This is a genomic window from Arthrobacter sp. BG3, from assembly GCF_056680185.1.
In genome coordinates, this window is the sequence record NZ_CM155270.1 from 2,056,403 (window position 1) to 2,114,073 (window position 57,671).

Annotated in this window: 40 protein-coding genes and 1 pseudogene (1 of these 41 cut by a window edge); 29 read left to right on the plus strand and 12 right to left on the minus strand. The window is 65.7% G+C overall.

What is annotated here, in order from left to right:
• The 6 genes from gyrB to dnaA form a co-directional block, all read right to left on the minus strand.
• A protein-coding gene (gene gyrB / locus AC1MFL_RS09160; protein ID WP_479814986.1) for a DNA topoisomerase (ATP-hydrolyzing) subunit B crosses the window boundary here: on the minus strand, positions 1-411 show its beginning. Its footprint begins 1,674 nt before the window's first position; only the first 411 of its 2,085 coding nucleotides appear in the window; it begins with the start codon at positions 409-411; its stop codon lies off the left edge, out of view.
• A 413-nt stretch (positions 412-824) separates the two neighbouring features.
• Positions 825-1,388 (minus strand): DciA family protein, encoded by a 564-nt coding sequence (locus AC1MFL_RS09165; protein WP_479814988.1) that lies wholly within the window; start codon positions 1,386-1,388, stop codon positions 825-827.
• Positions 1,385-2,602 (minus strand): DNA replication/repair protein RecF, encoded by a 1,218-nt coding sequence (recF, locus tag AC1MFL_RS09170; protein ID WP_479814990.1) that lies wholly within the window; start codon positions 2,600-2,602, stop codon positions 1,385-1,387. Before recF ends, AC1MFL_RS09165 begins: the two co-directional genes overlap by 4 nt.
• A 26-nt stretch (positions 2,603-2,628) precedes the next feature.
• On the minus strand, positions 2,629-3,513 hold the full coding sequence (gene gnd / locus AC1MFL_RS09175; protein ID WP_479814992.1) for a phosphogluconate dehydrogenase (NAD(+)-dependent, decarboxylating): 885 nt from the start codon (positions 3,511-3,513) through the stop codon (positions 2,629-2,631).
• A 102-nt stretch (positions 3,514-3,615) separates the two neighbouring features.
• Positions 3,616-4,740, minus strand: a complete 1,125-nt coding sequence (gene dnaN / locus AC1MFL_RS09180) for a DNA polymerase III subunit beta (protein WP_479814994.1) — start codon at positions 4,738-4,740, stop codon at positions 3,616-3,618.
• A gap of 518 nt (positions 4,741-5,258) precedes the next feature.
• Positions 5,259-6,680 (minus strand): chromosomal replication initiator protein DnaA, encoded by a 1,422-nt coding sequence (dnaA, locus tag AC1MFL_RS09185; RefSeq protein ID WP_479814996.1) that lies wholly within the window; start codon positions 6,678-6,680, stop codon positions 5,259-5,261.
• Positions 6,681-7,143: 463 nt separating this feature from the next.
• Between dnaA and rpmH the strand changes: the two genes are divergently transcribed.
• From rpmH to AC1MFL_RS09225, 8 genes are all read left to right on the plus strand, one after another.
• Positions 7,144-7,281: a 50S ribosomal protein L34 gene (gene rpmH / locus AC1MFL_RS09190; RefSeq protein WP_003800212.1), complete on the plus strand. Its 138-nt coding sequence runs from the start codon at positions 7,144-7,146 to the stop codon at positions 7,279-7,281.
• 41 nt (positions 7,282-7,322) lie between these two features.
• Complete coding sequence (rnpA, locus tag AC1MFL_RS09195) at positions 7,323-7,733, plus strand: ribonuclease P protein component (RefSeq protein WP_479814998.1); 411 nt, start codon at positions 7,323-7,325, stop codon at positions 7,731-7,733.
• Positions 7,726-8,121: a membrane protein insertion efficiency factor YidD gene (gene yidD / locus AC1MFL_RS09200; RefSeq protein ID WP_479815000.1), complete on the plus strand. Its 396-nt coding sequence runs from the start codon at positions 7,726-7,728 to the stop codon at positions 8,119-8,121. Before rnpA ends, yidD begins: the two co-directional genes overlap by 8 nt.
• 16 nt (positions 8,122-8,137) lie before the next feature.
• Complete coding sequence (gene yidC, locus AC1MFL_RS09205; RefSeq protein WP_479815002.1) at positions 8,138-9,118, plus strand: membrane protein insertase YidC; 981 nt, start codon at positions 8,138-8,140, stop codon at positions 9,116-9,118.
• On the plus strand, positions 9,118-9,720 hold the full coding sequence (locus tag AC1MFL_RS09210; RefSeq protein WP_479815004.1) for a Jag family protein: 603 nt from the start codon (positions 9,118-9,120) through the stop codon (positions 9,718-9,720). Before yidC ends, AC1MFL_RS09210 begins: the two co-directional genes overlap by 1 nt.
• A 17-nt stretch (positions 9,721-9,737) precedes the next feature.
• Positions 9,738-10,421, plus strand: a complete 684-nt coding sequence (rsmG, locus tag AC1MFL_RS09215; RefSeq protein WP_226758738.1) for a 16S rRNA (guanine(527)-N(7))-methyltransferase RsmG — start codon at positions 9,738-9,740, stop codon at positions 10,419-10,421.
• Between the two features lie 53 nt (positions 10,422-10,474).
• The gene (locus AC1MFL_RS09220; RefSeq protein WP_479815006.1) at positions 10,475-11,539 is read left to right on the plus strand and encodes a ParA family protein; all 1,065 of its coding nucleotides are present in this window, start codon (positions 10,475-10,477) and stop codon (positions 11,537-11,539) included.
• Between the two features lie 68 nt (positions 11,540-11,607).
• Positions 11,608-12,828 (plus strand): ParB/RepB/Spo0J family partition protein, encoded by a 1,221-nt coding sequence (locus AC1MFL_RS09225; RefSeq protein ID WP_479815008.1) that lies wholly within the window; start codon positions 11,608-11,610, stop codon positions 12,826-12,828.
• Positions 12,829-18,160: 5,332 nt separating this feature from the next.
• Here the strand turns inward: AC1MFL_RS09225 and trxA are convergent.
• The 5 genes from trxA to AC1MFL_RS09250 form a co-directional block, all read right to left on the minus strand.
• Positions 18,161-18,487, minus strand: coding sequence for a thioredoxin (gene trxA / locus AC1MFL_RS09230; RefSeq protein WP_226761643.1), 327 nt, complete (start codon positions 18,485-18,487; stop codon positions 18,161-18,163).
• 38 nt (positions 18,488-18,525) lie between these two features.
• Positions 18,526-19,482: a thioredoxin-disulfide reductase gene (trxB, locus tag AC1MFL_RS09235; protein WP_479815010.1), complete on the minus strand. Its 957-nt coding sequence runs from the start codon at positions 19,480-19,482 to the stop codon at positions 18,526-18,528.
• A gap of 176 nt (positions 19,483-19,658) precedes the next feature.
• Positions 19,659-21,245 (minus strand): ABC transporter substrate-binding protein, encoded by a 1,587-nt coding sequence (locus AC1MFL_RS09240; protein WP_479815012.1) that lies wholly within the window; start codon positions 21,243-21,245, stop codon positions 19,659-19,661.
• Positions 21,246-21,416: 171 nt separating this feature from the next.
• Positions 21,417-23,462, minus strand: coding sequence for a murein biosynthesis integral membrane protein MurJ (gene murJ / locus AC1MFL_RS09245; RefSeq protein WP_479815014.1), 2,046 nt, complete (start codon positions 23,460-23,462; stop codon positions 21,417-21,419).
• Positions 23,463-23,542: 80 nt separating this feature from the next.
• Complete coding sequence (locus tag AC1MFL_RS09250; RefSeq protein WP_479815016.1) at positions 23,543-24,043, minus strand: NUDIX hydrolase; 501 nt, start codon at positions 24,041-24,043, stop codon at positions 23,543-23,545.
• Positions 24,044-24,262: 219 nt separating this feature from the next.
• Here AC1MFL_RS09250 and AC1MFL_RS09255 point away from each other — a divergent pair, with 219 nt between their 5' ends.
• The 8 genes from AC1MFL_RS09255 to AC1MFL_RS09290 all read left to right on the plus strand — a co-directional run bounded on the left by AC1MFL_RS09255 (position 24,263) and on the right by AC1MFL_RS09290 (position 35,580).
• The gene (locus tag AC1MFL_RS09255) at positions 24,263-25,729 is read left to right on the plus strand and encodes a CCA tRNA nucleotidyltransferase (protein WP_479815018.1); all 1,467 of its coding nucleotides are present in this window, start codon (positions 24,263-24,265) and stop codon (positions 25,727-25,729) included.
• Positions 25,730-26,314 carry a histidine phosphatase family protein gene (locus AC1MFL_RS09260; RefSeq protein ID WP_301226190.1) on the plus strand — a complete coding sequence of 195 codons (585 nt, stop codon included), beginning with the start codon at positions 25,730-25,732 and terminating at the stop codon, positions 26,312-26,314.
• Positions 26,315-26,902: 588 nt separating this feature from the next.
• Positions 26,903-27,106, plus strand: coding sequence for a hypothetical protein (locus AC1MFL_RS09265; RefSeq protein WP_479815020.1), 204 nt, complete (start codon positions 26,903-26,905; stop codon positions 27,104-27,106).
• A 172-nt stretch (positions 27,107-27,278) separates the two neighbouring features.
• Positions 27,279-28,748 carry a glycosyltransferase family 87 protein gene (locus AC1MFL_RS09270; RefSeq protein WP_479815022.1) on the plus strand — a complete coding sequence of 490 codons (1,470 nt, stop codon included), beginning with the start codon at positions 27,279-27,281 and terminating at the stop codon, positions 28,746-28,748.
• Entirely contained in the window at positions 28,741-30,180 is a 1,440-nt protein-coding gene (locus AC1MFL_RS09275; protein ID WP_479815024.1) for a phytoene desaturase family protein, read from the plus strand. Before AC1MFL_RS09270 ends, AC1MFL_RS09275 begins: the two co-directional genes overlap by 8 nt.
• Positions 30,181-30,248: 68 nt before the next feature.
• Positions 30,249-31,643, plus strand: a complete 1,395-nt coding sequence (locus AC1MFL_RS09280) for a sensor histidine kinase (protein ID WP_479815026.1) — start codon at positions 30,249-30,251, stop codon at positions 31,641-31,643.
• 194 nt (positions 31,644-31,837) lie between these two features.
• Entirely contained in the window at positions 31,838-33,853 is a 2,016-nt protein-coding gene (locus AC1MFL_RS09285) for a penicillin-binding transpeptidase domain-containing protein (protein ID WP_479815406.1), read from the plus strand.
• 44 nt (positions 33,854-33,897) lie between these two features.
• Entirely contained in the window at positions 33,898-35,580 is a 1,683-nt protein-coding gene (locus tag AC1MFL_RS09290) for an ABC-F family ATP-binding cassette domain-containing protein (RefSeq protein WP_479815028.1), read from the plus strand.
• A 116-nt stretch (positions 35,581-35,696) separates the two neighbouring features.
• Here the strand turns inward: AC1MFL_RS09290 and AC1MFL_RS09295 are convergent, their stop codons facing one another.
• A complete protein-coding gene (locus tag AC1MFL_RS09295) occupies positions 35,697-36,389 on the minus strand; it encodes a GntR family transcriptional regulator (RefSeq protein WP_479815030.1) in 693 nt (230 codons plus the stop codon).
• 144 nt (positions 36,390-36,533) lie between these two features.
• On the opposite strand from AC1MFL_RS09295, the gene AC1MFL_RS09300 reads away from it, so the two are divergent.
• The 13 genes and pseudogenes from AC1MFL_RS09300 (at position 36,534) to AC1MFL_RS09360 (ending at position 57,621) form a co-directional block, all read left to right on the plus strand.
• Entirely contained in the window at positions 36,534-38,270 is a 1,737-nt protein-coding gene (locus AC1MFL_RS09300; protein ID WP_479815032.1) for an L-lactate permease, read from the plus strand.
• Positions 38,270-41,095, plus strand: coding sequence for an FAD-binding and (Fe-S)-binding domain-containing protein (locus tag AC1MFL_RS09305; RefSeq protein ID WP_479815034.1), 2,826 nt, complete (start codon positions 38,270-38,272; stop codon positions 41,093-41,095). The genes AC1MFL_RS09300 and AC1MFL_RS09305 overlap by 1 nt, the downstream gene beginning before the upstream one ends.
• Positions 41,096-41,249: 154 nt before the next feature.
• Positions 41,250-42,023 carry a DeoR/GlpR family DNA-binding transcription regulator gene (locus tag AC1MFL_RS09310; protein ID WP_479815036.1) on the plus strand — a complete coding sequence of 258 codons (774 nt, stop codon included), beginning with the start codon at positions 41,250-41,252 and terminating at the stop codon, positions 42,021-42,023.
• Positions 42,020-43,207, plus strand: coding sequence for an MFS transporter (locus tag AC1MFL_RS09315; protein WP_479815038.1), 1,188 nt, complete (start codon positions 42,020-42,022; stop codon positions 43,205-43,207). Before AC1MFL_RS09310 ends, AC1MFL_RS09315 begins: the two co-directional genes overlap by 4 nt.
• Positions 43,208-43,253: 46 nt before the next feature.
• Positions 43,254-44,750, plus strand: a complete 1,497-nt coding sequence (locus AC1MFL_RS09320; RefSeq protein WP_479815040.1) for a phosphatase PAP2 family protein — start codon at positions 43,254-43,256, stop codon at positions 44,748-44,750.
• A 132-nt stretch (positions 44,751-44,882) separates the two neighbouring features.
• The gene (locus AC1MFL_RS09325; protein WP_479815042.1) at positions 44,883-45,827 is read left to right on the plus strand and encodes an ABC transporter ATP-binding protein; all 945 of its coding nucleotides are present in this window, start codon (positions 44,883-44,885) and stop codon (positions 45,825-45,827) included.
• 3 nt (positions 45,828-45,830) lie between these two features.
• On the plus strand, positions 45,831-46,721 hold the full coding sequence (locus AC1MFL_RS09330; protein WP_479815044.1) for an ABC transporter permease: 891 nt from the start codon (positions 45,831-45,833) through the stop codon (positions 46,719-46,721).
• 30 nt (positions 46,722-46,751) lie between these two features.
• Positions 46,752-48,068, plus strand: coding sequence for a sensor histidine kinase (locus AC1MFL_RS09335; protein WP_479815046.1), 1,317 nt, complete (start codon positions 46,752-46,754; stop codon positions 48,066-48,068).
• Positions 48,069-48,092: 24 nt separating this feature from the next.
• The gene (locus tag AC1MFL_RS09340) at positions 48,093-48,845 is read left to right on the plus strand and encodes a response regulator (RefSeq protein ID WP_479815408.1); all 753 of its coding nucleotides are present in this window, start codon (positions 48,093-48,095) and stop codon (positions 48,843-48,845) included.
• Positions 48,846-49,100: 255 nt separating this feature from the next.
• Positions 49,101-50,540: an amino acid permease gene (locus AC1MFL_RS09345; protein WP_479815048.1), complete on the plus strand. Its 1,440-nt coding sequence runs from the start codon at positions 49,101-49,103 to the stop codon at positions 50,538-50,540.
• Between the two features lie 425 nt (positions 50,541-50,965).
• Positions 50,966-51,280 (plus strand): annotated as a pseudogene (locus tag AC1MFL_RS09350) (peptidase associated/transthyretin-like domain-containing protein); the annotation flags it as partial.
• A 39-nt stretch (positions 51,281-51,319) separates the two neighbouring features.
• Positions 51,320-52,630 carry a M18 family aminopeptidase gene (locus AC1MFL_RS09355; RefSeq protein WP_479815049.1) on the plus strand — a complete coding sequence of 437 codons (1,311 nt, stop codon included), beginning with the start codon at positions 51,320-51,322 and terminating at the stop codon, positions 52,628-52,630.
• Positions 52,631-52,935: 305 nt separating this feature from the next.
• Entirely contained in the window at positions 52,936-57,621 is a 4,686-nt protein-coding gene (locus AC1MFL_RS09360) for a DUF4082 domain-containing protein (protein WP_479815050.1), read from the plus strand.
• Positions 57,622-57,671: the final 50 nt, after the last annotated feature.

The window sequence follows — 57,671 nt, forward strand, 5'->3', positions numbered from 1 at the left end:
GGACACGGCGTAGCCGCCGCCGCCGAACTTGCCGCCGGCGTGCAGGATGGTCATCACGACCTCCACGGTCGGCTTGTGCTCCGTCGGGTGCATGTCGACCGGGATGCCGCGGCCGTTGTCGACCACTTTGACCCCGCCATCGGCCTGCAGCACAATTTCAATGTGGGTGCAGTACCCGGCCAGGGCCTCGTCGACCGAGTTGTCCACGACTTCATAGACCAGGTGGTGCAAACCACGGGGTCCCGTGGAACCGATGTACATGCCGGGACGTTTCCGGACAGCTTCCAGGCCCTCCAGCACCGTGATGTCGCTGGCGCCGTAGCCGTGGGCAGTTGCCGTTCCCGACGGGGTGTCCGCCGCCACAGCCACTACTGGTTCCACTGCCGGGATATCTGCATTGTCGTTAGCCACAGGCGCTTTCGACTCCTCTTTTTTCGCTAAAGGCCGGCCGTTGCCCTTTCCCGGAGGAAACAGCTACTGCCGACGGGCACGTCACTGATGACACCGGATGTGCTGCTGGCTTGAGGATCCGTCTACCGCACGCGGATATTGCGTCGGAAACGGACTCAGTCAACGTTTCACCGGCGCCCAGTTATCTACCACAATTCTAGCGTGTTATAGGGGCTAAACCCGCATTCCGGGGCCCTAAACGGGGAGCAAAGTGCCGCTGGGAGGCCACAGACTCCACCTGCAAGGCTCCAGGAGTACCGGGTTGGGGTGCCTATACGACTCCCGGGCGTCTGAGCGCCCTACACGCCGTTTGCGGATTTTTCAAGAGTTTTGCAAGGAGTGCTTCAGATCTGCTGTTCCGGCAGGTGCGGGAACTACCCGTAGGTGTCCCGCGGGCCGCGGCCGTTGACGGTCCGGCCACCCTTCCGCCAGCTCGGGGCCGCCGGTCCCAGAACCTGGATTTTGGTCACGACGCCATCCCCGAGTTCGGTGCGGAATTTCTCCAGCAGGCTGAGGCTGAGCAGCCGCAGTTGCGTGGCCCAGGCAGTGGAATCACAGCGGACGTGCAGAGTGGTGTCGGTGAAACTCTCCGGGGTGCAGTGGGCGGAAATTTCCGGCCCCACGAGCGTCGCCCACTCGGCCATCACCGAGCCGACGGCCACGGGGGAGCTCCAGCCTCGCTCCGCCACGAGGCGGCCCACCACCTTGCCGAGGCCCATCGGATCCCGGCCGGTGCCGTGGAATTGTCCGAAACCGCGGGTGGCGCCGGAACTGCGGCCTGTTTTTTGCGGGGTGCTGCCGGGCCGCGGCGGGGCCTTGCGCCGGATTTCGCCGCGGGATGCGGCAGCCTCGCGCATCCTGTTCAGTGCCGACTGGGCAGCGTCGATGTCGTCCGGATCGCGGCCCGGTTGCAGACCGCCGTCGGTATCCTTATTCATCGATTTTCCTGCTCATCGATTCCTCCCGGGATTACCTTCACCCGCCGCCCGGACAGTTCGGCCGGGATATCTTCCTCGACGGCGGCGGTCACAAGCACCTGCTCGGCGCCGGATACTATTGCGGCCAGTTTACGCCGCCGCTGGACGTCAAGTTCGGCAAAGACGTCATCCAGGATCAGGATGGGTGCGGACCCGCCGGTCCGGGCATCATCGAGCATGACATAGTACGAGGCCAGCCGCAGGGACAGGCACAGGGACCAGGTTTCGCCGTGCGAGGCGTAGCCTTTCGCCGGGGCCGTGCCCAGGACGAGTTCGAGTTCGTCGCGATGCGGACCGACGAGGGAGATTCCGCGGTCCAGTTCCTTGCGCCGTGACGCTGCAAAAGCCTGGACGTAGCGTTCGGTGAGTTCGTCGACGGATAGAAGGCGCAGGTCCTCGGCCGGCCCGGTGCTTTCCGTGCCGCGGGCGGAGACGGGGCCTGCAGCCGGGCCGGCGCCGTCGTCCTCCAAGGCACCCTGCAGTGTGGAGCGGTAGATGGCGCCCGCATCTTTGGACCCGTCGGTGAGTTGCGCGTAAGCATTCCTGAGGTGGGGCCGGAGCCGTTCCACCAGTTCAAGCCGCGCATGCAGGAGCTCGGCTCCGGCCCGGGCCATGTGCTGGTCCCAGACATCCAGCGTGGCCTCGTGGCCGCTGGAGAATTTGCCGGCGCGGGCGGATTTCAGCAGGGCGTTGCGTTGCTTGAGCACCCGGTCGTAGTCGCTGCGGGTAGCTGCGTGCCGGGGGATGAGGCTGACCAGAAGCTCGTCCAGGAAGCGGCGCCGGCTGGACGGGTCGCCCTTGACCAGGGCCAGGTCCTCCGGGGCAAACAGAACGGTCTGGCAGATGCCAAGGATGTCCCGGGCCCGGACCGGATTGCTGCGGTTGATCCGCGCGCGGTTGGCGCGGGAGCTGTTGATCTCAAGTTCGAGCACGGTGGATTGCTCGCCGCGGACCAGTCTGGCGCGGATCATCGCCCGTTCGGTCCCGAAACGCAGCAGCGGTGCGTCCGAACTGACCCGGTGCGAGCTGAGCGTGGCCAGGTAGCCGATAGCTTCCATCAGGTTGGTTTTGCCGATGCCGTTCGAGCCGACCAGCACGGTGACGCCAGGCTCAAGGCTCAGTTCCACCTGGGCGTAGCTGCGGAAATCTGTAAGTGAGAGGTGTTCTAGGTACACGCCGGGATCAGGATTTCAGGGCAGGACTATTTGGCCGGGCGGGTCGCATGTCCGCCGAACTGGTTACGCAGCGCGGAAACCATCTTCATCGCCGGCGAGTTGTCCTCGCGGGAGGAGAAGCGGGCAAACAGGGCGGCCGTGATGGCCGGGGCGGGTACGGCGTTGGCGATTGCCTCTTCCACGGTCCAGCGGCCTTCACCGGAATCCTCGACGTAGTCGTCGATCGATGCCAGTCCGGGGTCCTCGTCCAGGGCCTTGACCATGAGGTCCAGCAGCCAGGACCGCACAACGGTTCCCTTCTGCCAGGCGCGGAATGTGCCGGGAAGGTCGGTGATGATGTCTTTGGCGGCAAGGAGCTCGTAGCCCTCGGCATAGGCCTGCATCAGGCCGTATTCGATGCCGTTGTGGACCATCTTGGCGTAGTGGCCCGCGCCGATCCCGCCCACGTGGACGAAGCTGTCGGCGCGGTCGCCCTCCGGCCGGAGCACATCGAAGACAGGCATCGCGTGTTCAATATCCGCGGCGTCCCCGCCTGCCATCAGGCCGTAGCCGTTTTGAAGGCCCCAGACCCCGCCGGAAACACCGCAGTCGGCGAAACGGATGCCTTTTTCAGCCAGCGCCGCACCGTGTTTCTGGTCCTCGGTGTACCGGGAATTTCCGCCGTCGATCACGAGGTCCCCGGCGTCAAGCTTGTTGCCAAGTTCGGTGATCACGGAATCGGTGATCTGGCCGGACGGGACCATCACCCAAAGCAGGCGCGGTGTGGGCAGGGCGGCAATCAGGGCGTCCACACTGGTGACGTCGGTGACATCCGGGTTGTGATCAAAACCGGTGACTTCGATTCCGCCCTTGCGCAGCCGTTCGCGCATGTTGAAACCCATTTTCCCAAGGCCGATCAGTCCGATGTGCACGGTATGAACTCTCTTCTGCGATGGGGTGTTTCGGGGGTGGCAGCAGCCAGATGGCTGGCGGCTGGTGCCGTCCGGAGGGCTCCGGACGGCACCTGCTGTCAGCTAGTTGGGCAGCCGGACGGGCATGACCAGGTAGCGGTAATCGCCCTGGTCCTCGCCATCGGCGTCGTTCTGTGCCGTGATCATGGCCGGTTTGGGCGCACTGGTGAAGGAGAAGCGCACAAACTTGGTTTCGATGACGGTCAGACCCTCGATCAGGTAGTGCGGGTTGAACGCGACGGTGATGTCCTCGCCGGTGAGGTTGGCTTCCAGCTCTTCGGATGCCTGGGCATCCTCGCCGGTTCCGGCGTCGAGGTGCAGCTGGCCCTGGGTGAAGGCGAGCCGGACCGGGGTGTTGCGTTCCGCCACGAGTGAGACGCGCCGTACAGCTTCGACAAGTTCCGAGGTCTGGACGGTCGCGTGGATCGGGGTGGATTCAGGGAAGAGTGAGCGGATTTTGGGGTAATCGCCATCCACCAGCAGCGAGGTGGTGGTGCGGCCCCCGCTTTCGAATCCAATGAGCCGGCTGTCGTCGTCGGCGAGGGCCAGGTGGATGTCGCCGCTTCCGCCGAGGGTCTTGGCTACTTCGTTGAGCGTTTTTGCCTTCACCAGTGCGCTGGTGGAGATGCCGGGAGTGACTGGCTTCCATGGCACTTCGCGCATGGCCAGGCGGTAGCGGTCGGTGGCCAGCAGGGTGATGAGGTCGTCCTCGATCTCCATCCGCACGCCGGTCAGGATCGGCAGGGTGTCGTCCTTGCTGGCCGCGATGATCACCTGGGAAACAGCCTGGGCGAACGCGTCGCCCGGGACCGTACCGCTGATCGGAGGCAGAGCCGGCAGTGGCGGGTATTCGGCTTCAGGCATGGTGGCCAGGTGGAAGCTGCTCCGACGGCAGCTGAGGGTGACTTTGTTGCCGTCGGTTTCGATCTCGACCGGTGCCGACGGCAGGCTGCGACAGATGTCAGCAAGCAGGCGTCCCGACACCAGAATCGTGCCTTCGGTGGTGATGTCAGCGGGGATTTCGAGCCTGGCGGAGGTCTCGTAGTCAAAGCTCGAGAGGCTGACGGTACCGGCTTCAGCCTTGAGGAGCAGGCCGGAAAGTACGGGTACTGGCGGCCGCGGAGACAACGACCGGGCGGTCCAGGTCACGGCTTCTGCCAGGACGTCCCGTTCGACTCTGAACTTCACGGAAGGGTGCCGCCTTTCATTGCTGCTGTCATCGCTGGTGGCCGGGCCACCAGCCCGGCAGGGAATCACAAAAGATGTCCAGGACGGACACACTGCAGACAGCTTAGCCGCAAGAAGTGTGATTCTCCCATCCCCGGGTTACATCCATGTGGTTCGGCCGGGCCGGCCAGGTGCCGCTTTCCGGCCGGGGTCCGGGACGGTCCTGGCGGCGTGTGGGGTCCGGAACGAAGTTGTTATTTGAGGGAATTTCATTTTCTAGGGATTAGTAGTGTTAATAACTGCTGTGGATACTGTGGATAACCCTGTTTGGCGGTGCGATCCCGGGGTTAAGGCCTGTTCATGGACTGTGGGTGGAGCAGGTTTTAAACAGGGTGTGGATGGGGATAACATTTTTGGCCGCAGCGCTGATCCACAGGCGCCTTAAGGGTTTTAAGCCCATTAACCGCGGTTGTCCCCTTAACTATCCACAGGCTTGTCCACAGGTGCCTGTTAATAAGGTATGAGTGCCGAACGGCAGCTCAGGAATTACGCTGCTGCTGCTTGATCCGGTTGGTCAGTTCGGTCACCTGGTTGTAGATCACTCGGCGCTCGGCCATCAGCTCGCGGATCTTGCGGTCCGCGTGGATGACAGTGGTGTGGTCGCGGCCGCCGAGCTCCTGCCCGATCTTGGGAAGGGACATGTCCGTGAGCTCGCGGCACAGGTACATGGCGATCTGCCGGGCGGTCACCAGCGTCCTGGTCCGTGACTTGCTGCAGAGCTCTTCCATGCTGAGCTTGAAGTAGTCGGCAGTCTGCGTGAGGATCTGCGCGGAGGTGATCTCCTGGGCTCCGTCATCGGTGATGAGGTCCTTGAGCACCATCTCGGCCAGGGCAACGTCGACCGGCTGGCGGTTGAGGCTGGCGAAGGCCGTGACGCGGATCAGGGCGCCCTCGAGCTCGCGGATGTTGCTCGAGATCTTCGAAGCGATGTACTCCAGGGCATCGTCCGGGGCGGAGAGGCCCTCACTGAGGGCCTTCTTCCGGAGGATCGCGATCCGGGTTTCGAGTTCCGGCGGCTGGATGTCCGTCAGCAGGCCCCACTCGAACCGCGACTTCATCCGGTCCTCAAAACCGGCAAGCAGCTTGGGCGGCTGATCGGAGGTGATGACCACCTGCTTGTTGTTGTTGTGCAGGGCGTTGAAGGTGTGGAAGAACTCCTCCAGCGTCCGGTCCTTGCCGGCCAGGAACTGGATGTCATCGATCAGCAGCACGTCCACGTTGCGGTAGGTCGTCTTGAAGCTGGTGCCTTCATCGTCACGAATGGAGTTGATGAAGTCGTTGGTGAATTCCTCGGAGTTCACGTAACGGACCCGGATCCCGCTGTAGAGCCGGCGGGCGTAGTGGCCGATCGCATGGAGCAGGTGGGTCTTCCCCAGTCCCGAGTCTCCGTAGATGAAAAGCGGGTTGTAGGCCTTCGCCGGCGCTTCAGCCACCGCGACGGCGGCGGCGTGGGCAAAGCGGTTGGAGGACCCGATCACGAAGGTGTCGAAGACGTACTTCGGATTCAGGCGGCCAAATTCGTGGGAGGTGCTCGGCAGCATGGGCTGCGGCTTCAGTTCCACCGAGGGATCGGACACAAGGGACAGCTCGACGGCGGGTTCCGGCTCGGTGTGGAGCGGCACCAGATCGGTGTCGACGTCGATCGCGCAACGGATTTCGTCGGAGAAGACGTTCCGGAGTGCGTCGTCGAGCGCCTCTTTCACCTGCGTTTGCAGAACTTCGCGGGTGAGTTCATTGGGAACGGCCACCAGCAGGGTGGACCCGATGAGGCCCTGCGCCTGGGCGAGGATGACAAAGCCGCGCTGCCGGGGAGTTACACGGTGGTCGTTCTCCAGGAGGCTCACGACCCGCCGCCAGGAACTTCCGACAGTGTTGGCTTGGTTGGCTTCGTCTACTGTCATCAATCAGTTCCTCAAACTTGCGTGCCTTCATTACCTGCAGCCGCACGGGTCAATCCAGCGTGCTGGACCCCGGATAATCCACAGGGTTATGCACAGTCCGTGGATAATGGGCTACTGAGCCACTGTAGGGGATCAAAAGGCTAGAAGATAGCTGGGTTCTCTCCTGTGGATAATTACACCGTTGTGGTTCTCAAACAGGGCCTGTGACCCGCTTCATCCACAGGCTGCGAGGGCAGTTAGCCACAGCTGGGGAAACCTTGTGAAGCAACCCCCGGTTTGACTCGGGAGGGCGGCAAGCCCTAACGTTGTGAAGTCCCATGTGTACGCTTTTCCCCTCATTTGAATCTCTCCCGACGTTCCGCGTCTTGCGAGTCGAGGGAAGCGGCACATACAAAACTTAGCGTCGACCAGTTCTTCCCCTTGATCGGGTGGGCGCACCTTTGATCCCACTGGAGTAACTAACGTGAGCAAGCGGACTTTTCAGCCGAATAACCGCCGTCGAGCCAAGAAGCACGGCTTCCGCCTTCGTATGCGTACCCGTGCCGGCCGTGCCATCCTGGCAGCCCGTCGTGGCAAGGGTCGCACCGAGCTGTCGGCCTAAATAACTGACTCGTCGGTCCACATCCCTGTGCGAGTGTAAAGGTGCTAGCCACCCGCAACCGTCTGAGGACTGCAGCCGATTTTTCAACAACTGTACGTTCCGGTGTCCGCAATGGACGCCGGAACGTAGTGTTATATACGGCTGCCCTCGCTGCCGATGAACCAAGCCGGATCGGATTCATCGTTTCCAAGAGTGTCGGGAACGCTGTTGTCAGGAACCTCGTTAAGAGGAGACTGAGAGAAGTCGGCGCCATGTCGTTGCAGAAGTACGGCAGCGGGTTCGCCATCGTGGTTCGGGCCCTGCCTGCCGCGGCGGGTGCCAGCTGGCATCAGCTGCGCTCGGACTATGACGCCGCCTTGGAACACAATATGAAACGGCTGGGCAGCCGCCTTCCGAAGGCTGCTTCTTCAGTTTCTTACGAGACAACACAGGAAGGGACCCCGCGTGCGTAACTCAACTGCCGCCGTCGTCCCTCCTGCAAGAACCGCAGCCGGATGGCTGGGTCGGGCAATCTGGAATTTGCCCCGCAATATCCTCATCCTGTTGCTCCTGGCGTACCGCAAGGTGATCTCACCGCTGTACGGCCAGGTTTGCCGCTTCTTCCCGAGCTGCTCGGCCTATGCCCTTGAGGCGATCACGGTCCACGGCGCGGTGAAAGGGAGCTGGCTGGCGCTCAAGCGCCTGTTGCGCTGCCATCCCTGGAATGCCGGCGGTGTGGACCACGTCCCCGCCGGTAAATGCGAGTGGCCCGCAAACCGCACCCCCACAATTGTTGTGCTGAACAATCCGGACAAGTACCTGGCTGCTCAGACTGATGGAGAAGGCCGTTCCGCGGCCTGACGAATAGGGATATCGTATGGACTTCTTTGAAACAATCATGTTTCCGTTCAAGTGGCTTGTGTCCGCCATCATGGTGGTCTTCCACGATGGCCTGAGCGCCATCGGCATGCCCGCCGCCAGTGGCTGGACGTGGACCCTGTCCATCATCGGGCTGGTGCTGGTGATCCGTGCCGCCCTGATTCCCGTCTTCGTCAAGCAGATCAAGGCACAGCGCGGCATGCAGCTGCTGCAGCCGGACCTGAAGAAGCTTCAGGACAAGTACAAGGGCAAGACTGACCAGCTCTCCCGCCAGGCCATGGCCCAGGAACAGATGGCCATGTACAAGAAACACGGCACCAATCCGTTCTCGGCCTGCCTTCCCATGCTGATCCAGATGCCGTTCTTCTTTGCCCTCTTCCAGGTCCTCTCGGGGATTACCAACGCGGCCACCACCGGCAAGAGCATCGGGGCGATGAGCCACGAACAGGTTGTGCAGTTCGACCAGTCGAGCATCTTCGGAGCCCCGCTTTCCGCCACCCTGCTGCACGGCACGCCCGAGGGCGGCAACGTGATTGCAGTGTGGATCCTCTCGATTGTGATGATCCTGGCCATGACGGCCTCACAGTTCATCACGCAGAAGCAGATCATGGCCAAGAACATGTCCGAAGAGGCCATGGCCAGCCCGTTCATGAAGCAGCAGAAGATGATGCTTTACGTCCTGCCGGTCGTCTTCGGCGTGGGCGGAATCAACTTCCCCATTGGCGTCCTGATCTACTGGACCACTACCAACCTCTGGACGATGGGACAGCAGTTCTTCGTCATCCGCCGCATGCCGACGCCGGGTTCGCCCGCTGCCAAGGCCCTGGCCGAGCGCCGGGCCGCCAAAGGCTTGCCCGCCCTGCCCCTCTCGGGTGCCAAGAAGGCCGAAGCCGAGGCAGCCGAAACGGCTGCAGCAGCGGCCCTGGCGGCCAAGAACCAGCGCGTCCAGCCACAACGTAAGAACAGGAAGAGGAAGTAATGTCCGCCGAGAGCACCGAACACGCTATTTCCACTGAAGCCGTCGAAGACCAGGACGACGCCTTGAGTGAAGTCCAGGATGCCGGGCAGGACGCTGACGAAGGCGCAGAAGGCTCTGAGGACAGGGGCAGCTCGGCCAGCCGCCTGGAAGAAGAGGGCGACGTCGCCGCGGACTATCTCGAAGAACTGCTGGACATCGCCGACATTGACGGCGACATCGACATTGAAGTCCGAAACGGCCGCACCTACATCTCGATCGTTGCTGAGGAAGAAGCAACCGGTCTGGAGAACCTGGTGGGGAAGGACGGCGAGGTCCTCGAAGCTCTCCAGGAGCTGACCCGGCTCGCTGTGCTGTCCGCAACGGAGAGCCGGTCCCGTCTGGTCCTGGATATCAATGGCTACCGCTCAGAGCGCGCCGGCGAGCTGCAGAAGCTCGCCGAGGACGCCGTCGAGTCCGTGAAAACGTCCGGCGAGGCCGTGGCGCTGGCGGCCATGAGCGCCTATGAGCGAAAGATTGTGCACGACGCCGTCGCTGAACTGGGACTGGTCAGCGAGTCCGAAGGCGAAGGCGCCGACCGCCACATCGTCGTTTCGGCAGACTGAAGCCTGCGGATAGCTTGATGGTTGAAATTACCGCTGCCGAACTGAAGGCTGCTCAGACGATCTTTGGAGACCGCCTGGAGCTGGCCAAACGCTACGTGGAGCATCTGGCCACGTCCGGGACGGAGCGGGGACTGATTGGTCCCCGTGAAATCCCGCGGCTCTGGAGCCGGCATGTGCTCAATTGTGCTGTGATCGAGAGCCAGATTGCCAAGGGAAGCCACGTCGCCGATGTCGGAAGCGGGGCCGGACTCCCGGGCCTTTGCCTGGCAATTGCCCGTCCCGACCTCGAGTTGACCCTGATCGAACCACTCGAACGCCGCGTCATCTGGCTGCAGGAAGTCGTTGATGACCTCGGTCTCGACAACGTCACGATTATGCGGACTCGGGCGGAACTCGCCGTTGGTATGGTGAACGCCGACGTGGTCACAGCCCGGGCCGTGTCAGCGCTGTCGAATCTCGCCGGACTTACCATTCCGCTATTGGCGGGAAAGGGTGAGGTTGTCGCGATTAAGGGACGCAGCGCCGGCGAGGAAATTGAAAAAGCCGCGAAGGTGATCCGCAAGCTAGGCGGCACCCAGACATCCGTTGTGCTGGTAGGCGAGGACCTGCTCGAAGAACCCACAACCGTTGTCCGAATCGTTGTGAATAAGCCTCAAAAGATTGCCAAGCGTCAGCCCGGTGCCCTCGGTGTCCAAGGGTAAGAGGTTAGGCTAGTAACCGGCATCAAGAGCCGAACGAGAGTGAGTGTGTCACAGTGACCAGTAGCGAAGCCTCCACACGACGGATTCCCCCGTTTGTGTCTCTGGGGTCCGCACGGGCCTTTGTTGCGCCCACCGCCGCTCACGATTACTCCGCGAAGAAACCGGCTTCGGTTGTAAAGAGCGCCGGCATGGCCGGTGTTTCACGTGAAACATCCGCCACCAGCGCGACTGTCCTGGACTCCATCGATGACTCCAGCCCCATTGCCCGCGAGCTGGCCCATGAGAACAAACGCCGGGAACGTCTCCTCGGTCGGGAACTTCCTAAGCCGGAGAAGACGCGGATCTTCACCGTGTCGAACCAGAAGGGCGGGGTCGGTAAGACGACCACTACCGTCAACATCGCTGCAGCCCTGGCCGCGGCAGGGCTGAACGTGCTGGTCATCGACATCGATCCGCAAGGGAATGCCTCGACGGCGCTCGGAATCGACCACCACGCCGACGTTGACAGCATTTACGACGTACTTATCAACGACATTCCGTTGCGGGACGTCGTGGCTCCGTGCCCCGATATTGCCAAGCTGATCTGTGCGCCCGCCACCATCCACCTCGCCGGTGCCGAGATTGAACTCGTCAGCCTTGTTGCCCGCGAGCAGCGCCTGCGCCGTGCGATCGACGTCTACTGCAAGGAGCGGGCGAAAAACGGCGAGGAGCGGCTGGACTACATCTTCATCGATTGCCCTCCCAGCCTGGGCCTGCTGACCGTTAACGCGTTCTGCGCAGCCAACGAGGTACTCATTCCGATCCAGTGCGAGTACTACGCGCTCGAGGGGCTGAGTCAGCTTCTGAAGAACATCGAAATGATCCAGAAGCACTTGAACGCAGATCTCGTCGTGTCGACCATCCTTTTGACCATGTACGACGGGCGCACTAACCTCGCCGCCCAGGTGGCGGCCGAGGTGCGTGAACACTTCCCGGAGCAGGTCCTCGGCGCCGTAGTCCCCCGGTCGGTGCGTATTTCCGAGGCGCCCAGCTACCAGCAAACCGTGATGACCTACGATCCCTCATCCAGCGGGGCCCTGTCCTACCTTGAAGCCGCGGCCGAAATCGCGGAACGTTAGAATCTTTTCAAGAATTGCACTAGCTAGAGCCCGGTGATGCGCGGCTCTTCCAATGGAGGGATTTATCCATGAGCGATAAGCGACGCGGCCTCGGCCGTGGACTTGGGGCACTCATTCCAAGTTCCGCCGCGGCTTCCGGCAGCGGGTCAGCTCCGTCGCGCCCTGTGGATCTTTTCTTCCCTGAAGCCCGAAAGCGGACACCTGCCGCCGAGGCAGCGTCTGTGGAAGAGTCCATGTCGGCCACCGCTGAGGAAACGGCTGCAGCGTCGCAGCTGACGGCAACGGCTGGCAGATCCGATGCGGCGGACACGAAGTCGGCTGCCGGGGCCAAGAAAGCACCGGCACAAAAGACCACCGCCTCCCAGGAAGCTGAACAGGAGCCGGCACCGAAGCCAGCCACGCGGAACCCCGCTGCGGATGGGACCCCGGCCGTTCCCGCAGAGGAAGATCGGGGAGTTGAACTCGTGGAGGTACCGGGCGTCCGTTTCGCGGAAATCCTGGTCACCGACATCCACCCCAACCGCAAACAGCCGCGTTCGGTCTTCGATGAGGACGACATGGCGGAGCTGGTTCATTCAGTTCGGGAAATCGGCGTCCTCCAGCCAATTGTGGTCCGTACTTCAACTGAAGAGGGTGGAGAACCCTACGAGCTCGTCATGGGCGAGCGTCGCTGGCGGGCAGTACAGGCCGCAGGCCTGCAAACCATCCCCGCCATTGTCCGTGACACCACCGACGACGACCTCCTCCGCGATGCCCTGCTCGAGAACCTGCACCGGAGCCAGCTCAACCCGCTCGAAGAGGCAGCCGCGTACCAGCAGCTGCTGGAGGACTTCGGCACCACCCACGAACAGCTTGCCGACCGCATCGGACGGTCGCGCCCCCAGGTGTCCAACACCCTGCGGCTGCTCAAGCTTCCGCCGCTGGTCCAGCGCCGCGTTGCCGCCAGTGTTATCTCGGCCGGGCACGCCCGCGCTCTGCTGGGGCTTCCCGACGCCGCCGCCATGGAGCGCCTGGCCCAGAAGATCGTCGCGGAGGGCATGTCAGTCCGCGCCACCGAAGAAGCGGTGACGCTGTATCAGAATCCTGCTGCTACGCAAAAGAACAATATTCCGCGGCCCGGAGCCCGACACGAACGCCTGGACTATCTGGCGTCCTCGCTCTCCGATCGGCTCGATACCAACGTGAAGATTTCTCTCGGTGCACGCAAGGGGCGGGTGAGCATCGAATTCGCGAGCGTGGAGGACCTTAACCGCATCATGGATGTGCTGTCGCCGGGGGCCTCCAGCTAATCCAGACACGGCATTCTCGAAGGGGTTCGTTTCACGTGAAACGGGCCCCTTTTCTGCAGATGGGGCCGTTTTGGTTCGCGGGGCTGAAAGCGGGCAAATTGATATGGTCGGGCGAGCGGTTCTGCTGTGTGCGGTCTTTGCTTGGAACCTGTCGAGTAAGTCCGCAGCCCGGAGTTCTCTGCGCACCCGGCTTCAGATCCGCGGTCTTCGTAACCGCGTTGAGCTTCTGCAGCGGCACCCCGTTGCGGCCCCCTCATTGCCAGAGCATGCCCCGCCGGCTTCCCCGGCCCGGTCGCTGGGAGACTACCGGCTGGGGGTCATTATCCCTGCCTCCTGATCATCCCGGGCTGCCTGTGCTTGGAATCGACGGATTGGCTGTGGTGAATTGACGGGATTCCGGGCGCTGGTGCTCATCTATCCACCGGATTGAAGGCGGCTGGAGGGGAACAAACCAGTCCCATGGATGGCGGCGGTGGTCCCCACTCCGGTTTTGACCGATGTGGACATGTGTAGCGGTCTGTCGTTGGGGTATTACCGGGCGTGATCAGGCCGTCTACCTGGTTCGTGCGTGGAGCGAATCTACTGTCTAGTGGCCGGAATAAGGGGCGCGTCCACGGCCGGGGTGTTGGAGCTTCCCTGGCATGCATAAGCAAGGACGGTGTTTCACGTGAAACAACTGCCGCTAGTGCGAATCCTTCGGCCGGCGCCTGGCACTGTTCGAGCGGGGGCGTGAATGCAGGGTCGTCACCGTAGAACAGAGCACCACGGCACGTATCAAGCGGCGGCTTGAATTTCATTGGTCAATTGACGCCCGATGCTCAGCTGTGGACAAGCCGGATCCTTTCCCTGACGCGGAGCCGTTACGTTCGTTCTACCTCCCGTAGGGCATCGATGCTTCCGGAGTCGACCTGATTCATGTCGGGAGGGGGATGATGGACCCTTCTGAGTCTTTGATGGCCGCCTCTTTTGGCCGGCTTGCGGGACATGCTCAATGGTTCAACGGATGTTCAGGTTTCACGTGAAACATGTGGCCGGCAGGGCAGTGCAGGGATCTTGCGAACCTTGTCGGCACGATCGCCGCTGCCTTTAGCTGGAGAACTATGGAGCGCCGGCTGTGGCACGTGCTACGGCCAGTTGAGATCCGCAGGCGCCCCCAACCGCCCCGCAGGTGCCCTGCCGGGACATGGCAGCGGCAAGGCCCGACTGAGGCGACTGAGGGCCTCCGTGGGCCGCCTGAACCCCATGGGAGCGTTGGCCAGCCAGTGGACAGCCAGCTGTCTCCACAGTGCGAAGGATTCAACAACGCAGTACACCTGGGCGTGACCTTCGGTTGGAGGTTAGGATCCGGCGGCCCATGTAGCCTCTCAGGGAATTGGTATCGGCGCTCCTGCTCCCGCTCGCTGCCGGACAGCCGAAAGGTGACCACGTCCGGCCTTACCGTCACGGGAAGCCGCGCCGTCTCTAATCGCAGGTGGGGATCCCGTCCGTGCATCCCGGGGGCGGTCCGCATGAGGCTCCAACCTGTCTGTCCGCTGCGGGCAGGGGGCATTCCGCGGGCTCGCCTGGTGGCGGGACAGTGGGCTGCCTGTGCGGCGGGCAGGAACAATGAGATGGGCCGTGGCATAAATGGCCGGCAACAGGTCCAGGGCCCTAAGCTGCCTCCCCTCGTTCGCGCAGCAATCGTCTGGCCGGTCCACGTGCCTTAGGACGTCTGGCTTCTTGATCCCGCAGTCCACTGTGGATCGAACCAGAGGTGGTCCCTCCCAGGCAGAGTTGGCGCCAGTCAGTGCTGGCAGTTCACATCCCGACTACAATTATCGGCAGCGGATCCTGATGTGGTGGGTTCGGACGTCCCACCTGGTGATTGGCCTGCCTCGCATCCGGAAGGCAGGGACACCGGCACGAACATGCTGGGTGCTGTGGTTCGCTCCCCCGCATCCAGGCCGTCCGAGCCGATGGGCCTGGCGGAAAGTCTTTGACCCTGGGTCGCTGGGCAGGGTGCCAACTGGAGCCCGGCCTGGTGCAGATCCGGCCAGGGGTCCTATCCGCCGGATACTGCAGCGTCCAGCGCGGGCGCGTCGAGTCTGGCAGTGATCCGACTGTATCGCTCTGGTGGCCTCGGGCCTCGGACCTTGAGCCGCCGGGTTCTGCGGTCTGGCGGGTACACGGTGCTTTCGTCGGAGGTTCGCTACAGAGGGTCGCAGGCTCCGAATCGTGCGTGCTTGGGTCGGCTCAGACGGTGGATAAGACGGTGGATAAGGCGGTGGATAAGGCGGTGGATATCGCTGTGGATAACTTTGTGGATTACTCCGTGTTTTGGCAGCTTCCGGTCCGCTGACCTGAGCAGACACTCGTGAAATCAGCGGACTGACCGGCGCCGTTCGCGGACCCGGGAGCATGTTGTTTCACGTGAAACAATCCGGGCGCCCGAACCGTGACGTTCTACACACCCGCCCGTGCTTTCTAAATCCCCCCGTGATGGTTAATTTTCCGCATAATTCCGGGGATTTTGCGTGGCGGAGCCCGCTGGCCACGGCCGTGAAGAAGTTGATTGGCGGGCGGTGGTGTGTCCGGGCACTCCCCTTCCGTGCGTGAGGGGAACCCAATGGGGCGAAGGAGCTCGAGGACGCGTGAGCGCCGGGATTGTGAGATATCCCTCAGGGCATGTGGATAACTCTGTGAATAAGTTCTGTGGAGAAACCAGTGGGAAGAGGACGGTGCATCCGCTAATTCAACGCTGTGGCGCACTGACGGGAGTTCCTTCCGGCATGCCGGGATCCGCCACATCTGTGACCCGTGACCCCAGGTGTCCGTCATACCGGAGTGGGCGTGTGCGGCCCGGCACGCGCCGAAGGGAACGAAAGACCACCCGACGGTCCCGGTGGCAGACCAGGGTCAGGAGTCTCGGCTTGAGCGGTACTCCACGCCTGGAGCCCAGTGCCAGCGTGCCTCCCCGCCCGTAACGTTCCTCAAGCGCGCCGTGGAGAAGCGCGTTTCACTGCGAGCAGCCAATGGTCCCCGCAACGGAGAAGTGCGGCTTGAACCAGGAATGTGACGCCAAGTGCCACAGGGAACTGGACCTAAGGAGTCCCCTACTACGTTCCGTGAGCCCCTTGAGACTGGGTCTAGGATCGACGGATCCCTGGCTATGGCAGTCGGGTCCGGCATCTTCTCCTGCGGTCTGTGGATGGTGTCTGTGTGCTTTTGAGGGATTTCCATAGGCGGTGTCGGGGTTTGATGTTCTGGCCTCATGGGCAAGTATCGAGGGGGTGGCGTGTGTGCCGCTCGCTGACGTTTTCTCCACTGCCAGTCGGGGTGAATGGCTATGAACAAGGTGCGGGATGGTTCAACCTCCGGGATGCCTGAGGCCATGAATGGCCCGGTCACCCACTGCCTGCCTGGCCGCTTTGGCGGTTGGCAGCCGAAGTTGATGGGCGGCATGCCGGGCGTTTGAGGCGGGAATGCCGGGAGCAAGGGTGTTGTCGGGTAAGTCGAAGGCAATCGGGTGGTCCTGGCCCTTTGAATGCGGGCGGCTGGTTCTTCCCATGGAGGTAGATGGTCCAAGCGTCCCGAAGGGCCGTCGTCAGGAGTTAGCCGGGGCGGTGCGCGGAGGGCTCTCTTGATGGATGATTGGGCACGTGGGGGCCAAAGCGCCGCCTGATGGGCATCCATCCCCCGCGAAAACCGTTGGACGCTGAGTTCGTGGGGTTTCACGTGAAACATGGAGCCGGGCGGGAATGACCGCGCAAGGGTTCTGGTGCCGCCGCTCTGATTTGTAGCGTCCTCCCCGAGCGGGCCGGCTCCTCGCTACTGAAGGTGCTTGGGTGTTGCTGCTTGTAGTGTCTGGGCACCGTGACGGGTCGTCCCCAGGGGCTGTCTTCAGAGGTCCACATGTCCGCAGATACTTTCCTGATGGGACTATTTGAGAGGTGAGTATCGAATAGTTGGGCGTTGGTGGGCCAATGAGCGGCACTCGCTGCCGTCCCTGTTCTATTCGCCGTTTCACGGCTGTCCGGCAGCTGCAGGCCTGTCCCGCCGTTTCACGTGAAACATTCGCCGGCTCCAGAGATGGGGAACGGCCCCGGGATGACCCATCCACTGCGGGACGGAGATGCAGATGGTCGTTCCTAGCCACTGCTGTTTCAATCTGGAACCCGTCACGGACGAGGCAAGGCACGGAAATGTTTTCGGACTTGGGCGCCGCGGCCTCCAATAATCCGGCTCATAGTGCCACATCATGAGTTCCAGTCTCACGATGGTTTCACGTGAAACATTTCCTGGGTGTCTCATTACGGAGTTATCCTCGGATTCTGTGCCGTTCCGTGCCGTTCTGTCGAGTTCTCAAGGGCCAGTGTCACTCGTGATTTCAAGTCGGCGCTTCTCTGAGGCCTGCCTGAAGGATTGCCTAGCCATCTAGGTGGGCGTGCAGCTGGAAGGACCGTCAGGGTGCATGCGCAAGCAGTGTCAGGGTGACGACGCCCACGCGGAAGAGAGGATCACGGTTTGGGATCGTCCCACTTCATACCCTGCGGGATCCATGCCGCATGCAGATATGCCGTTTGAAGCGCGGTGTTAATTGTGGGCATACTGTGCGGAGGTGAGCGTAAGACCCGCACTCCTGCCCGACCGGCACGACTTCTACCACCCCGTGGACTGAGCGCGTTCGAAAGGGAAAATCCAAAATCTTCCTGCACCTTTTTTCTAGCTTTCGCCTGGATCGGTTGCTGCCGCCATCGGCAGAATCGAAGGTAGAGGACGGAATCCCTACTTTGATCCGTCATGACCGGCGAGCATGTTTCACGTGAAACCACATGGAGGGGCACCTTCGAAGTCTCGCGGAAGCCGGGCGGAGAATTTGTCTCTGAACAATCCCGATGTTTCACGTGAAACACTCTGCATCAGTGGTCCCGGAGCTGCAGACCAGTCGCACCGTGAGTCCCATTGGTCCGCACAGGATCCATACTTCATGTGACAACCAACCGAGGACAAGGGCGGGCACACGGCCTGGGCGCAGGGCTACCACGGGCAAGGAGGACCTCAGTCCTGCGGGATGCTAGGCATCCGGCCGCGGATCGTGGACGACTGACCAGGGCACCCCTGCCACCGGCAAGGCCACAGTTCGTGGAGACGCCGGGGCCACTCTGAGATAAATGGCATTCGGAATCCAACCGTTAGGTGTTTTGCCATAAAAAGACGCCTCGAGCATGGACTTCTATGGGGCTGGAATACCTGACCGGCTCAGTTCTCAGCCACAACAAAAAAGTGGCCCCACTTCCTGGAGGGAAGTGAGGCCACTTTGGCACGTTCTGCGCCCGCGCGGACCGAGCCGGAACTAGGACAGTACGTCCGCAAATTCTTTCTCGAAGAACTGCTTGGGACGAGCACCGATGACGGTGCCCTTCACTTCGCCACCCTGGAACAGGTAGACGGCAGGGATGGAGGTGATGCCGTACTGGGCGGCGATCGCAGGGTTGTCGTCAACGTTAACCTTGACGACGTCCACTTTCTCGCTGTACTCCACGGAGATCTCGTCCAGGATCGGTCCGAGCTTGCGGCACGGGCCGCACCATTCAGCCCAGAAGTCCACAATGACCGGCTTGGAAGAAGCCAGTACATCGGTGCTGAAACTAGCGTCAGTTACGTCTTTTGCGTTGCTCATAGCCTGTCTCTCTCTTGGGTTGGTTTGCTGCGCGCCGTTTACGCGTGGAAGTCTGCGAGGTAGTGCTCGACGTCCAGGGCTGCGACACAGCCGGACCCCGAGGCCGTGATGGCCTGCCGGTACGTCGGGTCGATAACATCGCCGGCGGCGAAGACACCCTTGACGCTGGTTTTCGACGTTCGGCCGTCGACAGCGATGGTTCCCTCGGGGGTCAGGTCGAGCTTGCCCTTGACGAGGTCGGTGCGGGGATCGTTGCCGATCGCCACAAACACGCCGGTGACGGCGAGTTCAGTTTCGGTGCCGTCCACGAGGTTCTTCAGTCGGAGCCCGGTGACTTTGTCCCCACCGAGGACATCCTCGACGCCGCTGTTCCAGACGAAGTTGATCTTCTCGTGGGCCAGTGCGCGGTCAGCCATGATCTTTGAGGCACGGAGGCTGTCGCGGCGGTGGACCACGGTGACCGACTTGGCGAACTTGGTGAGGAACAGCGCCTCCTCCATCGCGGAGTCGCCGCCGCCGATGACGGCGATGTCCTGGTCCTTGAAAAAGAAACCGTCACAGGTTGCACACCAGCTGACACCGTGGCCGGAGAGGCGCTTTTCGTTGGGAAGACCGAGCTCACGGTAGGCCGAACCCGTGGAAAGAATGATGGAGCGTGCCCGGAAGGTCTCCCCCGACCCGATGGTCACAGTCTTGATGTCGCCGTCGAGATCCAGCTCCGTGACATCTTCAAACTGGATTTCGGTGCCGAACCTGGCGGCCTGCTTCTCGAAGTTCTCCATCAGGTCCGGACCCATGATGCCGTCCGGGAAACCCGGGTAGTTCTCGACGTCGGTGGTGTTCATCAGCTCGCCGCCGGCAGTTACTGATCCTGCGAGGAGCAGCGGCTTCAGGTTGGCGCGCGCTGTGTACACCGCGGCCGTGTAGCCCGCGGGGCCGGAGCCTACGATGATGACATCACGCACTTCGGACGCGGTGTTTTCTGCGGTGCTCACTGAACGGTGAACCTCTTCCTTTGTCGATGCGCCTGCCTGGTTGGCCGGCCACATGTCACAACTACTACTTGGTGCTGGTTATTCCGGTCGGACCGGGCGCTGCCAAAGCGCTCCAGCGCACAGGATACCGTCCTGGTACCCAGGACCGCCGGGTTGTAGCCGCGGCTTCGGCCCGGCTACTGGACCTTGATCTCAGCCAGACGTAGGCCGAATCCATACCGGGTCTTGGGCGCCGCCAGCTTGGGCAGGGTCTTGATCGAGACTATGACGTACTGCGCTGTGGTGGGTTCCTGCAGCGGCATCGTCAGATCCGAGGAGGTGAAGCTGTTGCTGCCTACCTGCTTGGCACCATCGAGGGAGGGACGGTCGTTGGTGAAAACGCTGATGCTGCCGCCTGAGGCCCCCAGCTGGCTGAGGGTCACAGAGGAGACCTTGGCAGGGCTCTTCAGCTTGACGACGAGCGGAACCTCGGCGGCCAGGCCACCCCAGTTGTCTGTGGCAAACTCCATGTCCGACCAGTAGCTGGCGGCATTGCCGTCGAAAGTCTTGACCAGGTCGCCGTCATAGGTGCCGGCGAAGTCGAAGTTGCCCAGCCGCGTAACGTCAGCAATGGCGGGCGGGCCGGCGGCAGGTGCGGGGCTGGCGGTTCCCGAGGGCGCTGCCGGGGTTGAACCGGGCGCGCTGGCGGAGGTACTGCCGCCCGCAACGGGCTGCGGCGTCGTCTTGAAGAGGCTGCCGAGGTTGGTCACGGCAAGAACCAGACCAACCACGAGGACCGCAGCCAGCAGTCCGCCGACCAGCCAGCGCATGGAGCGGGGCTCACGCCGTGGTTCCTCGTCCTTGCCGTAGTAGTCGTCATCCGCAGCGGACTCGGTGGCCCGGGCCGAACCCGGGAAGAACCCGGGCGCGTGGTCCGCGGCGGTGGCAAATTCCGGTGCTGCCGTCTGGCGGGAAGTCTGGCTGCCTTCGGGAGCCGGGTGGTCATAATCGTCGTCGGACCACAGTGACACCTTGGGCGTTTCGGCGGGAGCCGGCGTCGTGGAGTCACGCGCACCGGAGGTCGGTGCGGCCCCCTGCACCGGCTGGGGTGCCGTCACCTCAGGCAGGGCTTCCCGGGGTGCGGCCTCGGATGACTTCGCTTTGGGGTGCGCCGCAGCAGCCGCGCCACCGGCGGCGGCGCCAGCCGCAAGTCCGGCAGCTCCGGCTGCGCCAGCGGCACCTGCAGCGGGTGACACCGTCGGACGCGACGGCGGCCGGGAGGGGGTCGTCGGCGGTCCGGCGGGACCCACGCGCGGAGTCGGGGCATGCTGCTGGGTCTGCCCGTAGTTGATGTAGCCGGCGTCTACCTCTTCTTCGTCGTAGAGACCGTCATAGGTTTCGGGTTCACGGGAGCGGGGCTGGCCGAAGATCTCGCTGCCCAGTGTGTCCGTGAAGAACGGTTCGACGTAGGGCGGGTTGGAGGACACCACGAGGTCCAGCAGGTCAGCGGCCGAGGTGTGGTTGGTAATGAGGTAGGTCGCGTCTTCGCTGACCCCAAGGTCGAGGATCTGGACACTGCCGGGACGCTCCCCGGTGGCCACTTCCCGGGCACTCTGTGCCACTTGGTCCGCGTTTCCGGGCCCGGCAACGAGGATGCTCACAGCACGGTTGAGCACCTGGTCCACGCCGTCCAGCACCAGATCCTGGTCATGTGAGGTCAGTACAGTGGCAGTGACCTTGTAACGGCCACCTAGTACTGATCCGACATCGATCGGGTGGGACACGGGCTCCTCCTAGACTGTCCGGGAGCTGCCGAACTGATCACTGCATCAGTGACAGCAGGTCCCCGGTAAAGCCGGTGGACCCCAGGTCTGCAACTCCCCTTGTTAGTCTTCGATCCTAGCCGATGCGCCGGTCCGGGCCGCGGAAGCGCGGCGCCGCGCTTCCGCTGGTTACTATTTCTTCTTTTTGCCGCCGAACGGGAAATAGGGGTTGTGCCCTGCCGGGCCCTGGTAGGTGCGTCGCCCGGGCAGCGGGACCTCGCCGCGGCCCAGACCGCCCTCCGCGGTGCTGGGCAGTTCCTCTGCGGGCAGGTAACCGCCTTCCGGACCGACGCGTCCGGCCCGCTCGTCCTGTTCGCCTAGGTCCGGCCCTGCCCGGAAGGACGCTGCGTCGAATTCCCCGGAAATTCTCGGAATGATTCCGGTGTCCACCGAGATGGTCGCCCGTTCCGGCCTGGCACGTGCGGCGGCTGCACCCTCCGGAGGGCCTCCGGCGGGCGCGGCCCCCGACCGGCGGCGCAGGCGGCCCAGCAGCGGCTGCAGCAGGTCGCTCAGCTCGGTCACCCGGAAGAGCTTTAGCAGCAGCAGGTAGGCCGCCAGCATGACGGGCCCGACGACGGCGATTGTCACCAGCGCGGCGGCAGGTGTGCTCCATGCGAATCCCTCCCGGCTGTAGCTGCCCAGCAGCCACAACGCCACAGCGCCGGCCAGGGCGGATCCCAGTGCGGCGTAGCCCATCCTGATGTAGGCGTTGGCGATCCGGGGGCCGTCCAGATGTCCCAGGAGTCGCCGCAGGAAGACCGCGCTCAGGATCACGGACAGGATATTGCCGCCGGTGTAGAGGGTGGCGATGGCGAAGATGATCTGATCGAACGGCAGGAACTGGATCGTGAACGCGGCAACCAGGTTCACCACGGCCAGCACCAGCTGGATGAGGAACGGTGTCCGGGCATCCTCGTTGGCGTAGAACACGCGCGACATCATGAAGTTGGCGCTCATGAACGGCGTGCTCAGCGCCAGGATGGTCAGCGTCTGGGCCAGCATGACGCCGTCCTGGGGCACTCCGCCGGAGAAGAACATGCCCAGCGGTCCGGCAAGCGCGAACAGGGCCAGGGCCCCGAACACCGTCGCCACGGCCATGGTCCGCAGCCCGTGGGAGAGCGCATTGCGCAGCGCGGAGCGGTCCCCGGCCTGCGATGCCCGCGTCATCCGGTTGAACAGCACCGTGGCCAGCGACAGCGCAATAATCGAGTGCGGAAGCAAATACAACTGGCTCGCCACCTCCAGCACGGCATTGCCGGGCAGGCTGTGGGCGGCCGGATCCCCGGCCTGTTCCAGCCGCAGCCGTTCCGCACCCGGGATCGTCGCGATGCGCATGACGTAGAGGAAGGCCAGCTGTCCGACGGCGGCCGTCGCCAGGGTCCAGACGCTCAGCCTGGCGGCCTGGCCCAGGCCGACCCCGCGCCAGCCGAAGCGCGGCCGGAGGCCGAGCCGGAGCCTGAATACCGGAACCAGCAGGATGGCCGTCTGGGAGATGACACCAATGGTGGAGAATCCCGCCACCAGCAAGGTCTGGCTGGAGCCCCAGGTATCCAGTGTGTGGGGGCTGGAGACGTTCGCGCCGAACGTCCAGATGAACATGCTGAGGCCGGCGATCGCAACAATATTGTTCAGGATCGGCGCCCACATCGCGGGTCCGAACGCACCGTGGGCGTTGAGCACCTGGGTCAGCAGGGCGTACAGGCCGTAGAAGAAGATCTGCGGAAGGCACCAGAATGCGAACGACACCGCGAGGGCCTTCTGCTGCGGGGAATAGCCCTGCGTCGTCAGCTCGATGACCCAGGGCGCGAGCAGCGTCACCAGCAACGTAAGCGTCAGCAGCACCAGGACAGCCAGCGTCAGCAGCCGGCTGATGTAGTCAGCCCCCTTGTCCGGAGCCTTGCTCGCCTTGATGATCTGGGGCACCAGGACGGCGTTGAACACGCCGCCCGCAACCAGCAGGAAGATCAGGTTCGGCAGGTTATTGGCGTTGATGAACGTGTCGTTGACTGTGGAGCCGAGGCCCAGTGCGGCCGCCAGCATCCACGTCTTGCCAAATCCCAGAAAACGCGAGACCAGCGTTCCCGCGGCCATGATGGCGCTGGAACGGACTTCTCCGGATTGGACAGCTTTGGAATCGGCGGGGCCGGAGGGTGCGGGGGTGGGTTTGGCAGATGACATTGTCTTTATCGTCTCACCCGGGCGCGGCTTTGGCCGCTATTCGCGTCCTTTGAACCAGGCCCGAGGGCGCCTGCGCGGCCCTAGCGGTGTTCCGGCAGTACTTCCTTGGCGAGGTCGGCGATGCGGCGTTCGTTCGGGAAGGAGAGCTTCCGCGCAAGTTCCAGGATGGGAACCCAGGCGACGTCCACGGCTTCCTTGTCCGGATCATTCTCGATCGTCAGTTCCCCGCCCGTGGCCTGCAGCAGGTAGTGGTGGACGGTCTTGTGGACGCGGTGTCCGCTGACCGTGAACCAGTAGTCAATGCTTCCCAGCGGTGCGAGGATTTTGCCCTCGATGCCGGTTTCCTCCGCGATCTCACGCACGGCGGCTTCCTCGTTGCTTTCTTTGCCTTCCGGGTGGCCCTTCGGAAGGCACCATTCCAGCCGCCCGCCACGATTAAGGCGGGCAATGATCGCAACCCGGAGTTCGGCGTCGGACGTGTCCACCACGACGCCGCCGGCGGAGATTTCCTCCACCGTGGGGAGGGCGGCATGCCCGGAGTGCTGCACCGGCGCGACATTGGCACCGATTGCCGAAGGCAACGGTGCGTTTGTCCTCCTGCCGGGAGCGCTCGGTACGGGATGGGCCATGAAGTCCACTCTAACGACTCTTGTCCGCTCTTGATGACCTAAACATGGCAGGAAAGTGGACGGCCGGGAAAGTGGATCGCCCGGGACGCCCCCGTGTTCAGCGCCGCCGGCCGGGGTCCGCGAAGGATTCGGTGTGGTGCTGGCCGGGATTTCTGACAAGCTTAAGAAACTATGGCGCACGCACATCACGAGACTGACTCGCACACTGTTGATTTCCAGGTAGACCCTGTGGTTCTGGAGCTGGGGCAACGGTTTGTCGACGCAGGCCACGAACTCTCCCTGGTGGGCGGCCCCGTGCGCGACCTCTTCCTGGGCCGGGTGTCCCCCGATCTGGACTTCACCACCGACGCCACCCCGGACCAGACAGTTGCCCTGATCAAGAAGTGGGCCGACAACTTTTGGGAAATCGGGCGCGCCTTCGGCACGATCGGCATGCGCAAGAGCGGTTTCCAGATCGAAATCACCACCTATCGCGCCGAGGCGTACGATCCCGACTCCCGCAAACCCGTCGTGGCGTTCGGAAAGTCGCTCACCGATGACCTGCTGCGCCGTGACTTCACGATCAATGCCATGGCCCTGCGACTCCCGGCGCTGGAGCTCGTGGATCCGTTCGGCGGTGTCCGCGACCTCCACGCTTCCATTCTGGCCACCCCGGGCGCCCCGGAATCCTCCTTCTCCGACGATCCGCTCCGGATGATGCGCGCTGCCCGTTTTGCCGCCCAGTTGGGCATCACGGTGCACGAGGACGTCCGCGCAGCGATGTCCCGGATGGCGGAACGGATCACCATGATTTCCGCGGAACGCGTGCGTGAGGAGCTGGTCAAGCTCATCTGCGCGGCACACCCCAGGGCCGGGGTGGACCTGCTCGTGGACACCGGGCTGGCCGACTTCGTGCTGCCCGAGGTCTCCGCCCTGCGCCTCGAGTCCGATGAGCACCACCGACACAAGGACGTCTACCAGCACTCGCTCCAGGTTCTGGAGCAGGCCGCCGCACTCGAAACGGGGGCCGACGGCGCTGTGCCCGGGCCGGACTTTGTGCTGCGGTTCGCTGCCTTGATGCACGACGTCGGCAAGCCCGCCACGCGCCGTTTTGAGCCGGGCGGCGCGGTCAGCTTCCGGCACCACGACATGGTCGGAGCCAAACTGACGTCGAAACGGATGAAGGCACTGCGCTTCGACAACGACACCATCAAGGCCGTCGCCAAGCTCGTGGAGCTGCACATGCGCTTCTACGGCTACGGCGATGCAGGCTGGAGCGATTCCGCTGTCCGCCGTTATGTCACCGACGCCGGTCCGCTCCTGGACCGGCTGCACCGGCTGACCCGCTCGGACGTCACCACCCGCAACCAGCGCAAGGCCGAGCGGCTCGCCTTCGCCTACGACGATCTCGAAGCCCGGATCGCGGCCCTGCGGGAGCAGGAATCCCTCGAGTCCGTCCGCCCCGATCTGGACGGCAGCCGGATTATGGAACTGCTGGACCTCAAGCCCGGCCCGGTCGTCGGGCGAGCCTACAAATTCCTGCTGGAGGAACGGATGGAACACGGCCCGCTCGATCCCGCCGTGGCCGAGACCAAACTCCACGAATGGTGGGCTGCCCAGCCCGAGTCCGCCGTCGCACTCTCAACTGAGGAGTCCTAAGTGATTGCACCGTCAAACGGCCCCCGCCCGCAGCTGTGGATCCTGCGGCACGGCGAAACCGAGTGGTCCAAGAGCGGCCAGTACACCGGCCTTACCGACCTCCCGCTCACCGTGGAGGGTGAACAGCAGTCCGTGGAGGCACGCAAGGTGCTCGACGCCGTCGACTTCGACCTCGTGCTGACGTCTCCCCTGCGGCGGGCCCGCCGGACCGCGGAACTCGCCGGGTTCCCAGACGCCCAGCTGGAACCGCTTGCGGTGGAGTGGGACTACGGCGACTACGAGGGCATCAGCTCGGACCTTATCCGCAAGGACAACCCGGAGTACCTGATCTGGACCCACGGTGTGCCGAATGGTGAAGCCCTGGACGACGTCGCGGCGCGCGCGGATAAAATTGTGGCGCGGGTGCTGGAATCCGGCCTGGACAACGTGCTGATCGTGGCGCACGGACACTTCTCCCGGATCCTCACCGCCCGGTGGCTGGGGCTCGATCCCCACGAAGGCAGGCACTTCATTCTGGGAACGGCCAAAGTCTGCACGCTCGGCTGGGACAAGAAGACCCCGGCCGTGGTCCGCTGGGGCCTATAAATACGGTTTAGAAATAACTTTAAGAAAGTTTATGAATTCGGTAGTCAAATGCTGCATTCATGGTGTAATTTTACTTCTGATCCCAGAGCGTCCTGCCGGGGTCGAGGAGCGCGTCGCCCGGCCGGTCAGCCGGAGCCACGGCAGAACAGAAAAGGAGGTTGGGAAAATGATTACTTTGACTAGCGGATGGATGTATTCCGTCACCGCCACCCCGGCCTCTGTCGCTGAACCGCGCCCGCATTTCGGCCCGACTGCCTCCTGACCCCTCCGCTCCCGGCCTGGTTTCCTTCCCCTAGGGCCCGGAGCCGGGGCGATACCGGCACCCCTTTCCCGGGAATGCCGTGACGGCGGACTGACCCAGGCGGAACCCCGCGGTTACGCAGCATCCCCAAAGTTCGGAACCCAGCTTCCTGTTGGGATTGCGGCTTTCCCGCGTCCAGGGGCCAGCCTGTCGCTTTTGCGAAATCATTTCTTTAGCGCCGGGTAATTCCGCGCCCATTTATGGACTTTTCTTTCCCAATTCACAGAGGCCCTAATTGGCGTGCCCAATTACTCCCCCTTCCCGGCAATTCCAATGAAAGGTCCATCGTGGCTACTGCCAGCACCGCCGTCCAATCACGCACCGCGAGCCACCGGCGGGAGGTGACCACCATGAAGCAGAAACTCCACAGGCTCCTGCGCCGGTGCCTCCAGCCGGCACCCGGGCGCACGACGCTGTTCGACGGACAGCTCCTCGACCAGAAGCGCGAGGACGTGTTCCTTGTTATGCATCGGATCGGCCTCATCCGTTGACGCAGGTCCAGGTCGTCGAAGGAGCAACTGATGACTGGCATCGGACCTGATCCCCGGGGAGCCCGCGCGGCGACGCGTGGGCTCCCCCATTTAAGCAACCGTATTGATACCCGCTGCGCCGGCCGCCCGGCGCAGCATGGCCAGCCGGAGTGGCCCCGGTAAGCTCAGGGACATGCAGGAGACAAAGCCGCCGGAGCACCGTAGACGTGTCCGACTGGTCATCCCGAGCCGCAGCGACCCCCTGCTGAGGAATTTCACCGAGTTGGTTGGCGGACCGATGGGCCGCCGGTCAGCCCCCGGCATCGTTTCGCCGGGCTTTTTCACCGTGGAACGCGTCCTGATACTGCTCACCGTGCTGGCCGCGGTCATCGGGATTGTCCTCAAGTCGTATTGCCGCATCAATGGCTGGGAAACCCCCGGCCAGTTCTACGCGACCTGCTATTCGGACTTTCCGGAGCTGTTCAAAAACCGCGGCCTCGGCGACGGTGCCTTCCCGTTCATCACCCAGGGGACGTTCTTTGAATACCCCGTCCTCATGGGGTTCATCGCCGGCGCCACGGCCCTGCTGGTTCCGGACGAAGGCGTCACCCCCAGCCGGATTCTCGCCTACTTCGACATCAATGCCGCCCTGATCGCGGCCGTCTGGATCGTGACGGTACTCGCGACGGCACGGATGGCCCGCCGTCGGCCGTGGGACGCGGCCATGGTGGCGGTGGCCCCCGGCATTATCCTGGCCGGCACCATCAACTGGGACATGTGGGCTGTTGGGCTGCTGGCCCTCGGCATGTATTGCTTCTCCCGGAACAAACTTGTCCTGGCCGGAATCTTTATTGGCCTGGGCACTGCGACCAAGCTCTACCCAGTGCTGATCCTTGGCGCGGTCCTGCTCCTGGCCCTGCGCACCGGGCGGATCCGGGCCCTCCTGGTCACTGCCGGCGCCGCTGCCCTCGCGTGGCTTGCAGTCAACCTCCCGGTCGCCGCCGCCAATCCGGAGGGCTGGATATACTTTTACCAGTTCACCGAGGACCGGCCCGCCGGCTACAGCTCGCCCTGGTTTGCCTACAACCTCGTCGCCGGCCGGCTGGGCTGGGTTTCCCTGCAGCCGGAGTCGATCAACACCCTGGCCCTGAACCTCTTTCTGCTGGCGTGTGTGCTCATCGGGGTGCTGGCCCTGGCCGCGCCCCGGCGGCCGCGACTCGCGCAGCTGGTCTTCCTGATCGTTGCCGCGTTTATCCTGACGAACAAGGTCTACTCGCCGCAGTTCGTCATCTGGCTCATCCCGCTCCTGGCCCTGGCCCGCCCGCGCTGGCGGGACTTCCTGATCTGGCAGACGTTCGAGGGGCTGCACTGGGCGGCCGTCTGGTTGTACCTTGGGCAGGTGACGAGCGGCGGCGTGTCCCAGCACAATATTGATATGCCGTACTACGTCCTCGCCGTGGTGTCCCATATGCTGGCCACCGCCTACCTGATGGCGCGGGTGGCCTGGGACGTCTGGGACCCCAGCTATGACGTGGTCCGCCGGTACGGGATGGATGACCCGCAGGGCGGCCCGTTCGAGGGCGTTCCGGACCGGTTGCGGATTGACCTCCTGCACCCTTCGGATTCACTCTTGCCCTGGCGGAAGGCGGCCTGGAATGCCTGATGTGGCCGTTGTTGGATCAGGACCGAACGGCCTCGCCGCGGCGGTGACCATGGCCCGCGCAGGACTGAAGGTGCACGTCTACGAGGCGGCGCCGACCCCTGGCGGCGGCCTGCGGACAGCGGAACTCATCGAGCCAGGGCACTTTCACGATGTCTGCTCGGCAGTGCACCCGATGGCCCTGGCCTCGCCGTTTTTCCGGCAGTTCCAGCTGTCGGGGCGGATCCGGCTCGAGGTTCCCGAGGTCTCATACGGCACGCCGCTTGACGGCGGCCAGGCGGCGCTGGCGTACCGCTCCCTGGAGCGGACGGTGGCCGGCCTGGGGCGGGACGGCGCCGCGTTCGGGCGGCTGATGGCCCCGCTCGTGCAGCGGGCGGAGGGCATCACGGACCTGACGCTGAACCAGCTCCTGCGGATACCGGGGGACCCGGTGGCGGCCGCCCTGTTCGGTGCCCGGGTCCTGGAGCAGGGCTCGCCCCTGTGGGGTATGCGGTTCCGGGAGGATCTGGCGCCCGCGCTGCTGACCGGTACCGCGGCGCATGCGGTGTCGCAGCTTCCGGCCCCCGCGGCGGCCGGAGCGGGCCTCATGCTGGGGACGCTTGCCCATACGGTCGGGTGGCCCGTCCCGGTTGGCGGCTCCGCGGCGATCGCGCAGGCCATGGTGGCGGACATCGAAGCTCACGGCGGGGCGGTGGAAACCGGGGCGCGGATCAGATCCCTGGCGGAGCTGCCCCCGGTCCGGGCCACCCTGCTGGATGTGGCACCCCCCGGACTGCTCCGGCTTGCTGACGGCAGACTCCCGGAGCGGTACCGCCACGCCCTTGAGTCCTTCAGATTCGGAAACGCCGCCTGCAAGGTCGACTTCATTCTCTCCGGCCCGGTCCCCTGGGCGGCCCCGGGCCTGGCCGATGCCGGCACGGTCCACGTGGGTGGCACCCGCGCGGAGATGGCCGAAGCGGAAAACCTCGTCGCCGCGGGGCGGCACCCGGACCGGCCCTATGTCCTGGTCTCGCAGCCCTCGCGATTTGACGCCGGACGCGCCCCCGGGGGCCGGCACATCCTGTGGAGCTACTGCCACGTACCCGCCGGTTCCACCGTGGACATGAAGGAGGCCGTTATCGCCCAGTTGGAGCGCTTCGCCCCCGGATTCCGCGACCTTATCCTCGGCCATCACGTCACGACGGCGGCCGGACTGGGCGTGTACAACGAGAACTACGTGGGCGGAGACTTCAGCGCCGGCCTGATGGACCTCCGCGGGATCCTCCGGCGGCCCGTCCTGGGACCAGTCCCCTGGCGGACCCCACTGCGCGGCGTGTACCTGTGTTCCTCCTCGACCCCGCCCGGTCCCGGGGTGACCGGGATGCCCGGATTCCACGCCGCGAAATATGCCCTGAAGGACATATTTGGCCTTGCGGTGCCGCCCCTCGGGATCTAGGACGCCCAGCGGACCCCAGCACAGGGCCTGGACCGGAATCGGGGCCCGCGCGGCACTACGCTGAAGGCATGGTTAACGAGGCCGGCAGCATGCCGGCGGAGACCGCCCCGGCAGCCACGACGCAGGCCGCGGTGATTCTGCGCATCCTGCGGGTGTGCCTGCACAGCGGCTTCGCCGTGCTGCTGCTCGTCGCCGTTCTGCGGCTGCTGGGAACGGGACTCCAGGGCACGGACTGGCCCGCCCTGGGCCTTGCGCTGATCCTCGCCGCCCTCTATCTGCTGGGCACCGTCCTGGAGAAAAACCACTCCGCGGATCCGGCCCGGTTCGATCCGCGGCCGTATTCGCAGCTGTGGCTGGGTGCTGTCTGCCTGCTCTGGCTGCTGTTGATCTGGGTCAGTGCCGACTTCGTCTGGCTGGCCTTCCCGCTCTTCTTACTGCAATTGCACGTGCTGGCGCTGCGGCTGGCGCTGCCGGCGGTCGCGCTGAGCACCGTTCTGGTCATCATCGCGCTGTGGTTCCACAACGCCGGAGCGGACGGGGGCGCCCTGCAGCTGCCCATGGTGCTGGGACCGGCGTTCGGGGCAGCCTTTGTCGTGGTCACCGGGCTGGGCTACCGGGCGCTCTACCTGGAAGCTGAAAGCCAGCGGTCCGCCGCCGAGGAGCTGCGCCGCACCCGCGCCGAACTTGCCCGCAGCCAGCGCGACGCCGGCATGCTGGCCGAGCGCGCCAGGCTTGCCCGCGAAATCCACGACACGCTCGCCCAGGGCTTTTCGAGCATCCTGCTCATGGGCCGTGCGGCGGAAAGGTCGCTCGACGACGGGGACACGGCCACAGCCCGGGACCGGCTCCGGACGGTGCAGGAGACGGCCTCGGCCAACCTGGCCGAGGCGCGCAGCTTTGTCCGCGGCCTTCAGCCACCCGCTCTGGCGGAGAACCCGGTGGTGAACCTGCCGGAAAACCTGGCGGAGAACGCGGCGGAGAACCCGGCGGAAAGCCGGGCGGAGAACCCGGCGGAGGATCCCCTCGTGAACAGCCTGCGCCGGCTCTGCGACAAGACGGAAACCGAGGCGGCCGCCCGCGGCACCCGGCTGCGCTGCCGCTTCGACATTGAGGGAACCCCGGTGGAACTGCCCACCCCGTACCGCGCCACCCTGCTCCGGGCGGCGCAGGCAAGCCTCGCGAACGTCTGGGTGCACGCCAGGGCGCGCACCGCCGTCGTGACCCTGTCCTTCCTGGGCAGCGAGGTGGCGATGGATATTTTCGACGATGGCGCCGGCTTCGATCTTGCCGAGGTCACGGACCCCGCCCGGCGCCCCGACGGATCGGGCTTCGGGCTGAAGTCGCTCCAGGAACGCGTGACGGCACTGCACGGCAGCCTCGATATCGAGTCCGCGCCCGGCGAAGGAACGGTGGTGGCCATCCGGCTGCCCCTCGCGGATGCCCCGGCCAGGAACGAACTGTGAACAGTATCCGAGTCCTGCTGGTCGGCAGGCCCGGCGCGGACAGCCGCACTGCCGCGATCGCCGCGGCCGCGCAGCGGAGGATCATCCGGCGTTTCCAAGCAACCGAGGGCAACCCCAGGCCGGGCAGGGGGCCCGGGCACTGGCGGGTGCTGTGTGACAAGGAAAATGTCCGCGCCACGGGGCATAATGGCGCGGTGGGGAACATATCAAAACTTTCATCTGTCCTTATCGGCCTCATTCTCGGCGCCTCGCTGGTGGCCTGCGACGACGGCCGCGCCGGCGCACAGGATGCGGCGAAGCAGCTTGCTTCCGCCGTCGCAGCGCAAGACGTCGGCCCCGTCGCCTTCGAAGGCAAGGAATCCGGTGCGGCCACTGAACAGCTCCGGCAGGTGTTCAAGGCACTGGACCCGGTCAAGCCCACGGTGGACAGCGGCGAGCTGACGCTGGACTCCGGTACGGCCACTGTCCCGCTGGACTACAGCTGGAAGATCGGCTCCGGAGAGTGGAAATACACCACTTCCGCACAGTTCAAGAAGTCAGACGGCAAGTGGCTGGCCGTCTGGAGCCCTGGCCTGCTGGCGCCCGGGCTGGCCGAGGGTGAAATCCTGGGAATCCAGTCCCAGTCCCCGGCACGGGCGGAAATCCTGGGCGCCGGAGACGCCAAACTGGTCACCTACCGGCCGGTCGTGAACGTCGGCATCGACAAACCCCGGCTGGCTTCGTCCGATCCGGCCGCATCTGCCACCCAGCTTGCACAGCTGGTGGGCGTGGACCCCGCGGCCTACGCCCAGCAGGTCCAGGCGGCCGGCCCCGAAGCTTTCGTTAACGCCATCACCCTGCGCGAGGACGGCCGGACCATCACCGATGACCAGATCGGCGCGATTCCCGGGGCACGCGCCATCCCTGATTCCCTGCCCCTGTCACCCTCCCGCACCTTCGCCCGCGCCCTGCTGGGTACCGCAGCCGAGGCGAATGCCGAACAGATCGAGAAATCGAACGGGACGCTCAAAGCCGGGGACACCACAGGCACCGGAGGCCTGCAGCAGCAATACGACGCGCAACTGCGCGGCAGCGACGGGATCCAGGTCTTTGCCGAAAAGGCAGGCCTCACGCCCGAGGAACGGCAGACCTTGCTCAACGGCGGCCGCCGGGCCCTCTTCCAGGTCGAAATCAAGGTGGGAACGCCGCTGAAGACGACCCTGGATCCCAGCCTCCAGCAGCTGGCCGAGGACATCCTGGGAAAGGTGGGACCGGCGTCGGCCATCGTGGCGCTCCGCCCCTCCAGCGGCGCCGTCCTCGCCGCGGCATCCGGACCGGGCAGCAACGGCTATGACACCGCCATGCTGGGCCAGTACGCCCCCGGTTCCATCTTCAAGATCGTGGACTCCCTGGCCATGATCCGCAACGGAATGACCCCCCAGTCCACCGTGGAGTGCCCTGCCACCCTGTCCGTCGACGGCCGGACCTTCAAGAACGCGGAAGGCTACCCGGCTTCCTCCCTGGGCTCCGTGACCCTGCGCGATGCCTTCGCGCACTCCTGCAACACGGCGTTCATCAACGCCCGCGACACGGTCAGCCAGGCCCAGCAGGAAGCCGCGGCCACGTCCCTCGGCGTCGCGGTGGAAGCCCCTTCGCTTGGAGCGTCCGCCTTCCTGGGCTCCGTTCCGGGCGACGCCGCGGGGACCGAGCACGCCGCCTCGATGATCGGCCAGGGGAAGGTGCTGTTGTCCCCGCTGTCCGCCGCGGTCATGGCGGGCTCCGTCGCCAAGGGCGCCCCGGTGGCCGCCCAGCTGGTGTTGAACCCTCATGAGGGCGTTACGTCTCCGGGCACCGGGAGCCCAGGCGCTACCGGAACATCCGGACCGTCGCCGGCGGTCCCGCCGTCCGGTGACGCGACGGCGTCCGCACCGCCGGCACCCGCATCATCCGCAGCGGCGCCGGTAACGGCGGCGGAGGCCGCCGCACTCGCGGACATGATGCGCGCCGTTGTGACGAGCGGTCATGCCGGGTTCCTGGCGTCCGTTCCGGGCGCCCCCGTCGGCGCCAAGACCGGAACTGCGGAGTTCGGTTCCGACAGCCCGCCCAAGACCCACGCCTGGATCGTGGCGGTTCACGGGGACCTCGCCGTCGCCGTGTTCGTCGAGGAAGGCGGGCTCGGCGCCACCGTCTCCGGGCCGCTCCTGAAGGAATTCCTCACCGCCGCGGGCTGAGGTGCCCTGGCCGGCTGCGACAGCGTCCGTGGGAGGATGGAGGGGTGGCTCATATTGACGTTTCCAACATCGATTACTTCCTCTCCGACGGCACCCAGCTGCTCAACGGCGTGACCTTCAAGGTCCCGGACGGGACCAAGACGGCCCTGATCGGCCCCAACGGAACCGGCAAGACGACCCTGTTCCGGATCATCTCCGGCGATCTCATCGCCGATGAAGGCGTGATCGGACGTTCCGGCAACATGGGCATCATGCGCCAGTTCGTGGGCCAGGTCCGGGACGAATCCACCGTCCGCGACCTGCTCGTCTCCGCCGCACCGCCCGCGCTGGCGGCCGCCGCCCGCACCGTGGACGAAGCGGAACTGGCGATGATGGAACACGACGACGAGCCCACCCAGATGAAGTACGCCCAGGCGATCGTGGACTGGGGCGACGCCGGCGGCTACGACGTCGAGACCGTCTGGGACGAGGTCTGCATGGCGGCCCTGGGCCTGCCCTTTGACCGCGCGCAGCACCGCCCGGCGTCGAGCCTCTCCGGCGGCGAACAAAAGCGCCTGGTGCTCGAGGCGCTCTTCGCCGGCCCCGACGAACTGCTGCTGCTCGACGAACCGGACAACTACCTCGATGTCCCGGGCAAACGCTGGCTCGAGGCCAAACTCAACGAGTCGAAGAAAACCGTGCTCTTCATCAGCCACGACCGCGAGCTGCTGAACAACGCCGCGGGCCGCATCGTGACCCTAGAACCGGGCATCAACGGCGCCGGCGCCTGGATCCACGGCGGCGGCTTCGGCTCCTACGTGGACGCCCGCGCGGACCGGAACGCCCGCTTCGAGGAGCTCCGGAAGCGCTGGGACGAGGAGCACGTGAAGCTCAAGGAACTCGTCAACATGTACAAGAACAAGGCCGCGTTCCGCTCGGACATGGCCAACCGCTACCACGCCGCGCAGACCCGGCTGGCGAAGTTCCTCGAAGCCGGCCCGCCCGAGGCGCTGCCGATCGAGCAGAACGTGCAGATGCGGCTCAAGGGCGGCCGGACCGCCAAACGCGCCGTCGTCGCGGAGCAGCTGGAACTCACCGGGCTGATGCAGCCGTTCTCCACGGAGGTCTGGTTCGGCGACCGCGTGGGCGTGCTCGGCTCCAACGGCTCCGGCAAGAGCCACTTCCTGCGCCTGCTCGCCACCGGGGGCACCGACCCGGAACGGGAGCACCTGCCGGTGTCCGACGTCGACATCGCCGAAGTCCCGCACGAGGGCACGGTGAAGCTCGGCGCCCGGATCCGGCCCGGCTTCTTCGCCCAGACCCACGTCCGGCCCGACCTGCTCGGCAAAACGCTGCTGGAAATCCTGCACCGCGGCGACGAACACCGGTCCGGGATGGGGCGCGAGGCGGCGGCCGGTGCCCTGGACGGGTACGGCCTGGCCTCGCAGTCGGAGCAGAAGTATGAATCCCTCTCCGGCGGGCAGCAGGCGCGGTTCCAGATCCTGCTGCTGCAGCTCTCCGGCGCCACCCTGCTGCTGCTCGATGAGCCCACGGACAACCTGGACCTGCACTCGGCCGAGGCGCTGGAACGCGCCATCGACCACTTCGAGGGGACCGTCCTGGCCGTGACGCACGACCGCTGGTTCGCCCGGACCTTCGACCGCTTCCTCGTCTTCGGCTCCGATGGCAAGGTCTACGAATCAGCCGAGCCGGTCTGGGACGAAAAGCGCGTCGAACGCGCCCGCTAGCCAACGCCCCGCCAGCCCCCAGCCCCGCCAGCCACCAGCAACGCGGGGTCACTTAGCGCCCATTCCCGAGGGGTTTATGGGCGCCATGTGACCCCGCGTTGGGGTGGTGGGGCGGGTTACTGCGGGATCAGGCCGGACGGCTGGTCGGCTTCCGGGCCGGGGGTTCCGCCCATGGCGGCGACCAGCCGTTCCCGGGCCCGGCCGAGGTGCTCGTCGAGCAGCCCGGCTGCGGCCTCCCCCTGGCCGGCCTCGATGAGTTCGAGGATCCTCTGGTGTTCGGCCTGGATCAACGCGGTGTCCAGGAGCTGCAGGGACTGGACCCGGACCATGCACAACCGCACTTCGCCCACGAGGGAGCGGTACATCCGGCTGATGCGTTCATTGCCGACGGCGTCGATCAGGCTGGTGTGGAACCGCATGTCCGGTTCGACGACGTCGAGCGGAGCGCCGCTCTGCAGCGCCGCGATGTCGCGGTTGGCCTGCAACGCCGCTTCGGGCACGGCCCCGGTGCGGGCGAGCCGGCGGAGCACTTCGCTTTCCAGATAGGCGCGGGCGAGATAGATATCCCGCACGGAGTCCGGGCCGAGTTCGAGCACCCGAGCGGTTTTGTGCGTCCCCCGGTCCAGCAGGCCCTCGGCGACGAGTTTCTCAATCGAGGCCTTCGCCGTCGGCCGGGCCACGTCGTAGGTGGAGGCAACCTCTGATTCCGTTAGGGAATCCCCAGATCCAAGCTCGCCGGCAAAAATCCGGGTCCGCAGATCCGCCGCGACCGCTTCCACAATCGAGACTGCTGCAATTCGGCCAGCCACCGGAGCTCCATTCCCGCGAAAATTTCTTGCTTTCGTTCCAATCCTGCCAGACAAGACAACAAGTCTCTCTTGACCATCATGTGTACTTGTTAGACAATCATAGGGCGCCACGGTGTTGTGACGCCTAACACAACCTGGAGACCCATGTTTCAGCAGATCCTCGACCCCATTGCCGGGTCCCTGATGATTTCAGCCCTCTGCGCGGCGCTTCCCCTCATCCTGCTCTTCGTCCTACTGGGCGTCTTCAAGGTCAAGGCCCCCAAGGCGGCCCTGGCCAGCCTGACCCTGTCCCTCGTGCTGGCCACCGCCGGGTGGCAGATGCCGGTGAACCAGGCCCTGAGTGCCACCGCGGCCGGCATCTTCTACGGACTGTTCCCGATCCTGTGGATCCTGGTCAACGCGCTGTGGATCTACCGGCTCACCGTGGCCACACCCTGGTTCGACGTGCTGGGACGGACCATCCGTTCCATCTCGAACGACCTGAGGATCCTGTCCATCCTGATCGCCTTCTGCTTCGGCGCCCTGCTGGAATCCCTGGCCGGATTCGGCGCCCCGGTGGCAATCTCCGCCGCCATGCTGATGGCTGCAGGCATGAAGCCGCTGAAGTCCGCCGTGGTCTCGCTGCTGGCAAACACCGCTCCCGTGGCCTTCGGAGCAATGGCCGCGCCCATCATCGCCCTGAACGGTGTCACCGGCCTGCCGCTGCATGACCTGTCCTCGATGGCCGGGCGCCAGACGCCGTTCATCGCCCTGATCGTTCCCCTGCTCCTGGTGTTCATCGTCGACGGCCGGCGCGGAGTGAAGCAGACCTGGCCGGTGGCCCTCGTGGCCGGTGCCGCGTTCGGCGTGGCCCAGTTTGTTACCTCCAACTTCTTCGCCGTGGAACTCACCGACGTCGTCGCCGCCGTCGTGACGGTGGCCGCCGTGCTGCTGATGCTGAAGGTGTGGCAGCCGAAGGAAATCGTCGGCATGGAGGGTGCCGTCGAGGGCGCTCCGGCCGCCGCCCGCGCGGGCGCTGCCGTCATGGCAGGCAGCTCCGCCCGTGCCGGCGGGTCCGCTGCAGCCGGGGCCGCCGCCCGCCATTCACCGTCAGGGTCTGCGGCAGGAACCACCGTGCCGACCGACAACTCCCGGCCCGAACCCCGGCAGATCTGGATGGCGATCGCCCCCTACCTGATCATCATCGCGGTGTTCTCGGTGGCCCAGATCCCGGCCGTCAAGACCTGGCTCGGCCAGGTCGGCAGCGCGACGTTCGCCTGGCCCGGCCTGGACATCACCGATGCGGCCGGCAAACCGGTTGCCGCCACCAAGTTCAAGCTCGACCACCTCAAGGCGACCGGCACCCTGCTGCTGTTTTCCGGGCTGATCACCATGGCGCTCTACAAGATCACCGCCTCACAGGCCCTCCGCATCTACCGGGATACTGTGGTCCAGCTGCGCTGGACGATTGTCACCGTCACCGCCGTCCTGGGGCTGTCCTTCGTGATGAACCTGTCCGGCCAGACCACGACACTGGGCGTCGCGCTGGCCTCCGCGGGCGGCTTCTTCGCCATCCTCTCGCCGCTGATCGGATGGATCGGCGTCGCCCTCACCGGCTCCGACACGTCCTCCAACTCCCTGTTCGGCCAGCTGCAGGCCACCGCGGCGGTCCAGACCGGCCTGTCGCCGGTGCTGATGGCCGCCGCCAACTCCTCCGCCGGCGTGATGGGCAAGATGCTGTCGCTGCAGAACCTGGCCGTTGCCGCCGCCGCCGTGGGCCTTGACGGCGCGGAGGGAACCCTGTTCCGGAAGCTGATCGGCTGGAGCCTCGGCCTGCTGGCGCTCATCACCGGGCTGATCTTGCTGCAGTCCACCCCCGTCCTCGGTTGGATGGTTCCCTGATGGCGCCCCTGGACCTGGCGGGCCTCCGCTCCGCAGTGCAGGACCCCGCCCAGGTGAAGACCCGAGCGATCGACCTGCACGCGAACGCCCATGATGCCTCGCACTTCCTGCTGATCCCGCAGGCTGTCGTCACGGCCCGGAGCGCCGCCGAAGTCGGGGGGCTGCTGCGCGCCAGCGCCGCCCAGGGCGTGCCGCTGACCTTCCGCTCCGGCGGGACCAGCCTGAGCGGGCAGGCGGTCACCGACGGTGTGCTCGTGGACGTGCGCCGCAACTTCAGGGACATCGAGGTGCTCGACGACGGCGCGCGGGTCCGTGTCCAGCCCGGCGTCACCGTGCGGGCGCTCAATGCCAGGCTGGCCCGCTACGGCCGGAAATTCGGTCCAGATCCGGCGAGTGAGGCGGCGTGCACGATCGGCGGGGTCGTCGCCAACAATTCCTCCGGCATGAACTGCGGCACCGTGGACAACACCTACCAAACCCTGGAATCCCTGACGGTGGTGCTGCCCTCCGGGACCGTGATCGACACCGGCGCACCCGACGCCGACCGGAAACTCCGTGCCCTCGAGCCGGAACTCTACGCGGGCCTGGCCCGGCTGGCGGAGCGCGTCCGGACCAATGCGGACTCCGTGCGACGGATCCGGCAGCAGTTCTCCATGAAGAACACCATGGGCTACGGCCTGAATTCCCTGCTGGATTTCCAGGGCCCGGTGGACATCATGGCGCACCTGATCGTCGGCAGCGAAGGCACCCTCGGCTTCGTGGCCGAGGCGGTCTTCCGCACCATCCCGCGGCTCCCGCACGCCGCCGCAGGCCTGCTGGTGTTCCCGGATCTCGAGGCCGCCAACGCAGCCCTGCCGGCCCTCGTAGGGACCGGGGCAGCCACCGTTGAGCTGATGGATGCCCTGTCCCTCAAGGTGGGCCAGACGCTCAAGGGGACTCCCGCCGTCGTGCAGGACCTGGCAGTCAGGGACCATGCCGCCCTGCTCGTGGAGTACTCCGCTGGAAGTGCCGGGAAGCTCGCGGAACTCCAGCGCCACGGCGAGGGCATCCTTCCCGCCCTCGGACTGTCCGCCCCCGCCCGGTTCACCGGCGACCCCCGGGAACGCGGCCAGCTCTGGCAGTTGCGGAAGGGGCTCTACGCCTCGGTCGCCGGAGCGCGCCCCCAGGGCACCACCGCGCTGCTGGAAGACATTGTGGTCCCGGTCCCTGTGCTGGGGCGCACCTGCCGGGAACTGATCCGGCTTTTCGACAAATACAGCTACAGCAACAGCGTGATCTTCGGCCACGCCAAGGACGGCAACGTCCACTTTATGCTCACGGACGGGTTCGCCACGGCGGCCGAACTGGACCGCTACGGGGCCTTTACCGAAGACATGGTGGAGCTGGTCCTGGCCGAGGGCGGCTCGCTGAAGGCGGAGCACGGGACCGGACGCGTCATGGCCCCCTTCGTCCGCCGGCAGTACGGCGATGAGCTCTACGACGTCATGCGCACCATCAAGCAGCTTTTCGACCCCGCCGCCATGCTCAATCCGGGCGTGCTGATGGATGAGGACCCGCTGGCGCATCTGCGGCACATCAAGACGGCGCCGCCCGTCGCGGAGGAAGTGGACCGCTGCGTCTCGTGCGGCTACTGCGAGCCGGTGTGTCCCAGCAAGGACATCACCCTGACGCCGCGGCAGCGCATCGTCACCCTGCGCGCCATCGAATCCGCACGGCTGGCCGGGGACACCGCGCTGGTCAAGGAGCTGGAAAAGGACTACGAGTACGAGTCCGTGGACACCTGCGCCGTGGACGGGATGTGCCAGACCGCCTGCCCGGTGGACATCAACACCGGATCGCTCGTCAAGAGCCTGCGGAAGGCCGACGCCGGTCCGCTCGCCAACGGCGCCTGGAACGCCGCCGCCAAGCACTGGGACGGCGTCACCCGCGGCGCGTCCCTGGCGCTGACGGTCGTCAACAGGCTCCCGGCCGCCGCCATCGCACCGCCCAACAAGGCAGCGCGGGCAGTGCTCGGGAAAGACACCGTGCCGCTGTATTCCGCCGAACTGCCGGGCGGCGGTTCGGTGCGGAAGCGTCCGGCGCCGGCAGGCGAAGTTGACGCCGTCTACTTCCCCGCGTGTGTCGGCACCATGTTCGGACCCGCAGGAGCAGGTCCGGACGCCGAAGGACGCGGCGTCCAGTACAGCTTCGAACAGCTCTGTGCCCGGGCCGGGCTCACCCTTCTGGTGCCGGCCGGGATCGACGGCCTGTGCTGCGGCACGCCCTGGTCCTCCAAGGGGATGGCAGCAGGCCAGACAACGATGCGGGAGAAGACCCTCGCCGCCCTCCGGGAAGCAACCCGGGACGGCGAACTCCCGATCGTGTGCGACGCTTCCTCCTGCACCGAGGGCCTGCGCCAGGCCGTGGAATCGGAGGTACCCGCAGCAGGGCAGCGGGCCCTGCGCATGGTGGACGCCGTGGACTTCGCCGCTGAACAGATCCTGCCCCGGCTGCCGGACCACGGGAAGCTGGAGTCCCTGGCACTGCACCCCACCTGTTCGTCCACCCGGATGGGACTCAACGACGCCCTGGGTGCCGTCGCCGGAGCGGTGGCCGAGCGGGTTGAGATCCCGGAAAACTGGGGCTGCTGCGCGTTCGCCGGGGACCGGGGCATGCTGCACCCCGAACTGACGGAATCGGCGACGGCACGGCAGGCTGCGGAAGTGGCGGAGATGGGCGCCGCCGCCCACGCCTCGTGCAACCGCACCTGCGAACTGGGCATGACACGGGCCACGGGTGCCCAGTACCGGCACGTGCTGGAGCTGCTGGAGGAGCTCACCCGCTAAACCACAGCAACGCGGGGTCACATCGCGCCCGTCCTGAACCTCCGGACGGGCGGGATGTGACCCCGCGTTGCTGTCTGCTGTCTGCTCTCTGCGTGGCGGCGGACCGCTTTGCTCAGAGAATGATTAAATGATCACTTTCCTTTAGTATTTGTACATGAGTACTGAGGAGCGACACCGGCGCATCGGGTACCTGCTGCGCCACCGGGAGCATGTGACGGTCGACGAGCTCATGACCGAGTGCGGCGCCTCGGGGGCCACGATCCGGCGCGACCTGGATGTCCTGGAACTCCACGGTGTCCTCAAACGGGTCCACGGCGGCGCCCGCAGCCTCGTGCTGCGCGGCGGGAACCCCGAGTACGGGCAGCGCGAACTCGAGGACCACGCCGTGAAGGTGCGCATCGCAACGGGCGTTGCCGCCCTGCTCAAGGACCGCGGGCACGTCTGGCTGGACAGCGGCACCACGGCCACCGAGGTGGCCCGCCAGTTGCGGCACCGGGAAATGACCCTGATGCCGATGTCGTTGCGGGCCGTCAACGTACTGGCCGAAGATGGGCTGGCCGCCGGCCGGCGTCCCGAACTCCTGTTGCCCGGCGGGAGCCTGATCGCCGGGGAACAGTCCTTCCGCGGACCCATGGCGGAATCCAACATCCGTTCCCTGAGGTTCGATACGGCCGTGGTCACGCCCTGCGCCCTGAACCTCCGCGACGGACTGCTGGCCCACGACCTGGACGATGCGGCCGTGAAGCGCGCCGGACTGGAATCCGCGGGCAGGGTGATCGTCGCCTGCTCCGGCACCAAATGGAACGCCAGCGCCGTCGCGATCGTCGCGTCCCTTGATGCCGTGGACGTCCTCGTGACGGACCGGCAATTCAGTCCCGAAGAACTTGCCCAGCTCGCCCGACACTCCGTGGAAGCAGTGATCGTATGACCAAGACAGCAACCCGCCCGCAGCTCAAGGCCGCTGCCGCGGCGACCTTCCTGATCTTCGGGATCAACGGCCTCGTGTTCGCCAGCTGGGCCGCCCGCATCCCGGCGGTGACGGAAATCCTGCACATCTCCTCGGGGCAGATGGGAACCCTGCTGCTGTGCGTGGCGGCAGGCTCTCTGATCGCGCTGCCCACCGCCGGTGCCGTGGTGGGACGGATCGGCACGGCCAGCGCCGTGCGGGGCGCCGGCCTCCTCGCCGCCGTGGCCGGCGTCGGTGTGTCGCTGGCGCTGCTGGCGGAGTCCGTTCCGGGAACGGCCATTTCCCTGTTCTTCTTCGGCATGGGAATCGGGCTCTGGGACGTGTCCCAGAACATCGAAGGCGCCGACGTCGAACACCAGCTCGGGCGCACCATCATGCCGCAGTTCCACGCCGCCTTCAGTGGCGGAGCGTTCCTGGGCGCCCTGATTGGTGCCGGCCTGGCGGGACTCGGGGTCGGACTGCCGGCGCACCTGCTGGTGATCGCCGCCGTCGTCGCCGTGCTGACACTCGTTGCCCCGCGCTACTTCCTGCCACACATCCCGGCACCCGCACGGCAAGCCGGGGAGCCGAAGGAACCCAGGGTCCGCTCGGCCTGGCGGGACGGGCGGACGCTGCTGATTGGGGTGGTGGTGTTGGGGGCGACCCTCACCGAGGGCGCAGGCAATGACTGGATCGCCAAAGCCGCCGTCGACGGACTGGAGGCCTCGGAATCCACCGGTGCGCTGCTGTTCGCGGTCTTCGTCCTGGCCATGACCGCGGTGCGCTTCTTCGGCGGGCGGGCGATCGACGTCTACGGCCGGGTGGCGGTGCTCCGTGCCAGCATGGCCGCCGCCGCGGCCGGGCTGGGGCTCTTTGTGCTGGCGGGCAACCTCTGGCTGGCCACGGCCGGCGCGGTTCTCTGGGGAGCCGGGGCTGCCCTCGCGTTCCCGATGGGCATGTCGGCCGCGGCTGACGATCCCAGATACGCCGCCGCCCGCGTGTCGGTCGTCTCCACGATCGGGTACATCGCGTTCCTGGCCGGGCCGCCGCTGCTGGGCTATCTCGGCGACCTGGTGGGAATCCGGGTGGCGCTGCTGACCATTATGCTTCCGATCCTTGGTGCACTGCTGCTAGCCGGCGCCGCGAAACCCCTGCGCGCCGGCTAGGCTTCCGCCGTATGTTTCCTGCCCGCGCTGGCAGTAAGGTGGTCGGATGCGCAGCATGCTGAGGAAGGCGCCGCGACGGCTGGGGAAGCTGGACCGGAAACTTGTACGTGCCATATCCGACTTCCCCGGGGGCCACCACGACGAGTTCTTCCGGCAGCTCTCCGCCGCGGCGAACAAGGGCAAGCTCTGGTTCGGCATCGCCGCCGTGATGGCCCTCTTCCCCGGGCGGACACGGCGGGCCGCCCTCCACGGGGTGCTCGCGCAGGCCGTCGCCTCCGCGGTGACGAATGTGGGCTTTAAGACGCTGCTGCCCCGCGCCCGCCCGCTGCCGGAGCACCTGCCGTCCTTCCGGTTTGTCCATCCCCAGCCCACAAGCTCCTCGATGCCCTCGGGGCACTCCGCCTCGGCCGTGGCGTTCACCCTCGGCGTGGGCCTCCTGCGGCCGGTGCTCGGTGCCGCGCTGGCCCCCCTCGCCGCGGGGGTGGCCTACTCCCGGGTCCACACCGGCGCGCACTGGCCATCCGATGTTGTCTTCGGATCGGCGATCGGGGCGGGGGCGGCCATGGTGACGCGGAAATGGTGGCCGGTCCGGCCGCCCTTCCCCGCAGTCCGGCGCACCGCCGTGAAGGTCGCGGAGCTCCCGGACGGCGAGGGCCTCGGGATCGCGGTCAACACCCTGGGCGGGTCCTACGCGGAAGAGACGGCAGCTGCCCTCCAAAAGGTATTCCCCAAGGCGTATATACAGGAAATTGGCCAGGATGAGGATCTTGCAGCGGGGATCTCCCGGGTCGCCAGCCGGCCCGGAGTCGTGGCCCTGGGCGTCTGGGGCGGGGACGGAACGGTCGGTACGGCGGCAGCGGCCGCCGTCGAACATTCCCTCCCGCTCCTGGTCCTGCCAGGCGGGACGCTCAACCATTTCGCCCGCGACGCCGGGACGCCTAGCCTCACGGCCGCCGTGGAGGCCGCCTCCCGCGGCGAGGCGGCACGGGCGGATCTGGGCCGGGTGGCCGTGGAGCGCGGCCTTCCCGGCAGGCCCGAGCAGGTGCAGTTGACCATGCTGAACACCGCCAGCATCGGCCTCTACCCGAACCTGGTCCGCCGGCGCGAACTGCTCCAGCCGGGCCTCGGCAAACCCCTGGCCGGTGTCGTCGCCATGTTCCGGACTTTCGCCGCCGGGACGCCCACCACCCTGATCGTCGACGGCGTGCGGCACAAGCTCTGGATCCTCTACATCGGCCGCGGCCGCTACTACCCCCGCGACCACGCCCCCCTGGTCCGGCCCGTCCTGGACGACGGTGTCTTCGACCTCAGGATGATCACCGCAGACGAATCCTTCGCCCGGCTCCGGCTGCTGTGGTCCGTACTGACCGGGACCGTCGCCACCTCCGGGATCACCCACCTCAGTGAAACCACGAGCATCCGGGTCGAGCCGGGGGACACCACGATGGTCCTCGCGGTGGACGGCGAAGTCATGCCGGGGGTGCGCGGCGTGGAATTCTCGGTCCTGCCCGGCGCCCTGACCTACTACTCGCCGGCCTCCTGACGGCCGGCGCCGTCATCCTCCCGGACTACCCTGATCCGACCCTGAATCATCCCTGAGACCGGCGAATTCGGCTCCCCGGCTCGGTAGCGTGGTGTGTACGCCAAACCCACCGCTAGCTAAAGGAACGCTTCCATGATCGAAGCACGAGGCCTGACCAAAGTTTACGGCGACAAGACCGCCGTCGCCGGGGTCAACTTCACCGTCGAAGCCGGCCGGGTCACCGGCTTCCTGGGCCCGAACGGAGCCGGCAAATCCACCACCATGCGCATGATCATGGGGCTGGACCGGCCGACGTCGGGCACCGTCACCGTCAACGGCACCCCGTTCGCCGAGCACGCCGCGCCGCTGCGCGACGTCGGCGCGCTGCTTGACGCCAAGGCCGTCCACACGAGCCGCTCGGCCTACAACCACCTCCTGGCAATGGCCGCCACCCACAGCATTCCCAAGCGCCGAGTGCACGAAGTCATCGAAATGACGGGCCTGGCCGATGTGGCCAAAAGGAAGGTCGGCGGTTTCTCGCTCGGCATGGGACAGCGGCTCGGCATCGCCGCGGCGCTCCTCGGCGACCCGCAGACCGTCATCCTGGACGAGCCGGTCAACGGCCTGGATCCCGAGGGTGTCGTCTGGGTCCGCAATCTCGTCAGGCATCTGGCGTCCGAGGGACGCACTGTGTTCCTCTCCAGCCACCTGATGAGCGAAATGGCCGTCACGGCGGACCACCTGATCGTGATCGGCCGCGGCAGGATCATCGCCGACGCGCCGATCCAGGACATCATTAACGGCAAGGGCCGGATCCGCACCCGCGTCCGCACCGACCAGCCGGACCAGCTGATGCACCTGCTCGCCGGCGACGGCGTCTCCGTGGAGCTGCAGGACAATGAACTGCTCGAGGTCACGGGCCTGGACCCGCGCCGGATCGCCCGCACAGCCCTGGACGGCCGCGTCATGATCTACGAACTCACGCCGCTTCAGGCCAGCCTTGAGGAGGCCTACATGGAACTGACCAAGGATGAGGTCGAATACCACTCGCTGATCACCACGGGCGCTGCCGCCCCCGTCCAGTCCGGAGGCAACTAAGCTATGAGCTCCACCACCCTAGATCCCTCCCGCGGCGGGACGCACGCCGCCGGCCACACCGCCGGCACATTGCCGGGAACCAGCACCGGCCCGGGCCCCAGCTTCCTGCGGGTGCTGAATTCGGAATTCATCAAGTTCCGCACCCTCCTGTCCACCCTGATCCTGCTCGGCTGCACCGTCCTGGTTGTCGTGGGCTTCGGCGCCCTCTCGGCCTGGGGAACGGGACAGTTCTCCGAGGCCGCGGCCAGAGATCCGCAGGCCGCCGCCGCCTTTGCCGCCCAGGGCGGGGACCTCGCCGTCGGCGTCCCCACCTCCGGCATCGCGTTCGCCCAGTTGATCCTGGGCTCCCTCGGTGTGCTGCTGATGAGTTCCGAGTTCACCACGGGCATGGCCCGCTCCACCTTCGCGGCAGTCCCGAAGCGGATCCCGGCGTTCGCCGCCAAACTGCTCGTGGTCATGGTGACGGCGTTCGTCCTCACCGCGGCCTCCGTGTTCCTGGCCGGGCTGGTGTCGCTGCCGATCCTGGACAACTACGGCCTCAAGCTGGACCTCGCCAGCGCGCAGTCGGTCAAGATGCTGCTCGTCAACAGCCTGTACGTCGCGGCCGTTGCCGCGATCGGCATGGCCCTGGGCTCGCTCATCCGGAACTCAGCCGGCGGCATCATGAGCCTGGTCGGTCTGTTTTTCGTGGCACCAATCGCCTTCCAGCTGATCCCGGGCGACTTCTTCGTCCAGGCCCGCAAGTACCTGCCCGGCAACACGGTCGACCCGATGACAGCCGTGCAGCACGTCCCGGACACCCTGGAAGCCTGGCAGGCCGCCCTGGTGCTGGGCGCCTGGGTCGTCATCCCGGTGGTCCTGGCCGCCGTGCTGCTGAAAAAGCGGGACGTCTAGGCCTGCCGGCGCACCGTCTAGGCTCGGAGCATGATCGATGCAGTTGCGGTGAAGGACGCGCCAGCCAGCCAGGCTGACGCGTCCTTCGCTGAAATCACGGCCCGGCGGCGGGGCCGGATCCGCCGCTACCTGTTCCAGTATCCGCGGGCCATGGATGCCGTCGTTGTGGCCTGCTACCTGCTCCTGGTCATCCCCACAGCCGTGGAATCAGTGCGCGACGGCGTCTGGCCGGCGGCCGTGCTGCTCGCAGCCGCCGCTGCGGCGCTGTCGTTCCGGCGAAGCCATCCGGTACCGGTGGTAGCCGTGGTGGCTGCGCTGGAAGCCGGCGTGACCCTGCTGCACCCCTGGGGCTCCAACGTCTCCGCCGCGCTGTGGTTTGCGTTGTACGCAGTCGCGGTGGTGCGCAGCCGGCGTTTCGCCCTGGGGTGGCTCGCGGCGGCCACAGCGCCGCTGGTGTTGCTGTACGTCCGGCTGGCCGTGGGCCCGCTGGACGGGCGGCTGCCGGACATGGGTACGAACACGCCGGAAAACTTCCAGCTGATCAGCAGCATCGCGGCCTGCGTCAGCATTGCCCTCTCCAACGTCATCGCAACCGGAATCGGCGTCTCGGTCCGGCAGCGGCGCGCGCACGAGCACGAGATTGCAGCCTGGGCCGCGAGGGCAGGGAGGCTCGCGTCAGTCACGGAACGGAACCGCATCGCCCGCGAAATGCACGACGTCGTGGCACATTCCCTCACGGTGATGATCAGCCTTTCGGACGGGGCCGCCGTCGTGCTCAAGAAGGACCCGGCGCGGGCGGCGGAAGTGCTCGGCGAACTCTCCCGCACCGGCCGCACCGCCCTGGCGGACATGCGCCGCGTCCTCGGCGTGCTGCGCGACGATGCCGCCCCCGGGCAGGCCCCGCGTGAGCCGCTGGTGGCAGGGGACAATCTGGGCAAACTGCTGGAAGGCTTCCGCACCGCGGGCCTCCCGCTGCACTACTCGCACACCGGACCCTCGCTGCCGGATGACGCGGCGTTCCAGTTGACGGTGTACCGGATCGTGCAGGAGTCACTGACGAACGCACTGCGGTACGGCCGTTCCCTGGGGCGGGTGGACGTGGCGGTCGTCCGGGACGGACCCACGGTCACCATCGACGTCGTCGACGACGGCAGGGGCTCCGTCGGTTCGGACGGCGCGGCAGCGGCGGGGGCGCGGTGTTCGGGGTCGGTGGGCACCGGCCAGGGCCTCGCCGGAATGCGGGAGCGGGCCCGCATCTACGCGGGCACCGTCGAGGCGGGACGCAGTGCCGAGCACGGTTGGCGTGTGCACGCCGTGCTGCACTGGAACGGCGCCAACGGGAAGTGAGGGCGCATGAGTGAAGGGGAACCGATGACCGGGACCGGGCCGATCCGCATCCTGCTGGCAGATGACCAGCCGCTCCTGCGGATGGGCTTCCGCCTGATCCTGGAAGGCGAGGATGACCTGAGCGTTGTGGGCGAGGCCTCCGACGGTGCCGACGCGGTGGGCCAGGTCCGGGACCTCGCCCCCGACGTCGTGCTGATGGACGTGCGGATGCCGGTGCTGGACGGGATCGAGGCCACCCGGGCGATCACCGCGTCCGGTGCCCACGCCAAGGTCATCATCCTCACCACCTTCGACCTGGACGAATACGCCTTCGCCGGACTCCGGGCCGGGGCCTCGGCCTTCCTGCTCAAGGACGTGGCGCCGGCCGAACTTATCAGCGCCGTTCGGGTGGTGGCGAGCGGGGACGCGGTGGTGGCGCCGCGGGTCACCCGGCGGCTTCTGGAAGAGTATGTCCGCGGCAACGGGGCCGGGGCCGGGGCCTGGGCCTGGGCGCCCTCCGGGTCCGGGGACGCCCCCGGACCGGGATCCCCCGCCGGGCCCAGACCGGCCAAGGATCCGCTGCTGGAGGACCTCACCGCGCGCGAAACCGAAATGCTCGGGGCGATGGCCGGGGGGCTTTCGAACGCCGAGATTGCGCACCGGTACTTCCTCTCCGAAGCCACCGTCAAGACGCACGTGAGGCGGATCCTCAGCAAGCTCCACCTGAGAGACCGGGTCCAGGCGGTGGTCTACGCCTACGAGACCGGCCTGGTGGTGCCGAGCAACCCGGACTATTGAGTCAAAGGGGCGCGCCGCTCCGCTGGAGCCTGAAACAGTGGTTTCAGGCACATTACAGAATTGCCCGTGAGGCAACATCCTTTGCCTCCTGCGCCCATTTCCTGGACCTGTGCCCGCAATGCCTGTCCGTCATTTGTGGGATTGCACAGAACGGACGCTTCCCTGCCGGGTCTACTGTGAGACGTCAATGTGGTCCGCCACACAACTTTTCACGATCCACCGCGGATCCAAACAATCCACGAAGGACGGCGCTTCATGCAGCCTGACCAGCAGCTCTCCAAATCCCTGAAACCCAGGCATCTGTCCATGATCGCCATCGCGGGGGTGATTGGTGCCGGCCTGTTTGTCGGCTCCGGCGCCGCGATCCAGCAGGCCGGCCCGGGCATCCTGGTCGCCTATGCTGCGGCGGGACTCGTCGTTATCCTGGTCATGCGGATGCTGGGCGAGATGGCCGCGGCGAATCCCGAAACCGGCTCGTTCTCAACCTACGCTGACAAGGCCCTGGGCCGCTGGGCAGGGTTCAGCATCGGCTGGCTGTACGCGTGGTTCTGGATCATTGTGCTGGGCATCGAGGCGACGGCGGGCGCGGCAATCATGCACCGCTGGGTGCCCGGCATCGACCAATGGGTCTGGGCGCTGCTGCTGATGGTGCTCCTGACGCTGACCAACCTGGGCTCGGTGAAGTCCTTCGGTGAGTTCGAATTCTGGTTCGCCTCCATCAAGGTCGCGGCGATCGCGCTGTTCCTGCTCTTCGGCGTCGCGGCAATCCTGGGCCTCATCCCGGGCGTTCCGGCCCCCGGAGTGAGCAACCTGCTCGATAACGGCGGCTTCATGCCCAACGGACCGGGCGCCGTGCTGGCGGGCATCCTCGTGGTCGTGTTCTCCTTCTTTGGCGCTGAAATCGCCACCATCGCCGCCGGGGAATCCGAAAACCCTGTCGACGCGGTCAAGAAGGCCGTAAAGTCCACCGTCTGGCGCATCCTCGTCTTCTACATCGGCTCCATCGCGGTGGTGGTCACCCTGCTGCCCTGGAACTCCGCCTCCGTGGCCAAGAGCCCGTACGTTGCCGTCATCGAGCTGTTCGGCATCCCCGGTGCCGGCACCATCATGGACATCGTCGTGCTGACCTCCGTGCTGTCCTGCCTCAACTCCGGCCTGTACACCGCGAGCCGGATGCTGTTCTCGCTCTCCCGCCGCGGCGACGCGCCGCGGGCCTGGATGCGGATCTCCAAGCGCGGCGTGCCCGCGGCCGCCGTGCTTGCCTCCACCGTGGTGGGCTTCGTCACCGTGGGCCTGAACTACATCGCCCCGGACACCGTGTTCCTGTTCCTGGTCAACACCTCAGGGGCCATCGCCCTGTTCGTCTGGCTCGTGATCGCCGGCTCGCAGCTGATCCTGCGCCGCCGGATGGGTGCGGCGGCCAAGGACCTCCAGCTGAAGATGTGGCTCTTCCCCTACCTGACGTGGGTTGCCATTATCAGCATCGTGGCGCTGCTGGTCGGCATGGTGATCCTGGATACCACCCGCGAATCGCTGCTGCTCTCCCTGGCCCTCGCCGCCGTCGTGGTCGGGATCGGCATCTGGCGCTACCGCAGGAATGGCGGGAAGGCACCTGCCGCTGAGACCGGCGAGATCAAGGCCCCCGAGACCGTGGCGCCGGCTGAAGGCGTAACCGTGGGTGCCGGCCCGGCGTAGCGGCTCACCGAGGGCCCGCGCTTTCGTCAGCACCGCGGGTTCCGCCAGCACCAGCAGGGACATGCCCAGTCCTGCCGTGCAGCGTTGGACATATTGCCACCATGTCCACTCGCCGCCGCCAGGGGAGGGTATGTCCCGCGGGGCAGAGGGGGCATGTCCGGACCTGGCCGCACGCGGAGGGCATGCCCCGCCCCCGGCCAGCCCCCCGCCCGTTCCCGCGCAAACCACAGCGGCACACAGCAAGGGCCTAGTGTCGGCATAGCACCCCGGGGTTCCAGGACGTATGACCACTACTCCGCAGCCACCGCACGAGCCGCACCCCAAACACGACCGCGGCGCCGGCACCGCCGCCGCCCTGGCAGCCTGCAGCCCGGGCGGCTCCGCCACAGGGGCCGCGTCAGCCACGGCGGCAGCTACGGGATCGACGCACCACCTTCCAGACCATCTTCGCTGGCGCCTACAGCGGCCGCTGGCCACACATCCACTTCGAAGTCTTCGAGTCCATGGACAACGCGACGGCGGCCGGGCAGGTCCTCGCGGTGTCCCAGATCGCGCTGACCGACGCCGCCGGCACGGAGGTCTATTCCTCGGCCGGCTACGAATCCAGCGCCCGGAACTTCCCCCGGACCACGCTGAAGTCGGACAACGTCTTCGGCAACGACGGCGGCATCCACCAGCTGGCCGCGATGTCCGGTTCGGCGTCCGGCGGATACACGGCCGGACTCAACGTCACTGTGTAGGGGCTCGCCGCCCGGCGCGACGGCGCTAGACTCGGAGCCATGCCTTCAGAGTCCAGTGCCGCAGCCCACATCCAGGACCTCGGCGCGTACGTCACCGCATCGCCGTCAAGCTTCCATGCCGTCCACGAGGCCGCCCGCCGGCTGGAGCAGGCGGGATTCACCGCCCTCGACGAGCTGCAGCCCTGGGGCGGTGCTGCCGGGACCGGGAAGTTCTACATGGTCCGCGACGGTGCGATCATCGCCTGGGTCACGCCGGGGACGGCCGGCCCCACCACCGGCTTCAACATCCTGGGCGCCCACACCGATTCGCCGTCGTTCAAGCTCAAGCCCAAACCCACCACCGGAAAATTCGGCTGGCTGCAGGCCGGCGTCGAGGTCTACGGCGGCCCGTTGCTCAACTCCTGGCTGGACCGCGAGCTGCAGCTCGCCGGGCGCCTGGTGATGCGGGACGGCACCCAACACCTCACCGCCACCGGGCCGCTGCTGCGATTCCCGCAGCTTGCCATCCATCTGGACCGCTCCGTGAACGAGGGGCTGGTCCTGGACAAGCAGCAGCACATGAACCCGGTCTACGGCCTCGGCGACCCGGCCGGCGAGGACCTGCTCGGCCTGCTGGCGGACCGGGTTCCGGGCGCGGACGTGGACGCTGCCCTGATCGGCGGCTACGACGTCGTCATCGCCGACACCCAGGCCCCGGCCGTGTTCGGCGCGAAGCGTGAGTTCTTCGCGTCCGGCCGGCTGGACAACCTGTCGGCGACCCATGCCGGGCTCACCGCGCTCATCGCCCACGCCGCCGCGCCGCTGCCGGCCGGGGCGCCGATAGCCGTGCTGGCCGCATTCGACCATGAGGAAATCGGCTCCGCCTCCCGGTCCGGCGCGAGCGGGCCCATCCTCGAGGACGTGCTGGTGCGCATTTCCGACGGTCTGGGAGCGTCGGCGAGCCAGCGGCGGCAGGCTTTCGCGGCGTCGTTCTGTGTGTCCGCCGACGCCGGCCACGCCGTCCACCCCAACTACGCCGAACGGCACGATCCGGCCAACCGGCCGGCCCTGAACGGCGGCCCGCTGCTGAAGATCAACGCCAACCAGCGCTACGCCACGGACGCCACCGGCGCCGCACTCTGGGCCCGGCTGTGCGCGGACGCGGGCATCCCCTACCAGGAATTCGTCTCCAACAACGTGATGCCCTGCGGCTCGACGATCGGCCCGCTGACCGCCACCCGCCTCGGCATCCGGACGGTCGACGTCGGCGTGCCCCTGCTCTCGATGCACTCGGCCCGTGAACTCTGCGGCGTGGAGGACCCCTACCGGCTCGCGAAGGTGACGGAGCTCTTCTTTCGGACCGCGGCGTAATTGCAGGTCAGGGAGCGGTAGGCCCGGCCCGGAGGTGTCAACCCACATTGATCCTGCGGATACCCACATAGTTCCCACCGACCGTCTGGCGGTAGCCCCTGGGCGGGCCTAACGTTCTAAGCGGCGGGAGGCTTCGAAGCCAGGTCGTCCAGGTTCCGGACTGCCTGGCTTTCGGTGCTTTCCATGAACGAAGTTGCCGGGCGCGGGTACCCTGTGCCCGGCGTCGGTAGCACAAAGGCGGTCACGGGTGGTGCAGACACCTGGGGGGCGCACGTCGAATACTCGCGTGTCGAACTGGAGTTAACGTGTTTGCAAAAATTAAGCCAGCTCCCGATGGGCTGCGGCGGATCTGCTCGACTCTCGCACTGGCCCTGGTCGGAGGGTCGTTGTCCTTTAGCTCCGCCTTGATAGCGGCGGCTCCGGCATCGGCGGCGCCATGCACCCCACCTGTGACAAACGTGATCGCCTGCGAAAACTCATTGCCCGGTACCCCTTCGTCGGACTGGGAGGTCACGGGTTCCGGCGACTCCTCCATCCAGGGGTTCGGGACCGCGATGAGCGTGAACGTCGGTGGCAGCATCAGCTTCAAGATCAAAACATCGGTGTCCGCCTACCACATCGACATTCTGCGCTTCGGCTATTACCAGGGCGACGGCGCGCGGAAGGTGGCCGCAAATATTCCCTTGTCCGCGACGCTGCCCCAGTCTCAGCCGGCGTGTCTGACGGACTCGACCTCCGGCCTGGTGGACTGCGGGAACTGGGCTGTGTCCGCGTCGTGGGCTGTGCCGGCAGCGGCGGTGTCCGGTGTGTACTTCGCCCATCTTGTGCGCAATGACAACGGCGGAGACAGCATGATTCCCTTCGTTGTGCGAAATGAGGCCAGCACCAGCCCCATGGTTGTCCAGACCTCCGACACGACCTGGCAGGCCTACAACAACTACGGAGGCAACAGCCTCTACAGCTGCACCGTGGCCTGCCCGAGCGGGAACCCGCTGGCGTACAAGGCGGCCTTCAAGGTCTCCTACAACAGGCCTTTCAACTCCACCGGGGACCAGGGCCACAGCTGGCTCATGGACACGGAGTACCCGATGATCCGCTTCATAGAAGCCAACGGCTATGACGTGAGCTACCTCAGTGGCTGGGACGTGAATACCAGGGGCAGCCTCTTGCTGAACCACAAGATGTTTGTTTCTTCCGGCCATGACGAGTACTGGAGCGGTCCGCAGAGGTCAAATGTTGAAGCGGCCCGTGATGCGGGCGTAAACCTAGCCTTCTTCAGCGGCAACGAGATGTTTTGGCGTACCCGCTGGGAGCCAAGCATTGATGCGGGCCACACGGACGGCAGGACGCTCGTCTCCTACAAGGACACGCACTTCAATGGGCCCACCGATCCGGTCGGGTGGACCGGGACCTGGCGCGACCCCCGATATGGGACCGCCAGCGGCGGCGGGAATCCGGAGAACTCGCTGACCGGGCAGTTCTTTATCGTCAACTCTGGATCGGCCGACATCAAAGTTCCCGCCAAATTCGCGTCGATGCGGCTGTGGCGGAATACGGCTGCGGCCAGTTTGACCGGGACGCAGTCACTCACGCTGGGAAGTGGCCTTGACACCCTCGGTTATGAATGGGACATCGACGCCGACAACGGGTTCAGACCGCCCGGCGCCTTCAAGCTTTCCTCGACCACGGTCGCCGTTCCCGAGGCGTTCACGGACTACGGAAGCAGCACGGCACCGTCGACCCAGACGCACAACCTCGTCATGTACCGTGCGGCCAGCGGCGCCCTGGTATTCGGGGCCGGAACCGTCCAGTGGGCCTATGGCCTTGACGGGTTCACGACCCTGGCTGCAACTGACAAGAACATGCGCCAGGCCACCGTCAACCTCTTTGCCGACATGGGCGCCCAGCCGGCCACCCTGCTGACGGGCCTTGTCGCCGCAACAAAGTCCACCGACACGACCGCCCCGGTGTCAGCCATCACCTCGGGCCTCGACGGACAGACGGTTGCGGACGGCTCAAAGGTGACCATCTCAGGCACCGCGTCGGACGTGGGCGGCGTTGTATCCGGCGTTGAGATCACCACCGATGGCGGAACAACCTGGCGGCCCGCAACGGGGACGACGAGCTGGACGTACTCATGGACGGTGCACGGCAACCCGGTCGCCACGGTCAAGATCCGCGCGGTCGATGATTCCGGCAACCTGGAGTCGCCGGGGACGGGCGCCAAGGCTAATGTTTCATGCCCCTGTTCCGTCTTTGGTGCGAGCGTCACCCCGGATACCCCGGACTCGGGGGACGGAGGAAGCCTCGAACTTGGGATGAAGTTCAGCTCCCAGACGGCAGGGACAGTCACGGGCGTCAGCTTCTACAAGTCCGGGCTGAACAAGGGAACCCACGTCGGTAACCTCTGGACGGCCGCAGGGTCACTGCTGGCGTCGGTAACCTTCACTGCTGAAACTGCCACGGGCTGGCAGACCGCCAACTTCTCGACTCCCGTGGCCATAACAGCGAACACCACGTACGTTGTGTCATATTTTGCACCGCAAGGGCATTATTCCCAGGCTCCCGGCTACATGTATCCCAATCCATCCCCCATGCCGGCCGGGGGGGCGTCGCTGGACAGCAGTCCGCTGCATGGCCTCAGAAATACGCCGACGTCGGGCAATGGCGTATATGCCTATGGAGCCAGCAGCAAGTTTCCCACCTCCTCCTACAACGCCGAGAACTACTGGGTCGACGTGCGCTTCGCACCCGCCGCACCGACCGCCCCGGCGGTTGCTTCCACCGTTCCGGCTAACCTGGCGACCGGGGTGGCTGTCACGACCGCTCCGGCGGCGACTTTCAACCAGCCCGTGACCGGAAGCAGCGTGGCGTTCACGCTCAAGAACCCCAGTGGCACCGCGGTGGCCGGAACGATGAGCTACAGCGGAAGTACTGCGACGTTCAAACCCACTGCCGCGCTGGAATACAGCACCAGCTTCACGGCAACCGTCAGCGGTGCAACAAACACCACCGGACAGACGATGGTCAGCCCCTACAGTTGGACGTTTACGACGGCAGCGGCTCCGAGCCCGCCCGTGGTTTCCTCTACGACGCCGGTGAACCAGGCAACCTCCGTGTCCACGTCGGTCGCTCTCACAGCGACCTTCGACCAGGCTGTTGACCCGGCTTCTGTCGTCTTCACGCTGCTTGACGCATCGAATGCCACGGTTCCAGGTAGCAGTGGGTACAACGCCGCAACCAATACGGTGACTTTCACGCCGAACTCTGCCCTGGCCTATTCCAGCAGCTATAAGGCAACGGTGAGCGGAGCCACAAATGCCACCGGGCAGCCGATGGCAGTTCCCTACAGCTGGACGTTCACTACGGCGGCACCCCCGGCTGCCCCCGCAGTGAGTTCAACGTCGCCCGTCAACCAAGCAATAGGGGTGGGTGTCAACGTCGCACCGAGTGCCACGTTCAACCAACCGATCACAGCGAGCGGCGTAACCTTCACCCTGACAACGGGAACAACAAACGTCCCCGGCACGCTCACGTACAGCGGGAGCACCGTGACCCTTACACCAAGTTCCGCGCTCGCTTACAGCACCACTTACACCGCCCGCGTGAGCGGGGCGACGAATGTGAACGGGCAGACCATGGCCAGTCCGTACAGCTGGACGTTCACGACGGCGGCGCAGCCGGCCGTCAGTTGTCCCTGTACGGTCTTCACTTCCAGCGCCCTACCCGCCACTATTGACGTTTCCGATGGATCTTCGGTGGAGCTTGGCATGAAGTTCCGTTCGGATGTTGCCGGCAGCGTTACTGGAATCCGCTTCTACAAGAGTGCGCAGAACCTTGGAACCCACACCGGAAAGTTGTGGACCGGCGGTGGTCAGCTGCTGGCGTCCGTTACTTTCACTGGGGAGTCCGCTTCCGGCTGGCAACAGGCGAACCTGTCTGCACCGGTGTCAATTCAGGCTGGTACCACCTATGTGGTGTCCTACTATGCACCGGCCGGGCACTATTCAGCCAACGGAGGCTTCTTTACGTCGGCGGCGGACAACTATCCGCTCCATGGCCTGGCGACGGGGGTGGATGGCCTCAACGGCGTCTATGGCTATGGCAGCTCGGCTTTCCCGACGAACAGCTACAACTCGGCAAACTACTGGGTGGATGTCGTCATGAACGGATCGAGTTCTCAAACCGTTCCCGTGATCTCATCCACCGTTCCGGGCAGTTCAGCCAGCAATGTTGCGGTTACGACAACAATCCGGGCGAGTTACGACAGGGCTGTTGATCCCAGTACGGTCAGCTTCAACGTCAAGGACTCGGTGAGCGCAGATGTGCCAGGAACGCTCAGCTATGACAGCCTCACCAATACGTCGGTGTTCACCCCGGCGGCGGCACTGGCCTACAACACCACCTACACGGCCACGGTGTCCGGTGCGGTGGCTGCCAGCGGGCAGCCAATGGCAGCTCCGTATGTCTGGTCGTTCACCACTGTTCCAGCCCCTGGCGGCTGCCCCTGTACCGTTTTCGATCCAGCGGCGGTGCCGTCAACGGTGACCGCACAAGACGGGTCCTCAGTGGAACTGGGTATGAAGTTCCGGTCAGACGTCGCCGGAACGGTGACCGGCGTGCGCTTTTACAAGGGACCGCAGAACACCGGGACGCACGTAGGCAAGCTCTGGACATCGGGTGGCCAACTTCTGGGCAGCGTGACGTTCACGAATGAAGGGTCCACGGGGTGGCAGCGAGCAACATTTGCGGCCCCGATCAGTATCAGTGCTAACACGGTTTACGTTGTGTCGTACCTGGCCCCGAACGGATACTACTCGGCGGACGGAGCCTTCTTTGCGGGACGGTCAGCCGATCGAGGCAACCTTCACGGTCTTGCTGATGGCGCCAGCGGACCCAACGGGGTTTACCTCTATGGTTCAGGGGGTTTCCCCAGCAACAGCTGGAACGCCACCAACTACTGGGTGGACGTCGAGTTCACCGCTCCGTGAACCGACCACGATCCGAGCCCGAGCAACGGCGAGCCGGCACGGAAGTCACC

What these genes read in the sequence shown, in the direction of transcription:
- AC1MFL_RS09345 (WP_479815048.1), top strand. Translation starts at nt 49,101, where the DNA reads ATGCAGCCTGACCAGCAGCTCTCCAAATCCCTGAAACCCAGGCATCTG.
- AC1MFL_RS09340 (WP_479815408.1), top strand. Translation starts at nt 48,093, where the DNA reads ATGACCGGGACCGGGCCGATCCGCATCCTGCTGGCAGATGACCAGCCG.
- AC1MFL_RS09355 (WP_479815049.1), top strand. Translation starts at nt 51,320, where the DNA reads ATGCCTTCAGAGTCCAGTGCCGCAGCCCACATCCAGGACCTCGGCGCG.
- AC1MFL_RS09335 (WP_479815046.1), top strand. Translation starts at nt 46,752, where the DNA reads ATGATCGATGCAGTTGCGGTGAAGGACGCGCCAGCCAGCCAGGCTGAC.
- AC1MFL_RS09225 (WP_479815008.1), top strand. Translation starts at nt 11,608, where the DNA reads ATGAGCGATAAGCGACGCGGCCTCGGCCGTGGACTTGGGGCACTCATT.
- AC1MFL_RS09325 (WP_479815042.1), top strand. Translation starts at nt 44,883, where the DNA reads ATGATCGAAGCACGAGGCCTGACCAAAGTTTACGGCGACAAGACCGCC.
- AC1MFL_RS09275 (WP_479815024.1), top strand. Translation starts at nt 28,741, where the DNA reads ATGCCTGATGTGGCCGTTGTTGGATCAGGACCGAACGGCCTCGCCGCG.
- rsmG (WP_226758738.1), top strand. Translation starts at nt 9,738, where the DNA reads ATGGTTGAAATTACCGCTGCCGAACTGAAGGCTGCTCAGACGATCTTT.
- AC1MFL_RS09255 (WP_479815018.1), top strand. Translation starts at nt 24,263, where the DNA reads ATGGCGCACGCACATCACGAGACTGACTCGCACACTGTTGATTTCCAG.
- AC1MFL_RS09315 (WP_479815038.1), top strand. Translation starts at nt 42,020, where the DNA reads ATGACCAAGACAGCAACCCGCCCGCAGCTCAAGGCCGCTGCCGCGGCG.
- AC1MFL_RS09165 (WP_479814988.1), bottom strand. Translation starts at nt 1,388, where the DNA reads ATGAATAAGGATACCGACGGCGGTCTGCAACCGGGCCGCGATCCGGAC.
- dnaA (WP_479814996.1), bottom strand. Translation starts at nt 6,680, where the DNA reads ATGACAGTAGACGAAGCCAACCAAGCCAACACTGTCGGAAGTTCCTGG.
- AC1MFL_RS09210 (WP_479815004.1), top strand. Translation starts at nt 9,118, where the DNA reads ATGTCCGCCGAGAGCACCGAACACGCTATTTCCACTGAAGCCGTCGAA.
- AC1MFL_RS09330 (WP_479815044.1), top strand. Translation starts at nt 45,831, where the DNA reads ATGAGCTCCACCACCCTAGATCCCTCCCGCGGCGGGACGCACGCCGCC.
- AC1MFL_RS09310 (WP_479815036.1), top strand. Translation starts at nt 41,250, where the DNA reads ATGAGTACTGAGGAGCGACACCGGCGCATCGGGTACCTGCTGCGCCAC.
- trxA (WP_226761643.1), bottom strand. Translation starts at nt 18,487, where the DNA reads ATGAGCAACGCAAAAGACGTAACTGACGCTAGTTTCAGCACCGATGTA.
- murJ (WP_479815014.1), bottom strand. Translation starts at nt 23,462, where the DNA reads ATGTCATCTGCCAAACCCACCCCCGCACCCTCCGGCCCCGCCGATTCC.
- yidC (WP_479815002.1), top strand. Translation starts at nt 8,138, where the DNA reads ATGGACTTCTTTGAAACAATCATGTTTCCGTTCAAGTGGCTTGTGTCC.
- AC1MFL_RS09280 (WP_479815026.1), top strand. Translation starts at nt 30,249, where the DNA reads ATGGTTAACGAGGCCGGCAGCATGCCGGCGGAGACCGCCCCGGCAGCC.
- AC1MFL_RS09320 (WP_479815040.1), top strand. Translation starts at nt 43,254, where the DNA reads ATGCGCAGCATGCTGAGGAAGGCGCCGCGACGGCTGGGGAAGCTGGAC.
- AC1MFL_RS09305 (WP_479815034.1), top strand. Translation starts at nt 38,270, where the DNA reads ATGGCGCCCCTGGACCTGGCGGGCCTCCGCTCCGCAGTGCAGGACCCC.
- AC1MFL_RS09270 (WP_479815022.1), top strand. Translation starts at nt 27,279, where the DNA reads ATGCAGGAGACAAAGCCGCCGGAGCACCGTAGACGTGTCCGACTGGTC.
- AC1MFL_RS09300 (WP_479815032.1), top strand. Translation starts at nt 36,534, where the DNA reads ATGTTTCAGCAGATCCTCGACCCCATTGCCGGGTCCCTGATGATTTCA.